This is a genomic window from Sphingosinicella terrae (assembly GCF_003347635.1).
Taxonomy (GTDB): Bacteria; Pseudomonadota; Alphaproteobacteria; order Sphingomonadales; family Sphingomonadaceae; genus Allosphingosinicella; species Allosphingosinicella terrae.
In genome coordinates, this window is the sequence record NZ_QDFY01000003.1 from 113,456 (window position 1) to 170,929 (window position 57,474).

At 68.7% G+C, this 57,474-nt stretch carries 50 protein-coding genes and 1 pseudogene (2 of these 51 only partly in view); 28 read left to right on the top strand and 23 right to left on the bottom strand.

What is annotated here, in order from left to right; genetic code table 11:
• Positions 1–211, top strand: the final stretch of a protein-coding gene (locus tag DDE10_RS08835; RefSeq protein ID WP_114952404.1) for a hypothetical protein. 269 nt of this gene lie to the left of the window's left edge; 211 of the gene's 480 nt are visible here — the last part of the coding sequence; the start codon falls outside the window, past its left edge; its stop codon occupies positions 209–211.
• A gap of 12 nt (positions 212–223) precedes the next feature.
• Here DDE10_RS08835 and DDE10_RS08840 read toward each other — a convergent pair whose 3' ends face one another.
• The 4 genes from DDE10_RS08840 to DDE10_RS23765 all read right to left on the bottom strand — a co-directional run bounded on the left by DDE10_RS08840 (position 224) and on the right by DDE10_RS23765 (position 4,087).
• On the bottom strand, positions 224–1,408 hold the full coding sequence (locus DDE10_RS08840) for a mechanosensitive ion channel family protein (protein WP_114952405.1): 1,185 nt from the start codon (positions 1,406–1,408) through the stop codon (positions 224–226).
• Between the two features lie 11 nt (positions 1,409–1,419).
• Complete coding sequence (locus DDE10_RS08845) at positions 1,420–2,505, bottom strand: DNA topoisomerase IB (RefSeq protein WP_114952406.1); 1,086 nt, start codon at positions 2,503–2,505, stop codon at positions 1,420–1,422.
• Between the two features lie 78 nt (positions 2,506–2,583).
• The gene (locus DDE10_RS08850) at positions 2,584–3,936 is read right to left on the bottom strand and encodes a putative O-glycosylation ligase, exosortase A system-associated (RefSeq protein ID WP_114952407.1); all 1,353 of its coding nucleotides are present in this window, start codon (positions 3,934–3,936) and stop codon (positions 2,584–2,586) included.
• Positions 3,929–4,087, bottom strand: a complete 159-nt coding sequence (locus tag DDE10_RS23765; protein ID WP_284734537.1) for a hypothetical protein — start codon at positions 4,085–4,087, stop codon at positions 3,929–3,931. Before DDE10_RS23765 ends, DDE10_RS08850 begins: the two co-directional genes overlap by 8 nt.
• 101 nt (positions 4,088–4,188) lie before the next feature.
• On the opposite strand from DDE10_RS23765, the gene DDE10_RS08855 reads away from it, so the two are divergent.
• Both DDE10_RS08855 and DDE10_RS08860 read left to right on the top strand, forming a co-directional pair.
• Complete coding sequence (locus tag DDE10_RS08855; RefSeq protein ID WP_114952408.1) at positions 4,189–5,388, top strand: TIGR04063 family PEP-CTERM/XrtA system glycosyltransferase; 1,200 nt, start codon at positions 4,189–4,191, stop codon at positions 5,386–5,388.
• Positions 5,388–6,203, top strand: coding sequence for a hypothetical protein (locus DDE10_RS08860; RefSeq protein ID WP_114952409.1), 816 nt, complete (start codon positions 5,388–5,390; stop codon positions 6,201–6,203). The genes DDE10_RS08855 and DDE10_RS08860 overlap by 1 nt, the downstream gene beginning before the upstream one ends.
• A 31-nt stretch (positions 6,204–6,234) precedes the next feature.
• On the opposite strand, the gene DDE10_RS08865 is transcribed toward DDE10_RS08860, so the two are convergent.
• Together DDE10_RS08865 and DDE10_RS08870 are read right to left on the bottom strand one after the other, a co-directional pair.
• A complete protein-coding gene (locus DDE10_RS08865; RefSeq protein ID WP_114952410.1) occupies positions 6,235–6,567 on the bottom strand; it encodes a hypothetical protein in 333 nt (110 codons plus the stop codon).
• Positions 6,564–6,788 (bottom strand): hypothetical protein, encoded by a 225-nt coding sequence (locus DDE10_RS08870; RefSeq protein WP_284734538.1) that lies wholly within the window; start codon positions 6,786–6,788, stop codon positions 6,564–6,566. Before DDE10_RS08870 ends, DDE10_RS08865 begins: the two co-directional genes overlap by 4 nt.
• Before the next feature lie 51 nt (positions 6,789–6,839).
• Here DDE10_RS08870 and DDE10_RS08875 point away from each other — a divergent pair, with 51 nt between their 5' ends.
• Entirely contained in the window at positions 6,840–7,484 is a 645-nt protein-coding gene (locus tag DDE10_RS08875) for a S24 family peptidase (protein WP_114952411.1), read from the top strand.
• A 30-nt stretch (positions 7,485–7,514) separates the two neighbouring features.
• Here DDE10_RS08875 and DDE10_RS23770 read toward each other — a convergent pair whose 3' ends face one another.
• Positions 7,515–7,691, bottom strand: coding sequence for a hypothetical protein (locus DDE10_RS23770; RefSeq protein ID WP_284734539.1), 177 nt, complete (start codon positions 7,689–7,691; stop codon positions 7,515–7,517).
• Between the two features lie 149 nt (positions 7,692–7,840).
• Here DDE10_RS23770 and DDE10_RS08880 point away from each other — a divergent pair, with 149 nt between their 5' ends.
• From DDE10_RS08880 to DDE10_RS08900, 5 genes are all read left to right on the top strand, one after another.
• Positions 7,841–8,062 (top strand): hypothetical protein, encoded by a 222-nt coding sequence (locus tag DDE10_RS08880; protein WP_432653722.1) that lies wholly within the window; start codon positions 7,841–7,843, stop codon positions 8,060–8,062.
• Between the two features lie 234 nt (positions 8,063–8,296).
• A complete protein-coding gene (locus tag DDE10_RS08885; RefSeq protein WP_284734540.1) occupies positions 8,297–10,261 on the top strand; it encodes an autotransporter assembly complex protein TamA in 1,965 nt (654 codons plus the stop codon).
• Entirely contained in the window at positions 10,262–14,509 is a 4,248-nt protein-coding gene (locus DDE10_RS08890; protein WP_284734541.1) for a translocation/assembly module TamB domain-containing protein, read from the top strand.
• A gap of 9 nt (positions 14,510–14,518) precedes the next feature.
• The gene (locus DDE10_RS08895) at positions 14,519–15,184 is read left to right on the top strand and encodes a hypothetical protein (RefSeq protein ID WP_162806508.1); all 666 of its coding nucleotides are present in this window, start codon (positions 14,519–14,521) and stop codon (positions 15,182–15,184) included.
• Positions 15,181–16,503 (top strand): MFS transporter, encoded by a 1,323-nt coding sequence (locus DDE10_RS08900; protein WP_432653723.1) that lies wholly within the window; start codon positions 15,181–15,183, stop codon positions 16,501–16,503. The genes DDE10_RS08895 and DDE10_RS08900 overlap by 4 nt, the downstream gene beginning before the upstream one ends.
• A gap of 82 nt (positions 16,504–16,585) precedes the next feature.
• On the opposite strand, the gene DDE10_RS08905 is transcribed toward DDE10_RS08900, so the two are convergent.
• The gene (locus DDE10_RS08905; protein ID WP_114952415.1) at positions 16,586–16,981 is read right to left on the bottom strand and encodes a hypothetical protein; all 396 of its coding nucleotides are present in this window, start codon (positions 16,979–16,981) and stop codon (positions 16,586–16,588) included.
• A 137-nt stretch (positions 16,982–17,118) separates the two neighbouring features.
• On the opposite strand from DDE10_RS08905, the gene DDE10_RS08910 reads away from it, so the two are divergent.
• A complete protein-coding gene (locus DDE10_RS08910; protein ID WP_114952416.1) occupies positions 17,119–17,901 on the top strand; it encodes a helix-turn-helix domain-containing protein in 783 nt (260 codons plus the stop codon).
• A 112-nt stretch (positions 17,902–18,013) separates the two neighbouring features.
• Here the strand turns inward: DDE10_RS08910 and DDE10_RS08915 are convergent, their stop codons facing one another.
• The 12 genes from DDE10_RS08915 to DDE10_RS08970 all read right to left on the bottom strand — a co-directional run bounded on the left by DDE10_RS08915 (position 18,014) and on the right by DDE10_RS08970 (position 30,566).
• A complete protein-coding gene (locus tag DDE10_RS08915) occupies positions 18,014–19,207 on the bottom strand; it encodes an LptF/LptG family permease (RefSeq protein ID WP_114952417.1) in 1,194 nt (397 codons plus the stop codon).
• Between the two features lie 251 nt (positions 19,208–19,458).
• A complete protein-coding gene (locus DDE10_RS08920; RefSeq protein ID WP_114952418.1) occupies positions 19,459–20,613 on the bottom strand; it encodes a glycosyltransferase in 1,155 nt (384 codons plus the stop codon).
• 4 nt (positions 20,614–20,617) lie between these two features.
• On the bottom strand, positions 20,618–21,130 hold the full coding sequence (locus DDE10_RS08925; protein ID WP_114952419.1) for a DUF2141 domain-containing protein: 513 nt from the start codon (positions 21,128–21,130) through the stop codon (positions 20,618–20,620).
• A complete protein-coding gene (locus tag DDE10_RS08930) occupies positions 21,127–22,077 on the bottom strand; it encodes a hypothetical protein (RefSeq protein WP_114952420.1) in 951 nt (316 codons plus the stop codon). The genes DDE10_RS08925 and DDE10_RS08930 overlap by 4 nt, the downstream gene beginning before the upstream one ends.
• Positions 22,078–22,156: 79 nt before the next feature.
• Positions 22,157–23,284, bottom strand: a complete 1,128-nt coding sequence (locus tag DDE10_RS08935) for a glycosyltransferase (protein WP_114952421.1) — start codon at positions 23,282–23,284, stop codon at positions 22,157–22,159.
• A 46-nt stretch (positions 23,285–23,330) separates the two neighbouring features.
• Positions 23,331–24,095, bottom strand: a complete 765-nt coding sequence (locus DDE10_RS08940) for a polysaccharide deacetylase family protein (RefSeq protein WP_114952422.1) — start codon at positions 24,093–24,095, stop codon at positions 23,331–23,333.
• Positions 24,082–26,451 (bottom strand): TonB-dependent receptor, encoded by a 2,370-nt coding sequence (locus tag DDE10_RS08945; RefSeq protein ID WP_114952423.1) that lies wholly within the window; start codon positions 26,449–26,451, stop codon positions 24,082–24,084. Before DDE10_RS08945 ends, DDE10_RS08940 begins: the two co-directional genes overlap by 14 nt.
• A complete protein-coding gene (locus tag DDE10_RS08950) occupies positions 26,438–27,412 on the bottom strand; it encodes a FecR family protein (protein ID WP_114952424.1) in 975 nt (324 codons plus the stop codon). The genes DDE10_RS08945 and DDE10_RS08950 overlap by 14 nt, the downstream gene beginning before the upstream one ends.
• A 15-nt stretch (positions 27,413–27,427) precedes the next feature.
• Positions 27,428–27,937, bottom strand: coding sequence for an RNA polymerase sigma factor (locus DDE10_RS08955; RefSeq protein WP_284734542.1), 510 nt, complete (start codon positions 27,935–27,937; stop codon positions 27,428–27,430).
• Between the two features lie 253 nt (positions 27,938–28,190).
• Positions 28,191–29,603 (bottom strand): type I glutamate--ammonia ligase, encoded by a 1,413-nt coding sequence (glnA, locus tag DDE10_RS08960; protein ID WP_114952425.1) that lies wholly within the window; start codon positions 29,601–29,603, stop codon positions 28,191–28,193.
• Positions 29,604–29,974: 371 nt separating this feature from the next.
• Positions 29,975–30,199 (bottom strand): helix-turn-helix domain-containing protein, encoded by a 225-nt coding sequence (locus DDE10_RS08965; protein ID WP_284734543.1) that lies wholly within the window; start codon positions 30,197–30,199, stop codon positions 29,975–29,977.
• A gap of 28 nt (positions 30,200–30,227) precedes the next feature.
• Positions 30,228–30,566 (bottom strand): P-II family nitrogen regulator, encoded by a 339-nt coding sequence (locus tag DDE10_RS08970; RefSeq protein WP_114952426.1) that lies wholly within the window; start codon positions 30,564–30,566, stop codon positions 30,228–30,230.
• A gap of 224 nt (positions 30,567–30,790) precedes the next feature.
• Here DDE10_RS08970 and DDE10_RS08975 point away from each other — a divergent pair, with 224 nt between their 5' ends.
• A complete protein-coding gene (locus DDE10_RS08975; RefSeq protein ID WP_114952427.1) occupies positions 30,791–31,201 on the top strand; it encodes a hypothetical protein in 411 nt (136 codons plus the stop codon).
• A 78-nt stretch (positions 31,202–31,279) separates the two neighbouring features.
• Here DDE10_RS08975 and map read toward each other — a convergent pair whose 3' ends face one another.
• A complete protein-coding gene (gene map / locus DDE10_RS08980) occupies positions 31,280–32,110 on the bottom strand; it encodes a type I methionyl aminopeptidase (protein ID WP_114952428.1) in 831 nt (276 codons plus the stop codon).
• 95 nt (positions 32,111–32,205) lie between these two features.
• Between map and DDE10_RS08985 the strand changes: the two genes are divergently transcribed.
• From DDE10_RS08985 to DDE10_RS09025, 9 genes and pseudogenes are all read left to right on the top strand, one after another.
• Positions 32,206–32,982: a competence/damage-inducible protein A gene (locus DDE10_RS08985; RefSeq protein ID WP_114952429.1), complete on the top strand. Its 777-nt coding sequence runs from the start codon at positions 32,206–32,208 to the stop codon at positions 32,980–32,982.
• Between the two features lie 14 nt (positions 32,983–32,996).
• A complete protein-coding gene (locus DDE10_RS08990; protein ID WP_114952430.1) occupies positions 32,997–34,160 on the top strand; it encodes a glycosyltransferase in 1,164 nt (387 codons plus the stop codon).
• A 116-nt stretch (positions 34,161–34,276) separates the two neighbouring features.
• Positions 34,277–34,687 carry a low affinity iron permease family protein gene (locus DDE10_RS08995; protein WP_114952431.1) on the top strand — a complete coding sequence of 137 codons (411 nt, stop codon included), beginning with the start codon at positions 34,277–34,279 and terminating at the stop codon, positions 34,685–34,687.
• A 46-nt stretch (positions 34,688–34,733) separates the two neighbouring features.
• Complete coding sequence (locus tag DDE10_RS09000) at positions 34,734–35,213, top strand: DUF1801 domain-containing protein (protein WP_114952432.1); 480 nt, start codon at positions 34,734–34,736, stop codon at positions 35,211–35,213.
• A 38-nt stretch (positions 35,214–35,251) separates the two neighbouring features.
• Entirely contained in the window at positions 35,252–35,650 is a 399-nt protein-coding gene (locus tag DDE10_RS09005; protein WP_114952433.1) for a DUF1801 domain-containing protein, read from the top strand.
• Between the two features lie 106 nt (positions 35,651–35,756).
• Positions 35,757–35,999 carry a hypothetical protein gene (locus DDE10_RS09010; RefSeq protein WP_114952434.1) on the top strand — a complete coding sequence of 81 codons (243 nt, stop codon included), beginning with the start codon at positions 35,757–35,759 and terminating at the stop codon, positions 35,997–35,999.
• A gap of 21 nt (positions 36,000–36,020) precedes the next feature.
• Positions 36,021–36,713 (top strand): DUF899 domain-containing protein, encoded by a 693-nt coding sequence (locus tag DDE10_RS09015; protein ID WP_114952435.1) that lies wholly within the window; start codon positions 36,021–36,023, stop codon positions 36,711–36,713.
• A 122-nt stretch (positions 36,714–36,835) separates the two neighbouring features.
• Entirely contained in the window at positions 36,836–37,357 is a 522-nt protein-coding gene (locus DDE10_RS09020) for a hypothetical protein (protein ID WP_114952436.1), read from the top strand.
• Positions 37,358–37,575: 218 nt separating this feature from the next.
• Positions 37,576–37,836: pseudogene (locus tag DDE10_RS09025) on the top strand (DUF899 family protein); the annotation flags it as partial.
• A 30-nt stretch (positions 37,837–37,866) separates the two neighbouring features.
• On the opposite strand, the gene DDE10_RS09030 reads toward DDE10_RS09025, so the two are convergent.
• Entirely contained in the window at positions 37,867–38,658 is a 792-nt protein-coding gene (locus DDE10_RS09030) for a class I SAM-dependent methyltransferase (RefSeq protein ID WP_114952438.1), read from the bottom strand.
• Positions 38,659–38,859: 201 nt separating this feature from the next.
• The gene (locus DDE10_RS09035) at positions 38,860–40,455 is read right to left on the bottom strand and encodes an alpha-amylase family glycosyl hydrolase (protein ID WP_114952439.1); all 1,596 of its coding nucleotides are present in this window, start codon (positions 40,453–40,455) and stop codon (positions 38,860–38,862) included.
• Between the two features lie 145 nt (positions 40,456–40,600).
• Here DDE10_RS09035 and treZ point away from each other — a divergent pair, with 145 nt between their 5' ends.
• The 8 genes from treZ to DDE10_RS09075 form a co-directional block, all read left to right on the top strand.
• On the top strand, positions 40,601–42,484 hold the full coding sequence (gene treZ, locus DDE10_RS09040) for a malto-oligosyltrehalose trehalohydrolase (RefSeq protein ID WP_114952673.1): 1,884 nt from the start codon (positions 40,601–40,603) through the stop codon (positions 42,482–42,484).
• A 103-nt stretch (positions 42,485–42,587) separates the two neighbouring features.
• Complete coding sequence (locus DDE10_RS09045) at positions 42,588–45,545, top strand: alpha-1,4-glucan--maltose-1-phosphate maltosyltransferase (protein ID WP_114952440.1); 2,958 nt, start codon at positions 42,588–42,590, stop codon at positions 45,543–45,545.
• Positions 45,542–48,688: a maltose alpha-D-glucosyltransferase gene (treS, locus tag DDE10_RS09050; RefSeq protein WP_284734544.1), complete on the top strand. Its 3,147-nt coding sequence runs from the start codon at positions 45,542–45,544 to the stop codon at positions 48,686–48,688. Before DDE10_RS09045 ends, treS begins: the two co-directional genes overlap by 4 nt.
• Positions 48,685–50,847, top strand: coding sequence for a 1,4-alpha-glucan branching protein GlgB (glgB, locus tag DDE10_RS09055; protein WP_114952442.1), 2,163 nt, complete (start codon positions 48,685–48,687; stop codon positions 50,845–50,847). Before treS ends, glgB begins: the two co-directional genes overlap by 4 nt.
• On the top strand, positions 50,847–52,937 hold the full coding sequence (gene glgX, locus DDE10_RS09060; protein WP_114952443.1) for a glycogen debranching protein GlgX: 2,091 nt from the start codon (positions 50,847–50,849) through the stop codon (positions 52,935–52,937). The genes glgB and glgX overlap by 1 nt, the downstream gene beginning before the upstream one ends.
• Positions 52,934–54,790 (top strand): 4-alpha-glucanotransferase, encoded by a 1,857-nt coding sequence (gene malQ / locus DDE10_RS09065; protein WP_114952444.1) that lies wholly within the window; start codon positions 52,934–52,936, stop codon positions 54,788–54,790. Before glgX ends, malQ begins: the two co-directional genes overlap by 4 nt.
• Positions 54,787–57,234, top strand: coding sequence for a malto-oligosyltrehalose synthase (gene treY, locus DDE10_RS09070; RefSeq protein WP_114952445.1), 2,448 nt, complete (start codon positions 54,787–54,789; stop codon positions 57,232–57,234). Before malQ ends, treY begins: the two co-directional genes overlap by 4 nt.
• A 106-nt stretch (positions 57,235–57,340) precedes the next feature.
• Positions 57,341–57,474, top strand: the 5' end (the start) of a protein-coding gene (locus DDE10_RS09075) for a glutathione S-transferase family protein (RefSeq protein ID WP_284734545.1). It continues 499 nt past the right edge of the window; the window shows 134 of its 633 coding nt (coding positions 1–134); the start codon lies at positions 57,341–57,343; its stop codon lies beyond the right edge, outside the window.

The following is a 57,474-nucleotide window of genomic DNA, read 5'->3' on the forward strand; positions in this document are numbered from 1 at the left end:
CGATACCGTGATCGCGATCGCCCGGCGCGAGGGCTGGGAAGCGCGCGTCTGCCTGCGCGGCGGCGTCTTCGGCGTCATCGAGATGTGGGTCGAAGGCTGTCAGATGGTCGAGGTGCTGACGCCCGAAATGCAGCGGCAGTATCTCGACGCCATCACCATCGCGAACTGGGAACGGATGCTCGAGGCTCAGCCGCTCGACCAGGCGGCCTGATACTCGGATCTCCTACCGCGGCTCCGAGGAGCCCTCCTCCCCGTCCGCTTCCGCCAGCATCCTGACGTGCGGATAGGGCATGACGAGCTTTCCGTCGGGCGCCGCGGTGAAGGTGGTCTGGGTCGGGTAGGCGAAGTCCACGCCCAACTCGGCGAAGCGCCGCATCATATCGAGCATGATCCCCTGCCGGACCGTCATGAACTCCGTATAGTCCGGGGTCTCGACGTGGAAGACCAGCTCGAAGTCGATCGACGAGTCGCCGAACTGGAAGGCGTGGGCGCGGTCGAAGCTGGCGAGCGGCTGGCGCTCGACGATCGCCTTCAACTCCTCGGGGATCTGCGCGAGCATGTCGGGCGTGACCTGGTAGACGACGCCGAAATGCATCACCACCCGCCGCCGCTGGAGCAGGGTCCAGTTCTGCAATTGCTGATCCAGCAGCTTGGCGTTGGAGATCACCACCTCCTCGCCCGTCAGCGATCGGACACGCGTCGTCTTGAGGCCGATCTGCTCGACGGTGCCGGTGGTCGTGCCGAACGTGATCGAGTCCCCGCGGCGGAACGGGCGGTCGAAGATGATCGAGAGCGCGGCGAACAGGTCGGAGAAGATGCCCTGAGCGGCGAGGCCGATCGCGATGCCGCCGATGCCGAGTCCGGCGACCAAGCCTGTGACGTTGATTCCGAGATTGTCGAGGATGACGATGACGGCGATCGCGAACAAGGCGACCGTGACGAGCAGGCGGATGATGCCGACCGCGGAGCCGAGGTTGCTCTGGTCCGGCTCGGCGCCGACCTTGTGCTCGACATAGCCCAGGATGAGCTCGCGCCCCCAGATCGCCGCCTGGAAGGCCGAGGCGACGACGAACAGGATCTGGATCAGCCGAAGAATGGTCGGCGGCGTCTCGGCGATCTCGGCGACGAGGGCCGCCGAGGTGGCGGCGATGAAATAGGGGCGCGTGCGCGCCAGCACGCGGGCGAAGACGATCCGCCACTTGAGCTCGGCCGAACCGCCGGCGATCAGCCGGCAGCCGAGGGTGCGGATCCCGAACAGCACCAGCGCCACGCCCAGGCCGGCGGCGCCGGCAATGGCGATGTCGAGGCTGTGGCCCGTCAACCAGGCCGTGCTTTCCTGCACGATGGTTTCGGTCTGCTCGGAGAGGTCGAGCGCCGGGGCTCCGGCGCCTGCGCTGCGGTTGGTCATGGGCGGCGTTCCTAGCGGCTGGACGCCTTCCCGGCCACCCGGCCCCGTGCCGCCTTCTTGCCGCCCGAACTGCCGGCCTTGCAACGGGCGATCGCCTGCTCGGCCGGGAGCGCGTCGAGGAAGTCGATGAAGCCGCGCTCGGGGGCGCTCAGATATTTGGTGGATCGGGGGAGCCGGGTACCCCCGATCGCGCCGGCATCCTTGGCCGCTTCGATCAGCGCCGGGTGGACGTAGGATTTGCGGCTGATCGCCGGCGTGTTGCCGAGCGCCTCCGCGACCGGCGCGATCACGCTCTTCAAGCGGACGCGGCCGCTCTTGCGGGCGCGCCGGACCATCTCCTCGAAGGCGATGACGCTGGCGCCCCAGGTGCGAAAGTCCTTGGCGGTGAATTCCTCGCCGGTTGCCGCTTTGATATACTCGTTGACGTCGCTCGAGCTGACCGGCCGCGGCTCGCCGTCTTCGCCGAGAAACTCGAACAGATGCTGTCCGGGCAGGTCCTGGGTGCGCCTCGCGATCCGGGCGAGATTGCGATCCGTCACGCTCACCGTGCGCTTGACGCCGTGCTTGCCGACATAGGTGACGTGCAGCCGCCCGCCTTTCACCTTGGCGTGGCGATTGCGCAAGGTGGTGGCGCCGAAGGATTTGTTCTCCCTCGCATAGGATTCGTTGCCGACACGCATCTGGGTCTCGTCGATCAGGCGCACGACCGCGGCGATCACCGCCTCGCAGCTCGTCGCCTTGCCCTTGATGTCGGCCTCGACCCGCTTGCGCAGCTTCGGCAGCGCCCGTCCGAAATCGGCAAGCCGCTCATATTTCAGATTGTCCTGCTGCTCGCGAAAGGCCGGATGGTAGCGATATTGCTTGCGCCCCTTGGCATCGTAGCCGACCGCCTGGATGTGGCCGTTCGGCTTGGGGCAGAACCAGCAACTCTCATAGGCCGGCGGCATGCCGATCGCGTTCAGTCGGTCGATCTCGTCGCGGTCGGTGATCCGCTTTCCGCCCGGCCCGAAATATTGCCAATAGCGCCCGCGGCGCTTGCGGGTGATCCCGGGCGACGCGTCGTCGACATAGCAGAGGCCGCCGCCGGGTTGGTTCATGGCCGAGGCTCAAAGCACGGCAAGGCCCGCGGTTCCGCCGGCGCCGGAAAGCAGGACCCATTCCCCCTCCGATGGAGGTCAGGTCGCCGCCGTGGCGGCGGTTGGTACGAAGGGCCGGCGCAGGCTCGCCCGCTCGCGCCGGGCGACGACCCGGTCGAAGCCGATCTGGACCGCCACCGCCATCCAGATGAAGGGCTGGAAGGCCGTCGCCACGAACAGGGATCCGATCAGGTAGACGATCTGGAAATGCTGAAGCGCCGTCGCCAGCGGCGCCACCCACGCCATGTCGCCCTCCCGATCGCGATAGCGTCTTCGCAGCATCTCCATCCGCATCAGGCCGCCGCCATGGATGATCAGGAACAGGAGCAGTCCGGGATAGCCCTGCTCGCCGAGCATCTCGAAATAGGCGCTGTGCCAGGCGCGGCCCTCGTCGGCTTCGGTGCGCGCGCTCACCATCTGGACCTCGCCCATCGCCTGCTCGTCGACGGTGCGCACCTGGATGCGGTTCTGGAGATAGGCCTCGAAGCCGCCGCCGAACGGCCGCGTCTGGACATATTCCAGCGTCCAGCCCCAGACGGCGAGGCGGGTATTGGCCGACTGGTCCGCCTGGTAGCCCTGGATCGTGCCCATCCGGTCGGTGAAGCTCTGCGGCAGGAACGGGATCGCCGCCAGGCCGAGCAGCCCGGCTCCGGCCATGTAGAGGATGCGGCGCTTGACGTCGCGCAGCATCAGCACGGCAAGGACGGCGATGCAGACCAGCCCGGTTCGCGCCTGGGTGCCCACCGGCATCAGCAGGCAGGCGAAGACGAGACCGGCGCAGAAGGTCTTCACCCGCCAGTCGGGCGGGAATATCGTCCCGAACCGCGCGAACCACAGGATGATCGGGATCAAAGCGATCGCGAAGGTGGAGATGATGCTGCCCTCGTACAGGCCGCTATTGTTGTCGACCATGAGGTTGAGGACGCCGTAGCCGCCGCCGGACAGGGCGGTCTTGATTCCGCCGACGATGATGATGAGGCCCGCCGAGAGCGTCATGAACAGCAACGCCGCCTCCACCCGCAGCTTGCTGTGCAATGTGAGCGGGAGGAAGATGGCGAAGGCAAGCGCCTTCCACGCCCAGTCCCATTTCGTCAGCGCCTCGACCGGCATGTCCGCATGGAAGGTGGTCAGGGCGCAATAGCCGAGCAGCATCAGCATCATCCACTGCCGCGGTGCGATGGAGAAATCCTTCTTGCGGTCCATGAAGAACCAGGTGCCGAGCGCCAGCGCGGCCATGATCATCGAGATCGGAATGCTGTTGAGCAGGAAGTAGGACAGGCGTTGCGGCGAGACGATGTCGACATAGAGATAGGCGAGGACGAACAGGAACGGCCGCTTGAGGCCGAGCGCCAGCAACGCCGCCAGGAATCCGACGAAGGCGAGATCACGCACCCCCGTCGCTCCCGAGATCGGACCAGCGGGTCCGGGCGGGGCCGGAGGGCGGCGGCACGCTGTCGTCGTCGAGATCCGGGCGCGAGAGCAGGCGCCAGGCGGCGAGCAGCATCAACCCGTGGGTCAGTGCGAGCGCGAAACTGTCGATCATCGGCCGCATTCCCCGGATCTGGCTGGCACCATGGTGCGCGCACCGCTGATAGAGGGCCGCGGTTGACGGGCCGTTAAGCCAAAGCTGGCAAGAGCCGGGCGATGCGGATCCTGCATGTCCTCGACCACGGCCTACCGATGCACAGCGGCTACGCGTTCCGGACGCGCGCCATCGTCAAGGCGCAGATGGCGCGAGGCTGGGAGGTGGCCTGCCTGACCGGTCCGCGGCACACCGCCGATGGCCCCGATCCGCAAGTGGCCGATGGCATCGTCTTTCACCGTACGTCGGCGCCGCCGTCCGCGCCTTCGCCGCTGCGGGAGTGGCGCGAGGTGCAGGCGCATCGCCGCCGTCTCGAGGCGCTGGTGCGGGATTGGCGGCCGGACCTGCTCCATGCCCATTCCCCGGTGCTGACCGCGCTCGCGGCGCTACCGGTCGCCCGTCGCCATCGCCTGCCCCTCGTCTACGAGATACGTGCCTTCTGGGAGGATGCCGCGGTCGGCAACGGCACGGGGCGCGAGGGATCGGTGCGTTACCGCCTCACCCGGCTCGCCGAGACTCGTGCCGCGCGCCGCGCCGATGCGGTCGCCGTGATCTGCGAAGGGCTGCGCGGCGATCTTGTCGGGCGCGGCATCCACGAGGACAAGGTGCTGGTCTCGCCGAACGGGGTGGACATGGATCTGTTCGGCGAGCCGCCGCAGGCCGATCCCGAATTCGCCCGCCGTCTCGGCCTCGACGATTCCGAGACGATCGGCTTCATCGGCTCCTTCTACGATTATGAGGGCCTGGACGATCTCATCGCGGCGATGCCGCGCCTGGTCGATCTTCGTCCGAAGGCACGGCTGCTACTCGTCGGCGGCGGCCCGATAGAGGCGGACCTCCGCGCGCAGGCGGCCGCTTCTCCGGTCGCCGAGCGGATCCGCTTCGCCGGCCGCGTCCCCCACGCGGAGGTGGAGCTCTATTACGCGCTCGTCGATATCCTCGCATATCCGCGCAAGGCGATGCGCCTGACCGAATTGGTGACTCCGCTGAAGCCGCTCGAGGCGATGGCGCAGCGCAAGCTGGTCGCCGCCTCCGATGTAGGCGGGCACCGGGAGCTGATCGAGGACGGGGTCACCGGAACTCTGTTCGCCCCAGGCGACCCGGCCGCCATCGCGGATGCGCTCGCCGGCCTGCTCGAGCGCCGCGACCTCTGGGAGCCCCGCCGTGCGGCCGCCCGGGCCTTCGTCGAGCGAGAGCGTAACTGGTCGTCAAACATTTCCAATTACGTTCCGGTTTACCAAAGGCTCACGGGAAAGTCCTGATGTTCGCTCCGCGGCCCCTCATCGACCTCGTCTCCGGCGGCGGGCGCTATGCGCTCGACGTGCCGGTGGCTGCGCTGGCCGGACTCTCGGTCGCCTTCCTCGCTTTCGCCGCCCCGCCCGATCTGCTCTCCGGTCTCGTCGAGTCGACCGGCCTTTCCTCGCTGCTGACGGCGGCCCAGCCGCCGCTCGGCCTCAAGGCAAGGATGGGTATCGGCGCGGCCGGGGCCGTCGCCGTCTTCACGATCGCCTTCCTGCTGCTCCGCTGGCTGGACCGGATGGGCACCGGCACCGGCAGCGAGCGGCGCGAGCCCGTGGAGACCTACGAAGAGCCGGAAATGCCTCGCCTCCGGCGCCGCGATTTCCACCCCGACGCGCCGCCGCGTCCGCCGCTGATGGCGAACTGGGACCTCGGCGAGCCCGGCCCGCTCGCGCCGGAACCCTCGACGCCCGCAGACGAAGCGTCGGCTCCTGCGCCTGAGGCGCCGCTCTCGCTTCACGACTTCGGGGCGGTCGAGCCGGCACCGCCGTCCTTGCCGCAGCGTTCGGCGGTCGTGGCGGCAGTCCCACCCACTCCGCCGCCCGAGCGGCTTTCGTCCCTCCCTGCGCGTCCCGCCGCTACGGTCGCACCCGTCGCGGAGGAGCCGGGCAGCATCGCCGAACTGATGGCCCGCCTCGAGCAGGGCCTTGCACGACGCCGCCAGGCGCCGTCGCTCTCGTCCCTTCCGCCGGCGCCCGACGCGCATTCCGGCTCTGCGGACGATCGTCTCCAGAGCGCGATCGAAAGCCTGCAGCGCCTCGCTTCTCGACAGGGCTGATCGCGCAGCGGACTGCCGTCGCGCAAACGGCCTACCCATTCTCGACGGTGACGGCGTTCAGGACGATCCGGACGCTGCCGTCGGGAACCTTCTCCCTCGCCGCCAGCCCGATCTCGACGAGCAGTTGCCCGGGCATGTCCGGATCGAGATCGGCAAGCGTCGCGGACAGCTTGTCCGCCGCTTCGCTGGCGCCCGGACCGGCGATGGACAGGCGCAGGCGGTGCCGCTCGCCCGCGAAGGTGATGCTGGACCAGCGCTCGCTCTCCAAGGCTTCCGCCTCCACCATGACATCATTGTCGGCGGCGAGGACGGAGCGAAGCGCGCGGACGAGACGGTCTCCGGTCCCTGGGCGTCCCGTCTTCATTTGGCTGTCCCGGGCCGCGCATCCAGCCAGTCGATCAGGCGTTGGCGGGTGCGCGCTCGAAGCACTCGGCCGTTGCGCAGATCGAAGACCAGGCCGGGGTCGTTGAGCACCTCGCGGCCGAAGCGGGCCGGCTTCATCCCGCTTTGCCTCAGATAGATTTCGATACGCTGTCGGATCTCCATGGCGCCCTCCGAATCGATGTTCCCGATACGTTCCAGCATCTGAGCGCATTTCCTACTTGTCTAGGAAAAATCCTATAGTACAAACACGGCATGACCGATGAGGAGGCGCGGTCCGCGCTCCAGCAACTGATCGAGGAAAGAGGGGAGGATTATTCCGGCCTGTCCCGGCTGCTCGGGCGCAACCCCGCTTATGTCCAGCAATATATCAAGCGCGGCAGTCCGCGGCGGCTCGCCGAAGAGGACCGCCGGATCCTCGCCCGCTATTTCGGCGTCGACCAGGCGCTTCTCGGTGGGCCCGCGGCCGGTGCGCCCGCCGGCCTGGTGGCGGTCGGGCGCTACGATGCCGCCGCCGCGGCCGGCGCGGGGGCCTTTTCCGATGGAGTCGAGGTCCGCCCGAACCTGGCCTTCGACCGCGAATGGCTGCGCCGGCTCGCGCGAGGCGGCCCCGACCAGCTCTCGATCATCCGGGTCCAGGGCGATTCGATGACGCCCCTGCTGGAAGACGGCGACGAGATACTCGTCGACCGGGCCGACGGGGCCGGACGCCTGCGCGACGGGGTCTATGTCCTGAGGATCGACGAAAGCCTGGTGGTGAAGCGCGTCGCGCTGAATCCGGCCGAGCGCACCGTCTCGATCCGCAGCGACAATGTCGCCTACCCGGGATGGCCCGATTGCCCGATCGGAGCCCTCGACGTCGTCGGCCGGGTGGTCTGGGCAGGCGGGCGGATCGGTTGATCGCCGGGTCGGCCGCGATCGGACCTCCACTCAGCGGCGGCGATCGACCAGCCACACCACGAGGAGAAGGACGAGGCCGACGCCGAAGCCGACCAGCAGGCCGATGCTCGGCTGCCCGAAGAAGGCACCGACGACCGGCCCCAGCAAGATCGACGCTGCGAGCAGGGCGCCGCCGGCCATAGGCGTGCGTTTCGGAGATGCGGTCATGGCGGCTCCATGGCAGCGGCCGTTCCGGGCGGCCAGCGGATTCTCGCCGGTCGACCCCCGCTGCTCACATGGTTTACCCTGTGTTGAGCATGGCCATCCGCGCTTTCGCAACCCACGCCGGCTAGGTCGATCCGACCACAGCTTATCGGGTGGAGCCCTTGCAGCCTCACGTCCATCTCCCCGACCGCTCGGCAGCAGCCGAGGCGGCCGACCTGATCGCGCGCTTCGGCGACCATGCCGGCGCCGAGGCGGCCGCGCGCGCCGACGCGAGCCGCGAGCGCGGCAACGTCATCCATTTCTGTCGCTGGCGGCAGATCGGACGGATGATCGCCTTGCTGGCGGCCGGCCCGGACGCAGCCACCCTCCATTGACCCGCCGGCCTGGGCCGCCGGGCGCAAGGCATGGATAAGCGAGCTTATTCGTCGCTGGCGCACCCTTGCGCCAGGGGTTAGAGCAGCCGCGAGAGCGGGTCATCTCAGCAATGGTTTCGACGCGTGCGATTCGCATTTCGGCGGGTGTTCCCGGCGGCTTCGAATTGCCCTAGGATTCGCTATATGTTGCAAGTCGTTGCGGGGCGACGTGCGGCGGCTTCCCTGGCTGCTCTGATGCTCCTCTCTTCTCCGGCCGCGGCCGCCGCGCAGGCAGGGCCGGCAGCCGACGACCTCGAGACGGCCCCGCAGCCGCCGGCGTCGGATCCTTTCTCCGATCTCGCGGCACCCCTCGACCCCTCGGCGCCGCTCGAGCCCTGGCCCGATCTCGAGGTCGACTGGCCCGACATGGAAGAGGCGCCCGGCAGCGGGATCGCCGACACACCCGATCCGGCGGCCGCGGATGCCGCCGCTGACCGGCGCTACGCCTATCGGATCGAAGGGCTGGACGGAGTTGCCACCGAATCGCTGCTCGCCCAGTTCCGCGAGCTGTCGACGCTGGAGGAATATCGCGACGACCCGACCAATGCTGCCCAGATCGATCGCCGTGCCCGCACCGATGCCGAGCTGCTCGGCGAGCTGCTGCGCGCTCACGGCTATTATGATGCTCTGGTCACCACCCGGGTCGAGTCCGCACCCGCTGCCGGCTATTCGGTGATCCTCGTCGCTGAAACCGGGCCGCTCTATCGCTTCGCCGAGATACGGCTGCCGGGCCTGGAGGAAGCTACAGGAGGGGATGCGCCGGCGCTCCGGGAAGCTTTCGGCGTCGCGCGGGACGATCCTGTCGACGCGCAGCGGGTCGAGGCGGCGCAAGAAGCGCTGCGCAGCGAGCTCGGCCGGCGCGGCTATGCCTTCGCCGAGGTCGAGGCGCCGGAAGTCACCGTCGACCATGAGAGCCGCACGGCCATCCTGGTGATGCCGGTGCGGCCGCAGGGGACGCGTCGGTTCGGACGGATCATCGTCGAGGGCACGCCGCTGTTCAGCGCCGGCCATCTCGAGACGATCGCCCGGTTCGACGAGGGCGATCCCTACCGCGCGGCGCGGGTGGAGGATCTGCGCCAGGCGCTGGTCCAGACCGGCCTCATTTCGTCGGTGACGATCCGGCCGGTCGCGCGGGAGGGCACCGATCTCGTCGACCTCGCCGTCGCGATCGAGCCGGCGCCGATGCGCACGATAGCCGGCGAGGCGGGCTACGGCACCGGCGAGGGCGTGCGGATCGAGGCGAGCTGGCAGCACCGCAACCTGCTTCCACCCGAAGGGGCGGTCACCTTCCGCGGTGTCCTCGGCACGCGCGAGCAGCTCGTCTCGGCGATCCTCAGGCGCAACAATTTCGGCCGACGCGATCAGGTGCTCAACGCCCAGATCGCCGCCGCCCATACCGATCGGCCGGCTTATAATGCCCGGACCTTCGTCCTCGCCGGCGGCATCGAGCGGCAGAGCAACATCATCTGGCAGAAGAAATGGACCTGGTCGCTCGGCGCCGAGCTGACCGCGACCGACGAGCGCGACGTCGATCTCGATACCGGCACGACGCGGCGCCGGACCTTCTTCATCGGCGCGATCCCAGCCTATCTCGGCTATGACGGCTCCAACGATCTGCTCGACCCGACGTCCGGCTTCCGCCTCTCCGGCCGGCTTTCCCCCGAGGCGTCGCTCCAGTCCGGCAGCTTCTTCTATGCCCGTGCCCAGATCGACGGCAGTTTCTACCAGCCGGTGTCGGATCGGGTGACGCTTGCCGGCCGCACCCGGCTCGGCACCATCTTCGGCGCCAGCCGCGATCGCATCGCTCCGTCGCGGCGCTTCTATGCCGGCGGCGGCGGATCGGTTCGCGGCTACGGTTTCCAGGCGCTGGGGCCGCGCGACCCGGTCTTCGACGATCCGATCGGCGGCCGCAGCCTCGCCGAGTTCGCGATCGAGGCGCGCATCCGCGTCGGCAATTTCGGGATCGTCCCCTTTCTCGACGGCGGCAACATCTCGACCTCGCCCTGGCCGCGGTTCGACAATCTCCGCTTCGGCGCCGGCATCGGCGCCCGCTACCACACCCGCTTCGGCCCGATCAGGGTCGACCTCGCGACGCCGATCAATCCACAGCGCGGCGACCCGCGAATCGCCGTCTACGTCTCGCTCGGACAGGCCTTCTAGGTGAGCGACGCCGTCCCCGATCCGCTGGCTGCGCCGTCCGAGGCACTGGCGGAGCCGGAACCCCCGCGGCGGCGTTTCTGGCGCCGCTGGCTGTCGGGGGCGGCGAAGCTGATCGTCGTCGTCGCGCTCGGCATCGCCGCGATCCTGGCGGCCCTGATGGCGTTCCTCGATACCGGGCCGGGCCACCGCTTCATCGTCGACCGGATCGCGGCGATGACCCCGGCCTCCGGTCTTCGCATCCGCATCGGCCGGATCGAGGGATCGATCTGGGGCGAGACCCGGCTGAGGGACGTGCGCCTCTACGATCCCGAGGGACTGTTCGCCGAATCGGCGGCGATCGACATGGACTGGCGCCCGATCGCCTTCCTGTTCAACCGGCTGCTGATCCACGAGCTGGAATCCGATCTCGTCATCCTCCATCGCCTGCCCGAGCTGATCGAGCCCGAGGAGCCCGGCCCGATCCTTCCGCGCTACGACATCCATGTCGGCCGCCTCGACGTTCACCTGCTTCGGATCGGCCGCCGGGTCACCGGCCGCGAGCGCGCCGGCAGCCTCGCCGGTGAGGCGGAGATCCGGCGTGGCCGGGCGCTGATCGGGCTGGAGGTGCGGGTGCGCGAGTCGTCTGGAGCGGCCGACATGCCCGGCGGCGACCTCCTGCGCGTGCGGCTCGATGCCGAACCGGAGCGCGACCGCTTCGACCTCGAGGCTCGGGTCCGATCGCCGGCCGACGGTGTCGCCGGTGCGATGCTCGGGACGCGACGCCCGGTCCGGCTCGACGTCCAGGGCGACGGCAGCTGGGCTCGCTGGCGCGGACGTGGCCTGCTCGACATTTCCGGCCGCCGCACCGCCGAGATCGCGCTCGGCATGGACGAAGGCCGCTTTCGCTTGCGCGGCTGGGCGGCGCCGGCGCCTTTCCTGCGCGGCAAGCTCCAGCGGCTGAGCGCGCAACGCATGCTGCTCAATGCGGCCGGCACGGTAGACGAAAGCCGCTTCGACGGGCGCCTGTCGGTCCGCACCGCCGCGCTCCGCGCCGAGGCTCGCGGCGCCGTCGATTTCGGGCGCGGCCGCTATGACGAGGTCGCGGTCGCCGCCGAGCTGCTGCAGCCGCCGGCCTTGTTCCGCAACATGACCGGCCGCCAGGTCCGGCTCACCGGCCTGCTCGACGGCCGCTTCGGCGAGGCCGACTTCGTCTATCGCCTCACCGCGCCGCGCGTCGCCTTCGACCAGACCGGGTTCGAGGAGGTGCGGGCCACCGGTCGCGGACGTCTGACGCGCACGCCTGTCCGGGTGCCGGTCCTCGCCACGGCGCGAAGGGTCACCGGCGCCGGTGACGTCGCCGGGAACATCCTTGCCAATCTCCGGCTCGAGGGCGCGCTCGAAGTGACCGCGCGGCAGCTCACCGGACAGCGGCTCGCGATACGCTCGGACCGCCTGCGCGGGTTCGCCAATGTCGAGGTCGACCTGCGCACGGGGGTCTATCTCGTCACCGCCGACGCGGCCTTGCCCCAATATCTCGTTCCGGGCTTCGGTCTCGTCGACGTCACCAGCGATCTCCGGGCCGTGCCGGGTCCCGGCGGCCGCGGCACCATCGTCAGCGGCGACGCGCGCGCCCAGGTGCGGCGGCTCGACAATGGCTTCCTCGCCTGGGTGGCCGGCGGCCTTCCGCGGCTCGACACCGCCTGGGTACGCGGCCCGGACGGGATCGTCCGCTTCTCCAACCTTCGGGTCGGTGCGCCGAACCTTGCTCTGGCGGCGCAGGGGCTGCGCCGCCGCGACGGCACCTTTTCGCTGGAGGCGAGCGGGCGTCATGCCGAATACGGCCCGCTCAGTCTGAATCTCGAAGGACGGATCGAGCGGCCGCAGCTGGCGATCAGGCTGGAAAGCCCCGTCGACGCGCTCGGCCTCGCCGACGTCCTGATCGAGCTCGACCCCAGCGACGCGGGCTTCGCCTGGCGGGCGGCCGGCGGCTCGACGCTCGGGCCGTTCACCGGCAATGGCGCGATCCTGCTGCCGTCCGGTCAGCCGGCGACGATCCAGGTCGTGGCGCTCGACGTGTCCGGAACGCGGGCGGTCGGCGCGCTCCGCTCCGATCCCGGCGGCTTCACCGGCCGGCTCGACGTCGCCGGCGGCGGGCTGGACGGGCGGCTGCTGTTCAGCCCCGCGGGAACGGTCCAGCGGATCGCCGTCAATCTCGCCGCCGCGGACGCGCGCTTCGTCGGGCCGCCGCCGATCGTCATGCGCCGCGGCACGATCGAGGGAGTCGTCCTGCTCGATCCCGCCGGCACCTCGGTGGAGGGCCGAATCGTCGCGCGCGGCGTCAGCCGCGGCCCGCTGTCGATCGCCAGCCTCGACGCCCGCGCCAGCCTTCGCGCCGGGGTCGGCCAGGTCCGCGCTCGCGTCGCCGGCTCGCGCGGCCGCGACTTCGCCTTCGACGCGCTCGCCGACGTGGCGCCTGGCCGCTACCGGATCAGCGGCAGCGGCACGCTCGATCGGCGCCCGCTTGAGCTGGTCTCAGCCGCCATCCTCACCAGCACGCCGGAAGGTTGGCGGCTCGAGCCGACCCGCTTCACTTTCGCCGGCGGCACGGCCAGCCTGGCCGGACTGTTCGGCGAGCGCACCGAGATCGACGCTCGCCTGGACTCGATGCCGCTCGGCGTGCTCGACATCGCCTATCCCGAGCTCGGGCTCGGCGGCATCGCTTCGGGCATGGTCCGCTACCGCTCCGCAGGGGCCGGGGCGCCCCCCGCCGGCGAGGCCAATCTGCGCGTCCGCGGTCTGACCCGCGCCGGTCTGGTCCTGTCGTCGCGGCCCGTCGATCTCGGTCTCAACGCGCGGCTGGACGGGGTCAATGCGGCGATGCGGGCGGTGGCGGTCAGCGAAGGCCGGACCATCGGACGCGCGCAGGCGCGGATTTCGCCGATCGGACAGGCCGGCGGACTGATGGAGCGGCTGTCTCGCGCCCCGATGCGGGCGCAGCTGCGCTATAACGGGCCGGCTGACACGCTCTGGCGGCTGACCGGAATCGAGCTGCTCGATCTCAGCGGACCGGCGGCGATCGGCGCCGACATGCGCGGCACCCTCGAAAATCCGGTGATCGTCGGTTCCGTGCGCACCGCCGGTGCCCGCCTCGAGAGCGCCGTCACCGGCATGGTTCTCGACAATCTGCAGTCGGAAGGGCGGTTCGGCGGCTCGCGCCTGCAGATCGAGCGCTTCGCCGCCACCACCCCGGACGGCGGCCGGGTCTCCGGCACCGGGATGCTCGATTTCGGCGTCGGGAGGGGCGTCGGCATGAGCTTCGACGTCCGCGCCGAGGCGGCCCGATTGCTCGACCGCGACGACATCCGCGCTGCGGTGACCGGCGATCTCGCCATCCGCTCGGATGGGGAGGGCGGGACCATCTCCGGCAGCCTCAGGGTCGATCAGGGCCGCTTCCGTCTCGGCAGCGCCACCTCGGCGGCGCAGGTACCGCGCTTGAACGTGCGCGAGATCAACCGGATCGATGCCGATCTGCCTCCGGTCGCGCGCACGGTCGCACCCTGGCGGCTGGCGCTCGACGTCAGCGCTCCGAACCGGATGATGGTCACCGGCCTCGGCATGAACAGCGAATGGAGCGCCGACGTGCGCGTGGCCGGAACGGTGACCGAGCCCCGCATCACCGGCTCGGCCGAATTGATCGACGGCACCTACGATTTCGCGGGCCGCCGCTTCGATCTCATCCGCGGCAACATCCGATTCCAGGGCGAATCGCCGGTCAACCCGCAGCTCGACATCGCCGCCGAGGCCCGGGTGCGCGGGCTCAACGCCCAGATCCGGGTCAGCGGCAGCAGCGAGCGTCCGGAGATCGCCTTCACCAGCACGCCGGCCCTGCCGCAGGACGAATTGCTCTCCCGGATCCTGTTCGGAACCTCAATCACGTCCTTATCGGCCCCGGAGGCGGTCCAGCTGGCCTCGGCGGTGGCGTCGCTCAACAACCCCGGCGGCGGTCTGGACCCGATCAACGCCCTTCGCCGCTCGGTCGGGCTGGATCGGCTCCGCGTCCTGCCCGCCGACGTCACCCAGGGGATCGGTACCCAGCTCGCCGCCGGCAAATATCTTGGACGCCGCGTCTATGTGGAGGTGGTGACCGACGGCCGCGGCTATTCCGCGACGACGGTGGAATATCAGATCACCCGCTGGCTCTCTTTGCTGTCGAGCATCTCGACGATCGGCCGCGAAAGCGTCAATCTGCGCGTCTCGCGGGATTATTGAGGGGACGGCATGCGCGGCAGGAGAGTCTGGGTGGCAGTCGCCGGCGGCCTGATCGTGCTCGCCGGGCTGACCTTGCTCTTCCTCGATGGACGCCGACCGGCGCAGCCGCGGGGCGATGGACCGGCGCAGACCGCGGCAACTTCGCCCTCCTCGCCCTCGCCCTCGCCGGAAGCGATCGCGCCGGATCCGTCCTCCCCGCGCGATCTGGCCGCAATCCTGACGCTGTCGCCGGAATGTGAGCTCGGCCAGCCGCTCGCCTCGATCTTCGAGCAGATCGTCGTCATCGATCCGGAGACGTTCGAGGCGTCGCGCGGCCGTCCAGTCGCGGTGCCGGGCTTTGCCGAGCCCATCGCGCCCCGCTTCGTGCGCAGGGTCCAGCCGCTCGAGCCCGGCGGCCATCTGCGCCATGTCAGCGCCGGGCTGCCCCTGCGCGGGGTCTGGCACGGCCTCGAGGTGACCGCGGTCGAGTTCGACTTCTACGAGGAAAGCGACGTCGCCGGCCGGCGTATCCGCTTTGCCGATTCGCCGGAGCGGACGCGCGAGATTCTCTCCCGCAACGGCTTCGCGCTTCCGCCGGTCGGCGAGTTCCGGGAAATGGAGGGAGAGGGGATGCTGCCGTCGATCGGCATCGAGCGCCTGCCGAACGGCTCGGCTTTGACATGCACGACGGGATGACCGCTCCTGCTCCGGCGGCGGCCGACGATGCCGCCCGGACGCCGATGAGCGTCGGCCAGCGGCTGCGCAACATCATCGGCGGGTCGGCGGGCAATCTCGTCGAATGGTACGACTGGTATATCTACGCGGCTTTCGGCCTCTATTTCGCGCCGGTCTTCTTTCCCGAAGGCGATCAGACCTCTCAGCTGCTGAGCACCGCGGCGATCTTCGCCGTCGGCTTCGTCATGCGGCCGATCGGCGCCTGGATCATGGGCATCTATTCCGACCGGCACGGGCGCAAGGCCGGCCTCAGCCTCAGCGTGACCCTGATGTGCCTGGGCTCGCTCGCCATCGCGCTGACCCCGACCTATGCCGCGATCGGCGCCGCCGCTCCGGTCATCCTGACGGTCGCGCGGATGGTCCAGGGGCTCAGTCTCGGCGGCGAATATGGCGCCAGCGCCACCTATTTGAGCGAAATGGCCGGTCGCCGCCGCCGCGGCTTCTATTCCAGCTTCCAATATGTGAGCCTGATCGCCGGGCAGCTCATCGCTTTGTCCGTGCTGCTGCTGCTCCAGCTCCTCATGTCGGAGCAGGCACTCGAAGCCTGGGGCTGGCGGATCCCCTTCGCGATCGGCGCCGTGCTGGCGGTCATCGTTTTCTATATCCGCCGCCGGCTGGTTGAGACCGAGAGTTTCGAGAATGCGCGGCGGTCCGATGCGCCGCGGTCGAGCAGTGCCAGCCTGTTCCGCGATCATCCGAAGGAAGCGCTGCTGGTCATGGCCCTGACCGCCGGCGGCACCTTGGCCTTCTACGCCTACACCACCTACATGCAGAAATTCCTGGTCAATACTTCCGGCTTCGACCGCGAGACGGCGAGCCGCGTGATGACGGTCGCCCTGTTCCTGTTCATGTGCCTCCAGCCGCTTTCCGGGGCGCTGTCGGACCGGGTCGGCCGCAAGCCGGTGATGGCGACTTTCGGCATTTTCGGCGTCCTGCTCACCGTGCCGCTCTTCACCGCGCTGGAGCAGGTGCGAGATCCCATCGCCGCCTTCGTCCTCGTCGGCGCCGCCTTGATCATCGTCACCGGCTACACCTCGATCAACGCGGTAGTGAAGGCGGAGCTGTTCCCGGCCCATATCCGCGCCCTCGGTGTGGCGCTCCCCTACGCGCTGGCCAACACGATGTTCGGCGGAACCGCCGAATATGTCGCCTTGTGGTTCAAGGACCAGGGCATGGAGCGCGGCTTCTACTGGTACGTGACGGCGATGATCGGCCTCTCCCTGATCGTCTACCTGACCATGCGCGACACGAAGCGGCACTCGCTGATCGAGGAGGATTGACGGGGTCGACGCCCGGATACCCTCCCCCGTGAGGGGGAGGGTAGGGCAGTGGGTGTCCAATCTGCTCAGGAAGGCGCGGTGTTCACCCCCGTGCCGCGACCGGAGCGAGGCGCCGGACGCCGATCCACTCCAGCATTGCCAGGCCGGCGACGGCTGCCGCCTGGACGAGCACGAATGCCGTGCCCAAGCCGGTGGCCGCTTCCGCGCCGCGCAGGACGAGCAGGCTCTCGAGCACCCACAGCAGGTTTCCCGCGACGATGAGATAGACGGCCGGCCGCGGCGGCACCGCCCGGGTCCCCGTCCACAGCATGAACAGGCCGACCGGAATGAGCGCGATCCCTGCGCCGGACAGCAAGGCACGATCGAGCCCGAACAAGGGCGCCAGCGCCCCCGCCCCGGCCGCGAGCAGGGCGCCCATGCCGAGGCAGCTCGCCGCATCGAGCAGCAGGACCCGCTTCAGGAAAGTCGTCGGTTGCATATTCGCCTCCTTGGTCTTCGGCGGCCGATCCGCCGTTCGATGGCGACGATGTGCGCCGGAGAGGGAGGCAAGTCGATTACGTCGGAGGTAATGGCGGCGCGCGGAATTCCAGCGCTAGAGCGGGCATCAGGAGGGACATGACGATGCAGCTCACCCACTCGGAGTTCGGCGAGCAGCTTCGCCGCTGGCGGCGGATGCGGCGGATGAGCCAGCTCGATCTCGCGCTCGAAGCCGAGATATCGTCCCGTCATCTCAGCTTCGTCGAGACCGGCCGTTCGCGGCCCTCGCGAGAGATGGTGCTGCGCCTCGCCGAGACGCTGGACCTGCCGCTGCGTGCCCGTAACCTCATGCTCGTCGCCGCCGGTCTGGCACCGCAATTTCCGGAGCGCCCGCTCGACGATCCGGCACTGGCGCCGGCGCGGCGCGCGATCGATCTCATCCTCAAGGGCCACGAGCCGTTTCCGGCGCTGGCGGTCGATCGCCACTGGAACCTGGTCGCCGCCAACGGCGCGGTCGCGCCCTTCCTCGCCGGCGTGTCGCCGCATCTGCTGGCGCCGCCGATGAACGTGCTTCGGCTGAGCCTGCATCCCGAGGGGCTTGCGCCGCGGATCGTCAATCTCGGGGAGTGGAAGGCTCATCTCGTCCAGCGGCTGCGCGACCAGTATGCCGCGTCCGGCGATCCCGTGCTGCAGGGCCTTGCCGAGGAGCTGCAGGCCTATCCCGGCGGCGACGGCGGCCATGGCGGCGGCGATTTCGGCGGCATTGCCGTTCCGCTGACCCTCGAGGCCGATGGCGGGCGCCTGTCCTTCCTCTCGACGACGACGATGTTCGGCACGCCTGTCGAGGTGACGCTCTCCGAGATCGCGATCGAGGCCTTCTTCCCGGCCGACGAGGAAACGGCGGCGGCCCTCAGGTCCTAGAGCGATTTCTAGTCGGATGGGATCCTCCGATGACTAAGAGATCGTGACATATCAGGCGTCTAGCGCCTCACCATCGACCGACCGGTCGAGTTGGTCCCGGCCCAGGCATAGTTCAAACCGGGCGGTCGCCCCCGACGCGCTTCCTGCGGCCGATGGCGCCCATCGCGCTCCGACGAACGTATCCCATCGCGTGGATCAAGGCTTGCTCGACCGCGCCCAGGCCCGCCCGCCGCTGGAAGCGCATCATCTGGAACGCCACGATGGCGTAGAACGCGACCAACGCGGCGTGGGCGGCGGGGGCAAAGGGCGTGAAACGATCTTCGATGAGTGCCGAGATCCGCCAGAAGAGGATGATCTCGATGATGCCGACGCCGAGACCGATCGCCGCATGGGAGCGTTTCGGCGGCACGCCGTGGACGAAGCCGAAGAGCGGCAAGATGCAGCACAGGATCGCGGCGGCGGCCCGGGCCGAGGCCGAAGCGTGCGCCATCGCCACATCGAGTTCTGCGCTGCCAGGCTGTGTCCGGTCGAAGTGCAGCAACTGACCGAGCGAGAAACGGTCGAGGCGATCGCGGGGCGGCTGCTTTGGCGGGCGTTGCGCATCGGGAATGGGAATCGCCACCCGGAGAAAGCGGAAGCGGAGCGCCCGTGGATCGCCAGCCAGGCTGCCCCAGACCGCGGTGACATCGTGCAGCGCCAGGACGAAATGGTCGTCAGCGGACAGATCGAGCATTGCCGAATTGGCCAGAGCGGTCATTCCGCCGTGATTGACCACGACATCTTCGACTCTGCCGGACGCGCTGTCGATTCGTGCGAAATAGAGCTGACTTTCGCGGCCAAGCCGGTGCGATATGCCCGGCTCGATCGAATAGCCGAACTGGCCGGCCCGCACGGCCATGCCGATCGCATCGAGTCTCCGCTCGCCGGCCGGCTGGATATAGCCCCTGAGGCCGACGAGCAGCGCACAGGTGAGGATTCCGAGCATTGCCGGGCCCATGAGGAGTCGGCCATTCCCGATTCCGCTGGCGGCGAAGACTTCCAGCTCGCCAGCCGTCGCGAGACGCCGAAAAGTCAGCGCCGTCCCGAGGAACAGGCCGATGGGAAGTGCGATCGCGACATATTCCGGCAAAAGGCTGACAAGCGAGCGTGCCACCAGGCTCGGTCCTCCGGGAATGCCGGCAAGCTGGACGAACAGTCGAGGCGTGGTTTCGAGGCAAAGGAGGAACATGACCACGCCGACGACGATTGCGTACCAGACGATCACTTGGCGGAGGACATAGCGATCGATGAGGAGGAGCCTAGGCAGAAACGTCGCCTTCGTTCGGCCGAGGTTCCGCTTTCCTTGCGTTCCGCGTCGCCCACAGGAGCAGCCGGCCGAACAGCGCCCAGCCGTCCGGGTTGGTACTGCCGACGTGACGCAGGCGGGGCCGGTGCGCGGCCCTTGCGACGATCGGCTCCGCGATCGCCGGCGCCGGGTCGAATGTGAGTGTGTCGGGCGAGGAAAGGAATTCTTCTGTCACAACCAAAGACGGAGCGGGGCCACCCAATCCACACTTTTCAGGCTGCGAGCCGGCGTGCCGAGACGAGTGACTCGTAGAGATCGAAAAGCCGCTCGAAATGTTGCGCGACCGTGCGCGGGGCGGGAACCGGCCGGGGGGCGTCCGCGACAATGAAATCGCGGATGGCGCGGGCCGCATCCGCGGCGTCGCCCGATGCGAAGCAGAAGCCGCCCTGGGCGCGTGCATGATCGGACGCCCCGCCACGATCGGGGGCGATCAGGGGCAGCCCCGACGCCGCGGCCTCGGCCGCGACCATGGAAAAAGTCTCGGCCTCGCAGCCGTGGATCAGCGCGTCGCTGCTGGCCATGAGGCGCGCGAGCGCAAGCCGGTCGCTGACCGGCGATATCAGATGGATGTGGGGATTTCCGTCGATCTCCCGCACGATCCGGGACCGATCGCGGCCGTCGCCGACCAGGACGAGACCGACGGGGCGGTCGAAGCTGACCGCCGTCACCGCCTTCACCACCATCGGCCAGCGCTTCTCCGGACCGTGGCGGCCGACGCCGAGCAACAACGTCGCGGTCGGCGGCAGCGCGCAGCGTGCCAGCATTCGTGCGCGCAGGGCCGGATCGCGAAGCTCCGGGGAGAAGAGGCCGGCTTCTATTCCCATTGGATTGGTGACCACTCTGCCCAGGCCCGCCTGGACGAGCCGCGCCGACAGGGACGCGCTCGGGCTGATCACCGCGTTGAAGGCCTGGTCGAGTCGCCGCAGATATCGCCAGCCCCAGTCGAGCCCGCGGTCGATCGTGGTGACGCTGACCACGCCTTCGAACCAACGATAGGCATAAGCGGCGATCGGATCCGCGTGCATGATCAGGGCACGGGGCGTTTCGCTTTGCCAGGTCGCGACGGCGGATGCGCTTCGCCAGGGCGACGAAGCCTCGACAAAATCGGCACGCTCACCGTCGAGCTTGCGGTGCAACGCCGCGGCGTCGCTGAAATAGCGATATCGGCGGTCGAGCGGGAAGCGTGGGGCGGCGATCCACTCGATCCTCGCGCCGGGACCTCGCGCTTCGCTATAGTCGCGCGGTCCCGGGGCAAGGACCACGATCTCGTGCCCCAGCCGCGGTCCGATGGTCAGCTTCTGATCGACATAGGTGCGGACACCGCCGCCCTGGGGACTGTAGAATGCGCAAACGTCGACGATCTTCACGGGATCACTGCCCCAGGGGCCTGAAGGAGAGTCCGCGGCGGTAGTTCATCACGATCCGGATTCGGGTCAGCCCGCGGCCCGCCACCACCCGGGTGGCGGCCGCGCTCGGCCGGGAAAGGCCCAGCCTCGGATTGTTCGGAAACCCGATACCGTCGGAGGAAAGGCCGAACCGTCGGTTGCCGTCCCGGTCGTGGAGAAGGGAGAGGCTGTATTCCCCCGGCGCCGGCACGCGTATGCACAGCCTGACGTCGCCTGAGGCGGGAAGCGGCCGCTCGACCCGGCGGAAGACCTTGCCGGCCATGACGAGGACATTGTCGTCGGCCAGGAAATCCGCGTCGTTCGACGGATAGGCTTCGAGCTTGAGGCGGCCTTGGCGATCCCTGAGACCGGCCACGTCGACGACGATGGCCGGTCCCGGTTCGTTGGGCCGGCAGCGGCCCTCGGCCACGCCGAGCGACGGAGTCGAGGGGATATATTGCGTCGCCGCCGCTATCATCATCATGATCGTGAGGTTCATATCCGCTCCTTGAGGCCGGACAGCTCGGCGCTCGCGAGCAGGAGACCGAGCAGCACGTGCGTCGCCAGGATGAGGCTCGCGACCATCGTCAGAAGCGCCGTGATCTGGCTGTCCTGGCCGATCGCGAACATGGCGAGCGCCACGAAGGCGAGATCCTTGTTCGGCAGGAACGGCAGGCGCGACAGCAGAAGGCGCAGAGCCGCCAGGAGCAGCCACCAGCCCAGCGGCACATGGGGAAGGACAAGGTACCACATCAGGGCGGCGAGGCCGGTCGTGGCGAGAATGCGCGCCAGGTGGACGATGACGACGAAGCGAAGCTCGTCGGCGGGCAGGCTGAAGACGCGCCGGCGAAGCAGCAGCGCGGCCAGCGATGTCGCGGCCAGGGCGAAGGCGGAGAGATAGAAGGCGCTGCCTCCGAGCCCCAGGCGAAGCTCGCCGACGATCGGATAGGCCGCCGCCATCATCGCGAGGGTCACGACGTTGCCGACCAGAGCGGACAGGATGGCGACGTCCTTGATCGCCCCGAACGGCGCACCGGTCATCCGCGACCTTTTGCGGGCCCAGGCGTAGAAATAGACCTCGCCGATATAGCCCAGCAGCACTTCGTTGCCGATGAACTTGCGGGTGAGCGCGATGAATCCGGACGGCGGAATCCGCCACAGGCGCCGGAAGATCAGCCACTCGCTGGCGATCGGGAACAGGTAATAGGCCCAATAGGCCGCCCAGAAGGCCGCGGAGACCGGCAGCAGCACGGCGATCCGGGCGAGGTCCAGGCTCCGCAGCTGATCGAGGATGGCCACGAGGACGGCAGCCGAGATTGCGAGGCCCAGCCAGTGGATCCACCCGCTCGCCGACGTCGGCAGCGGCGGGGGATCCGGAAGGACGGCAGCGGTCGCCGCGATGGAGGTGTCGGCCAGCTCGGCGGCCATGCCGCTAGGCCGATACATAAGGGAATCCGGGGACGCTCATACCCGTAGACGGAGACCCGTGCAGACTTCCTCACGGCTCCGCGCGCTGGATCTGCGATCAAGCCGAAGCGGCCGCGCGCAGGACCGTCAGATAAGCGGGTGCGGCGCGCTCGACGCGGAAGCGGGCCGCCTGGGCGCGCGCCGCCTCGACGTTCGGATAAGCGGTGCCGGCTTCGGCCATCGCCTGCGCCAGCGCCGCAATGTCGCCGCACGCGACGAGCCGGCCGAGCCGGCCGTGGTCGAGCAGGTCTTCCATGGCGGCGCTGCTGTCGGTGGCGACGACCGGGACGCCGGCCGCCATCGCTTCGATGATCACCGCCGGCACGCCTTCATAGTCGGAGGAAAGGACGAAGACGTCGGCCTGGGCCAGCCAGGCCGCGATGTCGCGGCAATGGCCGGGCAGCGAGATCCGTTGGTCGATTCCGAGCCGCTGCGCGAGCGCTTCGAGGCGCGGTCGCGAAGGTCCCTCGCCGAGAATGGCGAGCCTGTCGCCGGCCGCGGCCGCCCGCGCGAAGGCGCGTATCAGCAGATCGAAGCGCTTCTGCGGGCACAGCCGGCCGACCGAAAGGAACAGCCGGCCCGTCTCCGGCCGGCAGGGCCGGTCGTCGCGCGCGCGCGCCAGTCGCAAGCCCTCCTGCTCGTCCAGCGCCGGGTCTTCGATGATCTCGATCTCGGCTTCCGGTGCGCCCATCGCCGCGGCGATCTCCGTCCGCATCGAGGCCGCCATGCCGACCCAGCGGGTCACCAGGCCTCCTTGCAGCCGAAGCCAGAGGCAATAGGCGAACCGGACCGGCGCGATCATGTCGTTCCGCGTCAGCGAGTTGCTGACCTTGGCGACGATGGGGGGGCAGCGGCCGCCAAGCAGCAGCCGCAACGCCACCGCAACCACCGTGTAGCTGTTGCCCGGGCAGAAGATCACGTCCGGTCGTGTCGATCGCACCTGGCGCCACAGACACAGGATCATCCAGGCCGTCTCGCACCAAGCCGTCGGAAACGGTCCGGAAGGGTAGCAGGTATAGTTCAGCCGCGGCGCATCGCGACGCATCGCGCCGTGGGGCCTTCCGAGCAGGACCGTCACATTCGCGCCGGCGGATTGCCACGCATCGCAGAGGCGCAGTCCGACGCGCTCGACCCCTCCGGGCTCGAAGCTGTGGACATAAGCGAGGATATGGAGGGGCGGCTGCAATCCGAAGTCCTGTCGCGGGTGCTCAACCCAAGACGGAGCCGCTTCCTCAGGTCCCCATCAGGTCTCGATAGCGCGCGGGCTCGCGCCCGGCGCTGAAGGCGGCAACCGTCCTGTCTATGCTGGCCATCAGCGTCGGGCATCCTGCGTCGCCGGGATGGACCGCGAGGCGGACCACCGGGATCGGCCTCAGCAGGGTACGGGCAAGGCCGGCAAAGCCGATCGAGGAGGCTCTCCGGGCCCGGCTGCGGCTGGCCCAGGTGATGACGGGGCCCCGCGACAGGATCGCCCCGTCGGACGGCCGCCACACCCTGAGATGATCTTCGGCAAGCGCGAAATTCTCTTCCGCGAGCGCGCGTCTGGCGCCTTCGCCGTAAAGCCAGGCCGGTGCGATGAATCCGGCCACCGGGCGGCCGATCGCCTCTTCGATGATGGCGCGCCCTTCGCGCATCCGTCGGCGCGCCTCCGCCGCGTCCAGTCCGAGGAACTCGCCTTCCCGCGCCGTCATTCGCCGTGCCTTGAAGGAGGCCCAGCGGCCGGAATGAACCTGGTCGTCGCGATGGTTCCAGCCGTGGACGAACATCTCGACACCGTCGTCGGCCCAGCCGCGAAGCCTGGCGCGGAAGCCCGGCGCACGGGAGAGGGGGGCTTGATCCCAGAAGTCGGGGACGACGAGCATGGCGAACCGGGCCGAGCCGAGATGGCCCTGCAGGCGATCGAAAAGCCGGTCGACAGCCGCTTCGAACAGGGGGCTGACATCGTGGATCGACGCCAGCAGCCGCCTTCTAGGCTTCGTACTGTCAGAATTCCGCATCGAATCCGATCCTGATCGTCCGCGGCCTGAGCGGCGTGATCTGAGTGCCATCGGCAAGACTGAACGGATTGCCGAACGAGAAGCGATTGCCCCGGACGTCCCCGACATTGTCGACGTCGAGCGAAAGGCCGAACCGGCCGAAGTCGAGCCGGGCTCCGATCTGGCCTTCGACGAAGTCGCCCTGGCTGACGTCGGCAGGTCCACCGGCCCCCAATTGGGACTCGCCGACATAGCGAATGGAGCCGTCGACGGCGAGCGAAAGGGAAGGCGCCAGATCGGTCCGGAAATGAGCGGCCATGCGCGCGCCGGAACTGGCGATGTTCGGAAGATCACGCCCGTCCTGATCCGCGAACGGGGGATTGGGATTGGACAGCGCGCTGTCGTTGAAGAAGCCTGCCATGTCGACGCTGAGCGACGACGTCAGCCGCCAGGAACCCTCGATCTCCAGGCCGTAGATTCGCCCGTCGCCGAGATTGGCGGTGTAGGGAAGGCCTCGCATATCGATGAGGTCGGCCTGGATATCCGTCCATGCGGTGTAGGAAGCGGCCGCCGTGAACGAGAGCCTGCCGACATCGCGGCGCCCGAAACGCAGCCCCGCCTCGATCGAGGTGAGCTCGTCCGAGTCCAGGCGCTGCGTGGGGGAGGCGGAAGCCGTCGGCGAGACGGCGAGCCCGCCTGCGCGATAACCCTCCTGGTAACGGAGGTAGGCCAGCCAGCCATCACCGGCCGTCCAGGTCAAGGCGGCGGCGGGCGAAACATGGACGTTCGTCTGGTTCGGCTCGTCCTCATCGTCGTCGGGTGAATCGAGCGGCTCGCCGATCGATTCCGCGACGGTGAGCCGCCCGCCGAGGGTGGCGACCAGCCGCGACGTCAGGGAGAGGCTGTACTGGCCGAACAGGGCCACCTCGTGGGTTTCGTTTCGCACGCCTGGAAGCGGCAGCGCCGCGCTCGGCGGGCCGAGGCGGCGGGTGATGTGGTTCGTGTCGCTCAGGACACTCCATCCGAAGACCCAGCCTTCGCCTCGCGAACCGGACTGCGCGATGCGGGTCTCGTTCGAGATCAGGGTGATATTCACGTCCTCGGCATAGAGCTGGGGGCCTTCGGTGCCCGGAAAGCCGCTCGCATCGAACCGGGTCTCCAGATCGTGCCGTGCGAGGCTCGTGGTCGAGACCAGCTCGACGCCGTCCCACCGTTTGCGCACGGTCAGGTGCGCGAGCTGATAGTCGTTAGCGAACGGCTGGGCGAGATTGGTCCGGCGGGACAGCGGCGGCAGTCCACGCATCGCATATTGGCCGTCGCGCCCGTCTATGTTCTGGCTGAGCGCGCCGATGTCGATCCGCCACCGGTCGCCGGGCTCCCAGCGCAGGACCGCGCGTCCGCCGACCACCGACGTCCTGTTGACGTCCCGCAGGCCGCGTCCGACATCGTCGATATAGCCCGCGTCCGACGAAGCATAGGCGACCGCGCGGACCGCCAGCCTGTCCCGGACGAGCGGCGCATTGAACATGATGGAGACGTCGCTTCCCCAGCCGCCGTGCCGCGTCGCCAGGAGGCCGGCAGTGAGACCCGCCGAGAATACGGAAGAGTCCGGCTCGTGCGGGACGAACCGAAGGATCCCGCCGAGCGAGCCGGTGCCGTAGAGCGTGCCCTGCGGGCCTTCGAGCAGCTCCACCCGGCGAATGTCGTGGAGATGAAGGTCCGGGTTGGGCGCGCTGAAGGTAAGCCGGACGTCGCCCAGATACTGGCCGACAATGGACTGGCTCGGCCCGTTGAAGCTGCTGTCGGCAATGCCTCGAACGTAGATCTTGTTGCGGCCCGGCCCGAGGCTGGTCGAGGCCAGCATGGGGAGCCGGCTGAGGATCGCGTCGCTGCCTCGCGCTCCGAACCGGCCTGCCTCATGGTCCAGATCGATCAGACGGACCGTCCCGCCGAACCGATCGAGCGCAATATCCTGCTTGCTGGCGGTGACGATGATCGGCGGCACGATCAGCGCGGGCGGCGGCGACGGCGGCGGCGAAACGGCAGGCGCAGGCGGGGATGGACGACGGCGCGGCGGCGGCGGCCCGCGCATGATCCGCACGCCGCGCGCATTGACGAAGGCATAGCGATAGCCGGTCCCCGCCAGCAATCTGTCCAGCGCCGCGCGAGCGGACATGCGGCCGCGCAGCGGACGCGTACGGACGCCGGAGAGCGCCGGATCGCTCGCGCCAATGGTGAGCCCGGTCTGCTCGGCAAGCGCTATCAGCGCGTCGCTGAGCCGCCCGGCGGGAATGTTCACCTGCACCATTTGCGCGGCGGCCGGTGTGGCCGCCGTGCAGAGGACGATCAGGGCAGCGGCCGGCTCAGCGAGTCGCACGGGGCTGCGGCTCGATCACCCAGCCGCTCCCGGTATTGCGGGCCTGAAGACCGAGCGTCGAGGCGAGCGTGGAAAGGGTCGCGGCATCTTCGCCGACCTGGATCGATCCGGTGAACGGCATCGCCGCGACGTCCGGATCGAGCCTCACCTCGGTCCCCAGGTTCCGGGAGAGATCGCTTGCCACCGTCTCGAGCGGGACGCCCCCGTAACTGAGCCGCCCCCGCTGCCAGCCGGTCATGTCCCCAGGCTCACGTCGACTCAAAAGGGGTCGGGCGCCGCTGCGGACGAGCAATGTCTGGCCAGCAGCCAAGGGAACGGCCGTGCCCTCGGGATCGTAGACGACAGCACCTTCGGCCACCTCGACCGAGAAGCGATCGGGGTCTCGGACGAGATTGAAGATCGTGCCGGCGTCGAGGACGCGGTGATCGCCTGCGGCGACCAGGAACGGACGCGCTTCATCGTGCCGGACGGTGAAGGTCGCCTCGCCCGCGACGAGCTCGGCGTAACGGGAATCGTCCCGATCGAGGATCAGCCGCGTGCTTCCGTTCAGCACGACGGAACTGCCGTCGCCCAGGTCCACATTCCTCCGCTCGCCCGCAGCCGTGGCGACTTCGTACCGGCTCGGACCCGCCGTCAGCCAGGGCAGAGCGACGAGGATCGCGAGGACCGCCGCGGCCGTGGCGAGCGCCGTCGCCCACAGGCCGGTGCGGCCGCGAGCGCCGCCTGCCGGCGCCGGCGCATCTTCCACATCATTTGCCGCCTCCGGTGAGCCTCTGACCGGTATCATGTCCGGGTGGACCGCCGCATCGGCGATCTTGACTCTGTCATAGGCGGCCGAATGCGCGGGATCCGCCTCCAGCCAATGGATGAAGGCCTCCCAATCCTCCGTGCCGCCGGCCTGAAGGCGCACATGCCATTCGATGGCTTCAGCCTGAATGCCCTCCTGCCTCTGCTGTGCCATGACTGTCCCTCTGCCCTAGGAACGGAGCGGACGGGGCGAATCCCCATCCAGGCTCGCCTGCGCTTCGACGATCGCCTTGTAGGCCTTGTGCAAATGCTTCTCGACCGCGCTGACACTGATGCCCAGCTCTGCCGCGATCTCCCGCTGCGGAGCGCCGTCGATGCGGAATCGGCGAAAGATGGTGACGGTCCGGTCGGGGAGCTGCGCCAGGGCGTCGGACATCAGCGCCAGCGTCTCCCGGCTGATCAGGAGCCGCTCGGCCGACGGCCGGTCGTCGACCTCCGATCCGAACAGGGTTCCCATCCAGGCTTCTTCGCGCACCGAGCGCGCGGCCGCCGAACGTCGCCGATCGACCAGTAGATTGTCCGCCATGCGGCAAAGATAGGGAAGCGGCTCGGCGATCGGCCCTATGATCTGGGTTTCCAGCTTGACGAACAGGTCCTGAAGGACGTCCTCCGCCTCGTCCGGCGTGGCACGGCGGGCAGCCAGGAAGCGGAGCAATATCGCGCGGTTGTCGAGAAACACCGCTTTGATGCCGCCGTCAGGTATATCCAAGATGTGTCTGACTGTGCTCGACCTCGACGGAGCGGCGGCTGGCGCCGCAGCCGCCCGAAGCTTAGCACCGGTCGAATCGACCGCCAACCCTGGCCGTCCGCGCCGGGCGCCACTTTCTGCCCTGTCCGAAATAGGAGGACAGGGACGGCACAGGCTCTCCGACCCCTGCCGTCCCGATCTACCGAATGGCCTTGCCCCGTCGGGCGGGCATTCCTTCGTGCCGTCAGGCCGAATAGTACATGTCGTACTCGACCGGGCTGGGCGTGGTCTCCCAGCGCATCACTTCCTCCCACTTGAGCTCCATATAGGCGTCGATCTGGTCGTCGCTGAACACGTCGCCGCGGGTGAGGAAGGCGCGGTCGTTGTGCAGGGCGATCAGCGCCTCGCGGAGGCTGCCGCAGACGGTCGGCACGTTGACCAGCTCCTGCGGCGGCAGGTCGTAGAGATTCTTGTCGATCGGATCGCCCGGATGGATCCGGTTCTGGATCCCGTCGAGGCCGGCCATCAGCAGGGCCGAATAAGCGAGATAGGGGTTGGCCATCGCGTCCGGGAAGCGGAACTCGACCCGCTTCGCCTTCTCGCCCGACCCGTAGGGGATGCGGCAGGAGGCCGATCGGTTCCGGCTCGAATAAGCGAGCAGCACCGGCGCCTCGAAGCCCGGCACCAGCCGCTTGTAGCTGTTGGTGGTCGGGTTGGTGAAGGCGTTCAGCGCGCGGGCATGCTTGATCACGCCGCCGATGAAGAACAGTGCCATCTCCGAAAGGCCGGCATAGCCGTTGCCGGCGAAAAGCGGCTTTCCGCCCTTCCAGATCGACATGTGGGTGTGCATGCCCGATCCGTTGTCCGCCTTGATCGGCTTGGGCATGAAGGTCGCGGTCTTGCCATAGGCATGGGCGACCATGTGCACGACATATTTGTAGACCTGCATCCGGTCGGCCGTCTCGGTCAGGCCGCCGAAGGTGAGCCCGAGCTCGTGCTGCGCGGCGGCGACCTCGTGATGGTGCTTGTCCATCGGCAGGCCCATTTCGAGCATGGTCGACACCATCTCGCCGCGGATGTCGACGGCGCTGTCCACCGGCGCCACCGGGAAATAGCCGCCCTTGGCGCGCGGCCGATGGGCAAGGTTGCCGCTGTCATATTTCTGTCCGGTATTGGTCGGCAGTTCGATGTCGTCGATGGTGAAGCCGGAGGAGGCATAGCCGTCTTCGAAGCGGACATCGTCGAACATGAAGAATTCGGCCTCGGGGCCGACATAGACGCCATCGCCGATGCCGGTGGCCTGCAGATAGGCTTCGGCGCGCTTGGCGGTCGAGCGCGGATCGCGCGCATAGAGCTCGCCGGTGCCCGGATCGACGATGTCGCAGAACAGGACCGCCATCGGCGTCGCGCTGAACGGATCCACGTAATAAGCGTCGAGATCGGGCTTGAGGATCATGTCGGATTCGTTGATCGCCTTCCATCCGGCGATCGAGGAGCCGTCGAACATGAAGCCGTCGGTGAGCTGGTCCTCGTCGACGACGCCCGCGCACATCGACAGATGCTGCCACTTGCCCTTGGGATCGGTGAACCGGAGGTCGACCCACTCGATCTCCTCTTCCTTCATGCGCTTGAGGATCGCGCCCGCGTCGTTAGCCATGTCCAACTCTGTCCTTCGTCAATGATTCCCGGAAAGCCCGCGCCCGCGAATCCGCGGCGCGCCCCCCGTCTCCACCCCTACCCCGCAGCCGCCGAGGGTCCAGTGCGCGGCCGCCCCGTGTGAATATTTCACACGCCGCCCCGTCGCTTTCCATCGTCGCGGCCGGCGGACAGGCAGCGATCATGGCCCGCAAAGACGCAAACACAAAGCTGCGGACTTCCGGTCATATGGCCGGCGAAGCCGGGTCACTTTCTCTCGGTGAGGCAGCCATGCGCGCGCCAAGAGCATCGACCCCGCGGGCACCACTGCGTCTTCCCAAGCGGCGTCGATGAAGAGACCCGAGGGAAGCGGGCCATCGCCGCGGATCGCTCCTAGAAAGGCCGCCGTTGCGCCGCGACGAGCATGCGCAGCAGCATCGCCACCGGCCGGGGCACCCCGACCTTGCCCTCGAGCCACAGGCTTACCGTCGAACGGCTGACGCCGATCGCGGCGGCGAGATCGTTCTGGGTGCGATAGCCCAGGGTGCGCATGTGCGCGCGCACCTCCTCGGGAGACATGGAGGCGAGCAGGGGGTCCGGGCCCTTCTTCTCGGTCATCGGCACGGCCCGGTCGCTCTCCGGCGCATCAGATCGCGTCGGTCCCCCGCTCGCCGGTGCGGATTCGGACCGCCTCGTCGATGGTCGAGACGAAGATCTTGCCGTCGCCGATCCGCCCGGTCTGGGCGGCTAGGGCGATCGCTTCGACGACCCGCTCCGCGAGGCCGTCATCGACGACCACCTCGAGCTTCACCTTGGGAAGAAAGTCGACGACATATTCGGCGCCGCGATAGAGCTCGGTATGGCCCTTCTGGCGGCCGAAGCCCTTGGCTTCGAGCACGGTGATGCCGGAGACGCCGACCTCGTGCAGCGCCTCCTTCACCTCGTCCAACTTGAACGGCTTGATGATCGCCTCGACCTTCTTCACCCGAATCTCCGCTGCTGCGATGCAGCATAGGCGACTCGCCGGGCGAGGCAAGGGCGCGGCCCCTGCGGGAATGGAGCCGCCGCGCCGTCAAGGCGACGGGGGCTGGCGCGCGTGGCTCCCCCACCAACCGCTGCGCGTCAGCCCTTGTTCAGGCGCTCCGGCGTATATGGCTCCCTGAGCCATCCGGCCGGAAGGCCGCCTGGCGAGCATGAAGGAAAGCCAAGATGCGTAAGCTCATCAACCCCATCGCCGCGTCTCTCGCCGCCGCGCTCGCTCTGGGCGCGGTTCCGGCGGTCGCGGCCCAGCCCGCGGACCGCGAGGCCGAGCTCGCCCGCGAGGTCGAGGGGCGGGTCGCCGGCGAGCCGGTCGACTGCATCGACCTGCACCGCGTCCGCTCGACCCGAATCATCGACGACACCGCGATCGTCTACGACGCCGGCAGCACGGTCTACGTCAACCGGCCGCGTTCCGGCGCCGAGTCGCTCGATCGCTGGGATACCCTGCTGACGCGGATGCGCGGTACCGACCGGCTGTGCAGCATCGACACCGTCGAGCTGGTCGATACCAGCACGCGGATGATGACCGGCCTCGTCTTCCTGGGCGATTTCGTCCCCTATACCCGCCCGCGCGACTGATCGGGCCGAGACGCGACAGCAAAAGGGCGGCGGTGCTCCGGCACGGCCGCCCTTTCTCGTTTTCGGTCGAGCCGGACCTCAGGCGTAAGGCGGCTTGTGCAGGCCCTGCGGGCTCAACGTGAAGATCTCGCAGCCTTCCTCGGTGATTCCGATCGAATGCTCGAACTGCGCCGACAGGCTGCGGTCGCGAGTGACGGCGGTCCAGCCGTCGTCGAGCATCTTGCAGTCGGGGCGGCCGATATTGATCATCGGCTCGATCGTGAAGAACATGCCGGGGCGCAGCTCCGGGCCGGTGCCGGGCCGGCCAGCATGGACCACCTCCGGCGCATCGTGGAAGACGCGGCCGAGGCCATGGCCGCAGAAATCGCGGACGACGCCATAACGGTGCTTCTCGGCATGGCTCTGGATGGCGTGGGCGACGTCGCCGAGGCGGTTGCCCGGCTTGGCCTGCTTGATCCCCAGCATCAGGCATTCGTAGGTGACGTCGACCAGCCGCCGCGCCTTCAGCGGCACGTCGCCGACCAGGTACATGCGGCTCGTATCTCCGTGCCACCCGTCCAGGATCGGGGTGACGTCGATATTGACGATGTCGCCGTCCTTGAGGACACGCTCGCCGGGAATGCCGTGGCAGACGACATGGTTGATCGAGGTGCAGCAGCTCTTCGTATAGCCGCGATAGCCGAGGGTCGCCGGAATCGCGCCGCGGGCGCGCATCTGGGCGAAGACGATGTCGTCCAGCTCCCCGGTGGTGACCCCCGGGACGACGTGCGGCACGAGCGCGTCCAGTATCTCGGCGGCGCAGCGCCCGGCGGCGCGCATGCCGGCAAAGCCTTCCGGTCCGTGGAGCTTGATCGCGCCGTGGCGGCCGATGACCGCATCGTCGCGGTCGAGAATGTGGGTGTCGGTCATCCGCCGGATATAGCGCTCCGGACGCTTCGAAACAATGAAGGGCGCGGGCGCGTGGGCTTGTTCGGGCGCGCGCTTTTCTTCATGGCTTGCGCCCCATGACCGACGGAGGTGCCGTGGCAAGCGAACGGATCTGGACGGCTGCCCTCCTCGTCATCGGCGACGAGATCCTTTCGGGGCGGACCCAGGATCGCAACATCTCGCCGATCGCGCTCTGGCTCAACCTCCAGGGCATCCGCCTCGGCGAGGTCAGGGTGGTGCCGGACGACCATGCCCGCATCGGCGACGCGGTCGACGCCCTTCGCCGGGGCTACGACTATCTCTTCACCACCGGTGGCATCGGTCCCACCCACGACGACATCACGGTCGACGCGATCGCGGCGGCTCTGGGCGTTCCCGTGATCGTCCACCCCCGCGCCCGCGCCACGCTCGAGGCCTATTATGCCGAGCGCGGCGGGCTCACCGAGGCGCGGCTGCGCATGGCGCGTGTGCCGCAGGGCGCCGATCTCATCGAGAATCCGCGCTCCGGCGCGCCGGGTATCCGGGTCGGCAACATCTTCATCCTGGCCGGGATTCCCACCGTCGCCGCCTCGATGCTGGAGGCGCTGTCCGGGACGATCGAGGGCGGGCGGCCGCTGCTTTCGCGGACGATCGGCTGCTGGGTGGCGGAGAGCGAGGTGGCGCTCCTGCTCGCGGACACCGAGCGGGCGCATCCCGGCTGCCAGATCGGCTCCTATCCCTTCTTCCGCGACGGCCGCGGCGGCGCCAATTTCGTCGTCCGCAGCCCCGACGAGGCCGCGCTCGAAGCCTGCCGCGCCGATCTCGTCGCGCGGCTCCAGGCGGACGGCCGCGATGTCGCCCCCGAAGGCCTGTAGGGCCAGGATCCGGCATGACGCGCGTTCTGATCGGCTGGGAATTCGGCGCCAATCGCGGCCACGCCGATCGGCTGGTCCGCCTTGCCGACCGCCTGCGCGTGGCGGGTCACGATCCGGTCTTCGCCCTGCAGCGCATCGACGCAATCTCCTCCGAACAGGCCGGCGGGGCACCGGTCTGGCAGGCGCCGCTGTCGCCGCGCCTTCTGGTCACGGTCGCGAAGCCGCCTTTGCCGCCGCCCGCCGGCATGGCCGACATCCTTGCCCGGCTTGGCATGGACGATTCCGCTCTGGTCGCGGCCGTGATCGGCGGCTGGAAGCGGATCCTGGACAGCGTCCGGCCCGGCCTCGTCGTCGCCGATTTCGCGCCCTTCCTCCTGCTCGCCGCCCGCGGCCGGCTGCCGACCGTCCTGCTCGGCACCGGCTTCTCCGCGCCGCCGGCCGAGATGGCGGCTTTCCCTTCGCTCACCGGCCAGGCGGGGATCGACCAGGACGGGCTTCTCGTCCGGGTCAATGAGGGTCTCGCGCTCGCCGGACGGCCGCCGGTCGCAGCACTTCCTGCGGTCTTCTCCGCCGATCTCGTCTTTGCCGAGACCTTTGCGGAGCTCGACCCCTATGCCGGCGAGCGGCGGGGCGCGCTGGCTCGGCCGCTGCCCGAGGGCTTCGACGCGGTCCCCGGCGACGGCGAGGAGGTGTTCGTCTACGCGCCCGAACGCCTGGGCGCCGACAGCCCCCTCTGGAAGGGGCTCGCGCGGTCCGGACTCGCGGTCCGGGTCCACGTGCCGCGCGCGCTCCCTGCCGTACGCGCGGCGATCGAGGGCGGCGGCATGGGCTTCGAACCGCAGCCATTGCCGCTGCCGCTGATCGCGCAACGCTCGCGCCTGCTCCTCTCCCATGGCGGCCATGGCTTCGTCTGCGCCGGGCTCGCGGCCGGCTTGCCGCACGTCGTCTTCCATTTCGATCTCGAGAAGCACCTCCACGGCCGCGCCCTCGCGCGCGTAGGGCTGGGCGGCCATGTCGCGCTCGCCGAGATCCAGCCCGAAGTCTTCGCCGCTTCGTTGCGGCGCGTCCACGCCGACCAGGCCCTGTCGGCCCGCGCCCGCGCCGCCGGCCCCGGCTTCCTCTCCCGCCCTCAGCCCGATGCCGATTCCGCGATCCTCGCTCTGGCCTCGGACTGCTGACTTCCCGGGCGGCGAGGCGAGGCGGCCTGGAGTCCGCCCTGGTCAGGTGAGCTCGCCCGGCATGTCATTCCAGGCGCGGAACAATCCGGGTGCTCGCGCGCTCTTGGCCGGCAGCCATGGACCACCTGTTCACCCGATTCGCCGGATTCGTGTCGTCGCTGGTCGGCCAGCCCTTCGCCTTCGTCCTGGCTTTCGCGGTGGTCCTGGTCTGGGCAGTGACCGGGCCGGTTTTCGGTTTCTCCGATACCTGGCAACTGGTGATCAACACGGGCACCACCATCGTCACCTTCCTCATGGTCTTCCTGATCCAGAACAGCCAGAATCGCGACGCCGCGGCGATGCAGGCCAAGCTCGACGAGCTGTTGCGCGCCGTCGATCACGCCCGCCCCCAGTTCATCGGTATCGAGCATCTCACCGACGCGCAGATCGAAGCCATTCGCCATGCGCTGGAGCGCGAGGTGAGCGGCCGCGGCGGCAAGGCCGAAACGGCCGACGATTCGGTCGAACAGCTGCTCAAGCGCTATTGAGGACGGTTTACAGGCTGGGCTGCGCTGGGGCATTGGCGACGTTGCCATGGCCAAGACGACATCCGGGACGAAGACCAAGACGACGGTGAAGCGGCCGTCCCCGGCAGGCGCCGAGAAGACGGGCAAGCCTGTCCTCCTCTCTGGAGGCAATCCGCAAATCCCCAAGGGCGACGGCGACGCACCGGTCCAGGCCTATATCGCGGCGCTTCCGGGCTGGAAAAGCGAGGCTGGTCGCCGCCTCGACACGCTTGTCGAGCGGACCGTGCCCGGCGTGCGCAAGGCGGTCAAATGGAACTCGCCTTTCTACGGCGTGGAGGGCCAGGGCTGGTTCCTCGCCGTCCACGCCTTCAATCGCTACCTCAAGCTGACCTTCTTCCGCGGCGCCCAGCTCGATCCGCTCCCGCCGGTCGGTTCCAAGGATCCGAACACCCGCTATGTCCATATCGAAGAGGACGAGGCGGTGGATGAAGCGCAGCTCGCCGACTGGATCGAGCAGGCGGCAAAGATCCCGGGCTGGATGGCGTAACCGTCGTCGCGTCCGGCCCGCGGAAGCGAAGGAAGACCATGACCGATACCGGCGACCGCGGCGAAATGAGCGCCTCGCAACGCATCGACGATCGCATCGCCGAGCTCGGCGACTGGCACGGCGAGACGCTCGCCCGCGTTCGCGCGCTTATTCGCGCGGCCGATCCCGACATCGTCGAGGAATGGAAATGGCGCGGCGTGCCGGTCTGGTCGCATGACGGCATCATCTGCACCGGCGAGACCTACAAGCAGGTCGTCAAGCTGACCTTCGCCAGGGGCGCCTCGCTCGAGGATCCGGCCCGCCTGTTCAATTCCAGCCTCGACGGCAATACCCGCCGCGCGATCGATCTGCGCGAAGGCGTCGAGATCGACGTCGAACCGTTCAAGGCTCTGATCCGGGCCGCGGTCGCGCTGAACGGATCGCGCAAGCGGCGCTAGCCAGAATCCGGGCCCGGCCTCGGCCGGGACAAATCGCGCCACGATTGTCACTCACGCGGCATCCATCGCTTGCACTAGCTCTCGTCGAAGCGATCGGGAGCGCGCCATGACGACATCCTCAACAACCGCGAACCACGGACCTGCGGCCTGGCTCGCTCTCGCCGCAGCGCCCGCGTTCGCGCTGATGGCGCTGGCTTCGGCAAGCCAGCCCGCCGCGATCGCGCTCTGCGGCCCGGCCATCGGCCTGCTGCCGGTCGATGGCATGACCGCCATGTACCTGCTGATGAGCTTCTTCCACCTGCCGGCGTGGCTGTCTCGCCCGGGCGGCCGCAAGCCGTCCCGATCCTGACTCTTTCCGAGGAGAATGACCATGGAACATCGCATCGGCTCGCGCGAGCAATGGCTCGACGCCCGCAAGGCCCTGCTCGCGAGGGAGCGTGACGTGACCCACCAGCTCGACTCCCTGCGTGCCGAGCGCCGTCAGCTGCCGTGGGTTCGGATCGACAAGCCCTACATATTCAAGGGCCCATCGGGCGAGACCGGCTTGGCCGACCTGTTCGGCGACCGCAGCCAACTCGCCGTCTATCATTTCATGCTCACGCCGGGCTCGGACCATGTCTGCCCCGGCTGTTCCTTCATCGCGGACCATGTCGATGCGGCGCGGCAGCATTTCGAGCAGGCCGATCTCGCCTTCGCGGCCGTCTCGCGCGCACCGCTCCGCCGCATCGAGGAGGTGAAGGGACGGATGGGCTGGACCTTCCTTTGGCTCTCCTCCGAAGGCAGCGACTTCAACTATGATTTCGGGGTCTCCTTTACCCCGGAGCAGCTCGCCGAGGGCAGTGCCGTCTACAATTACGGCACGATCATCCGCCGAAGCCCAGACATGTTCGGCGCCAGCCTGTTCGCGAAGGACGAAAGCGGCGACGTCTTCCACACCTACTCGACCTATCATCGCGGCGCCGAGCTGCTGATGGGCGCCTTCAACTGGCTCGATCTCGCGCCCAAGGGCCGCAACGAGGGCGACGGCACGATGAGCTGGCTGCGCCTCCACGATGAATATTGAGGAGAAGGCAGCGGCCATATGTGGTGAAAACAGGCCGGCTCCACGTCGCCGCGGAACGACGGGGAGCGGCTCTCGGTTGAGGGACCAGCCGCGAGGACGCGGTTCAACCGAGAGGATCATCCATGGTACAAGCATCAGCCATTTTCGACAGTCACGACGAAGCCCAGCGGGCGGTATCCGACCTTCGCAGTCTCGGCGTCAGCGATAGCGAGCTTTCCGTGATCGCCCATCATGGCGGTACCACCACGACGTCGTCGGGCGACGGCGAGGTCACCGACGAGCATCATCGCAATGTGTTGAGGGGTATTCTCGGCGGCGGCGCGCTCGGCGCCGGCCTCGGCGTCGCGGCGCTCGCCATTCCCGGCGTAGGCCCGATCGCCGCGGCAGGTGCGATCGCGGCTGGGGCGCTTCCCGAAGCGGTGGCGATCGGCGCTGGCATCGGCGCGCTCGGCGGCACGCTCAACGAAGTGCTGACCAAGCATGGCGTCAGCCGCGAGGATGCCGATTATTATGGCGGCCGCCTCAAGGATGGCGGCGTCGTCGTGACGGTCACCGGCTCTAGCGTTGGCGCCGAGCGCGCAAGCGAGATCCTGTACCGCAACGGCGGCCACAACGCCACGCGAGCCCGCACCGCCGCCCTCTAGACCATGATCGTCTCGGGCCGAAGCGGTCCGCGACGTACATCATGGTCGAGACAGGCTCTAGAAGACCGGGCCGGGGCGCCAAGGCCCCGGCCCCTTCGTTCTCCCGGCTTTGAGGCTAGTCTTGCCGGTGGCGGTAGGGTCTCAGATCCTGCGCTCCGTCCCGATCAGCGCCGGCGAGGGCACCGGCAGCAGCGGCGACCTCGTCCACTTGCACGACCTATCATCGCGGCGCCGAGTCGCTGATGGGCGCCTTCAACTGGCTCGATCTCGCGCCCGACGGCCGCAACGACGGCGACGGCACGATGGCCTGGCTGCGCCTCCACGACGAATATCGAGGCGTCGACGCCGCCAATCCCCTTCAGAGGATGAAGTCGGCCGGCTGCAGATCGATCGTTCCCGCGAGACGGATCTCCAGGCTGGCCAAGGCGTCACCATTGACGTCGCCCGAGACCATCGTTGTCCCGCCCGCATATTCGTAGCGGAGTTCTCCGGCGACCTTATGCGTGGCGTCATCCGGACCGCTTGCGTCCCATCCCGATCAGTGCCGGCGAAGGAACCGGCAGCAATCCTCCTTGCGCCTCGAGACCCGCGTGGAGGGCGGCGAGAACGGCCTTGCGCCGGGCGCCGTCGAGTTCCGGCCAAAGCGGGCTGAACTGGAACAGGTTCGGATCGGCAAGCGTCTCTGCGTCGAAGGGGTAATCGGTCGAGACCTCGCCGATCGAGATGTCGGTCAGGCCCACCGACTCGAGCTCGGCCGCGAACCGGCCAGGATCGCGCAACGCGTTCATGCCCTCGATCGGCGCGGGTTGCGGGATTTCCGGAAACAAGGCGGCGCACAGCCTCGCGAGCAACAGGTTGGCCGCCGCCCCGGCAGGCTCCTTCCAAGTCCCGACGCAACCGAGGCCGCCGGGCCGAAGCACCCGTGCCATCTCGGCGAGGCCGGCGCGCCAGTCCGGGAAGAGCATGATCCCGAACATCGAGAAGGCGGCGTCGAACGAGGCGTCCGGCAGGTCGAGCGCCTGCCCATCCATGACCGCGGCTTCGACATTGGTAAGGCCGTGCGATCGGACCGCATCCACCATCCCGGGCGAAAAGTCGGTCGCGAGCACCTGGGCTCCCGCCTTCGCCGCCGCCAGCGCCAGCGCGCCGGTGCCCGCCGCTATGTCGAGGACGCGCGCGCCCGGCTCAAGCTCGGCCTGTGTCCAGGCCCGCTCGGCGTAGAAGGCGGTGAATCGGTGGGCGAGCTTCTGATAAGCCGCAAATCCGCTCCAGAAGCAGGGGTCGTTGAGGGAGGCCGCCATAAGCACTAAATGATATATCGTTACATACTTGTCAAGCACGCCGCTTGTCCGAATGTGCCGCAAGCATAGCATCAGGGCAAGCGCTCGGCGGGAGGAGGCGAGCGCCGCAGCGGCTGGCCGCACCTCGCGCGCGTTAGAATCGATTATTTTATTCGCTGCGGCCGTGGTGGCCGGCGCTGGCGAGAGCCTGCCGGCCCGCCATTATCCGTCCAGCGCGACGATCAGTCCTTCGGCTGGCCGCAGCGCCACGGTCTGGGCGACCATCGCGCCTTCGCGGTCGAGATGCGTCGACAGCAGCACCCGCCCGCCCGCGGCATCGGCCGGCAAGGTCAGGGTCTGCGGATTGTGGCCGAAATTGAGGCCGACCAGCAGCCGCCGATCGCCGTGGCGCCGCTCGTAGGCGAACAGGTCGCCCTCGACATGGGCATGGACATAGGCGCCGCGGTCGAGAGCCGGCTCTGTGCGCCGGAGCTGGATCAGGCGGCGGTACAGGCACAGGATCGAGCGGTCGTCGGCCTTCAGCCGCTCGACGTTGCGCTCCTGGCAGTCGGCATTGAGCGGCAGCCAGGGCGTGCCGGTGGTGAAGCCGGCGGCATGGCCGGGCGCCCACGGCATCGGCGTGCGTGCCGGATCGCGGCCGAAGCCCAGGCCCGGCTCGTTCTTTTCCCACGGATCCTGCACCCGGTCCGCCGGGATCGGCACGTCCTCGAGGCCGACCTCGCTGCCATAATAGAGCGTCGGCGTGCCGCGCAGGGTCAGCAGCAGCATCGCCGCGATCCGCGCTTCGGCGACGCCGACGCGGGTAGCGATGCGCTTCTGGTCGTGGTTCGAGAGCACCCAGTTGGGCCAGCCGCCGGCGGGCAGCGCCGCCTCATATTCGGCGACGATGCGGGCGATCTCCTCGGCCTTCCAGGCCGCGAAGATCAGCTGGAAGTTGAAGGGCAGGTGCGCGCCTTCGAGCTGTTCGCCATAATAAGCGACCAGCCGTTCGAGCGGCAGGTAGATCTCGCCGATCAACACACGCTCGGGATAGGAATCGAGCACGGCGCGCATCTGCGCGACGACGTCGTGAATGTCGGGGCGGTCGCAGGAATAATGCTGGAGCAGCCGGTCGATGCTCGGCATGCCCGGGTGCCAGCCCGGATTGGGCGGATTGTCGCGAAACTGCTCGTCCTTCATCAGGTGCCAGATAACGTCGACCCGGAAGCCGTCGACGCCGCGATCGAGCCAGAAGCGCAGCACGTCGCACATCGCCTCGCGGACCTGCGGGCTGCGCCAGTTGAGGTCGGGCTGCTCGGGCAGGAAGGCGTGGTAATAATATTGGCCGGTGGCCGCGTCGAAGGTCCAGGCCGGCCCGCCGAAATTGGCGAGCCAGTTGTTCGGAGGCTCTCCGTCCGGCGCGGGATCGCGCCAGATGTACCAGTCCCGCTTGGGATCGTCTCGGCTGGACCGGCTCTCCTTGAACCAGGGATGCTCGCTCGAGCTGTGGTTGGGGACGAAGTCGAGGATCAGCTTCATGCCGCGGGCGTGGACGTCGGCGAGCAGCCGGTCGAAATCCTCGAGCGTGCCGAACATCGGATCGATGCCGCAATAATCGGCGATGTCGTAGCCGAAATCGGCCATGGGCGAGGGATAGAAAGGCGAGATCCAGATCGCGTCGATGCCGAGCCAGGCGAGATAGTCCAGCCTCTGGCGGATGCCTGTCAGGTCGCCGATGCCGTCCCCGTTGCTGTCCTGGAACGAGCGCGGATAGATTTGATAGACGATCCCATGCTGCCACCATTGGCTGCCGGCCATGTCGGTTGCCCTTCCGCTTCCTGCACCTTTCAGCGGGAAAGGCGCTTCGATTCCGACCCGCTAACGCATGTTGGCGGCGACGGCTCCCGCCGGAACCGCCTCGCCTTCGGGCGGTTTCGCCACCGCATCAGCGGAGGAGAAGGACATGCCGGCAGCCGAAGCGCCGCCCACCCGGCGGCTGCCGATCGGGGCGGAGATTTTCGGCGAGCGCACCCATTTGCGGGTCTGGGCGCCGGCCCGCAAGCGCGTCGAGGCGGTGATCGAAGGCGGCGGCGCCCACGCGCTCGAACCGGATGGTGAGGGTTATTTCGCCGGATGGATTCCGGGCGGCGCCGGCACCCTCTACCGCTTCCGTCTGGACGAGGACGGGCCGTTCCCCGATCCCGCCTCGCGCTTTCAACCGCAGGGACCGCACGGCCCCTCCGAGGTGGTTGATCCCGCCCGTTTCGGCTGGAGCGACTCCGCCTGGAGCGGCGTCGCTCTCGACGACGCCGTCATCTACGAGATGCATATCGGCACCTTCACCCGCGAGGGAAGCTGGGCGGCGGCGATCGGCAAGCTTCCCTATTTGGCCGAGCTTGGCGTCACCGTGCTCGAGGTCATGCCCGTGGCCGAGTTCGCCGGCCGCTTCGGCTGGGGCTATGATGGCGTCGACCTCTTCGCCCCGACCCGGCTCTACGGCAATCCCGACGACATGCGCCGCTTCGTCGACGCCGCCCATGGCCTCGGCCTCGCCGTCATCCTCGACGTCGTCTACAATCATATCGGCCCGAGCGGGAACTACCTGCCCCAATTCTCGAAGACCTGGTTCACCGACAAGCATCACACCGACTGGGGCGACGCGCTCAACTTCGACGACGAAGGCAATGGAGGCGTCCGGGAATATTTCACGACCAACGCGCACTACTGGATCGAGGAATATCATCTCGATGGCCTGCGCCTCGATGCGACGCCGGAGATCAGGGACGACAGCGAAGAGCATGTGCTGGTCGGGATCGGCCGGGCGGTGCGAGAGGCCGGCGCCGGACGCACCACGCTGGTCATCGCCGAAAACGAGCGCCAGGAGGCGCGCATCGTGCGCCCCCGCGAGCGTGGCGGTTATGGCCTCGACGCGATCTGGAACGACGATTTCCACCACAGCGCCCTCGTCGCGGCGACCGGTCATAACGAGGCTTATTACCGCGACCATGTCGGCAGCCCCCAGGAGCTGCTCTCGGCGGCGAAATGGGGCTTCCTCTTCCAAGGCCAATATTATGCCTGGCAGCGGGCGCGCCGGGGCCATGCGGCGCTCGACCTGCCGCCGAGCGCGATCGTCAATTTCCTCCAGAATCACGACCAGATCGCCAACACGCCGCTGTCGCTGCGCGGCCATGAGCTGACCAGCCCGGGCCGCTGGCGGGCGCTCACCGCCATGCTGCTGCTGATGCCGGGCACGCCTTTGCTGTTCCAGGGGCAGGAATTCCTTGCCTCCGCGCCCTTCCTCTATTTCGCCGACCACGAGCCCGAGCTCGCCGCTCTGGTCGAGAAGGGCAGGGGCGAGTTCATGCGCCAATTCCCGTCGCTGGCCGAGGTCGATCTGCCGGCGCCGCACGACCGGGCCACCTTCGAGCGCTGCCGGCTCGACCATGGCGAGCGCGAGCGCGGCGCCCATGCCAAGGGCCTCCGGATGCACCGCGACCTGCTCAGGATCAGGCGAGAGGACAAGGTGCTGCGCATCCGCGAGCGGCGGCAGCTCGACGGCGCCGTGATCGGCGCGGAGGCGCTGCTTCTGCGTTGGTTCGGCGAGCGGGGCGACGATCGCCTGCTGCTCGTCAATCTCGGCCGCGACTACGATCTGCCGACCGTCGCCGAGCCGCTGCTCGCTCCACCGGAGGATCGGGACTGGAGCCTGGTCTGGTCGAGCGAGAATCCCGCTTATGGCGGCCGCGGCACGGTCCGGCCCCAGTCGGAGGATGGCAGCTGGCACATTGCCGGCCATTCCGCGCTGCTTCTGCGTGCCGACGGAACGGCATCGGGCAGGCGGAGTTAGAGGCTGGGAATCGTCCATTAACCACCACGCCCGAGGGGAGGCCACCATCTCGCTGCGGCTCCTGTCGCTCTCCGATCCGTCCCGACTCGAACCCGGCGCCACCGTGCCGTCGGGCTTCGACGCGCTGCTGCTCGCCGAAGCTCCGCAAGTGCGCCTGCCGCTGCCCTGGCTGCTCGACATCGAGATCGACCGGTTCGAGCTCGACGATTCGCTGGTCGCCGCCCATCCCGAGGCGTTCATACTGCGCCGGGAGTGGCGGGGCGACGGGCCGGTCGATCCGCGAAGCCCGGGACCCGCCGCAGGCGAGGCGCGGGCGCGGCTGCACTCGGACGAGGCGGCGAAGCTGGTGCGCGGCTCGATCGTCGAGCGGCTCCAGGCTTTTCTCGACGCCGGCGCGTCGGGCTTTCGTCTTCATCGTCCGGACTGCGCCGATCCCGATTGGCTGGAAGGTCTGCTCGGCGAGCTGCGCGGCCGCCGTGCCGATCTGATCCTGGTCGCGCAAAGCGTCGGCGTGGAGCGCGAGGCGGCGCTGCGGTTGCGCGGTTTCGACGCCCTGGTCTCTTCCTTCAGCTTCTGGGACCGGCGCTCGCACTGGCTGGCGGAGGAATATGAGAGCTTGCGCCGGGTGGCGCCGCTCGTCGCCGAAGTGACCGGGGAGGCGGCGCGGCGCGCCGGCACGGCCGCAGAGGCGGAGCGGCTGCTGCGGCTCGCCGCGATCGCCGGGCACGGCATGATCGTCCCCGCCGAGCTTGCGGCGAGGGCTCCGGACGCGACCCGAGCCGCGCTCGAGCTCGCCGAGGTGGCGCGCCGCTTCCCGGGCGAGATGCGGCTCTTCCCCGCGGGCAATCGGGCCACCGCCATCGTCCGCGGCGACTCACCCGACATGCGCGACGCGGACGAGGCGATGCTGGTGCTGGTCAATCGCAGCCTCGCCCAGGCGACCTTGCCGCATGAAAGCGAGATTCTCGCCGCCTCCGGCGCCGAGTTCCAGCCGTTCCGGCGCCGCCGCAGCAGCCTGCCCGCCTTCGCGCCGCTCGGCGAGGCGGAGGTGCGCGCCTTGTTCGCTAAGCGGGCGAAGCCGATCTGCGTCGGCCGCCTCAGCAAGCCGGCCGGCGCCCGCGAGGCGGCGCAGCGGCCGCGCCTGGTGATCGAGCGGATCAGCCCCGACGTCGACGAGGGTCGGTTCCCGGTCAAGCGCACGGTCGGCGACGTCGTCGAGGTCGAGGCGGTCTTCTTCGGCGACGGGCACGAGCAGCTCGCCGCCGAGCTCCGCTGGCGTGCGGCCGACGAGAAGGCGTGGCGCTCGGCGCGGATGGAGGAGAAGGGCAACGATCGCTGGACGGCGGCCTTCCCGCTCGAGCGGCTGGGCCGATACGAGTATCAGGTCGAAGGCTGGCTCGACGTCTTCGGGACCTTTCGGCGCGACTTCATCAAGAAGCGCGACGCCGGCGTCGCCTTGCCGGTCGAGTTTCTCGAAGGCCGGCGCCTGGTCGAGGCGGCGCTCCCGCACGAGCCGCGGCTGCAGGCCTTCCTCGCGGCGCTCGACGAAGCCGAGGACGAGGATTCCGCCGCCGCCATCCTGCTCGATCCCGAACTCCAGCTCCTCATCGACGAGAAGGACGTGCGCCGCTTCGCCATCGCCTGCACGCCGCGCCGGGTCGAGGCGGAGCGCCTCGCCGCGCGCTTCTCGAGCTGGTACGAGCTCTTCCCGCGCTCGCAGTCGGATCGGCCGGATCGCCACGGCACCTTCGACGACGTCGTCGCCCGCCTGCCGCAGATCCGCGAGATGGGCTTCGATACCCTCTATTTCCCGCCTATCCATCCGATCGGCCGCAAGCATCGCAAGGGCCGCAACAACAGCCTCGATCCGGGTCCGGACGACCCCGGCAGCCCCTATGCGATCGGCGGCGAGGAAGGCGGCCACGACGCCGTCCACCCCGAGCTCGGCACGCTCGACGATTTCCGGCGGCTGGTCGCCGAAGCGCGCGTACACGGCCTCGAGATCGCGCTCGACTTCGCCATCCAATGCTCACCCGACCATCCCTGGCTCAGGGAGCATCCCGGCTGGTTCGACTGGCGGCCGGACGGCACGATCAAATATGCCGAGAACCCGCCGAAGAAATATCAGGACATCGTCAACGTCGACTTCTGGAAGGCGGAGTCGATCCCCGATCTGTGGCTCGCCCTTCGCGACGTCGTGCTGTTCTGGATCGGCGAGGGGGTGAAGACCTTCCGGGTCGACAATCCCCACACCAAGGCCTTTCCCTTCTGGGAATGGATGATCGGCGAGGTGCGCGGGCTCCACCCGGACGTCATCTTCCTCTCCGAGGCATTTACCCGGCCGGCGATCATGTACCGGCTGGCCAAGATCGGATTCTCGCAGAGCTATACCTACTTCACCTGGCGCAACGGCAAGCAGGAGCTCGCCGACTATCTGACGGAGCTGACGACGACCGAGGTGGCGGACTTCTTCCGCCCGCATTTCTTCGTCAACACGCCCGACATCAATCCGATTTTTCTCCACACCTCCGGCCGCGCGGGCTTCCGCATCCGCGCCTGCCTGGCGGCGACCCTCTCCGGCCTGTTCGGCGTCTATTCGGGCTTCGAGCTGTGCGAGTCCGAGCCGGTGCCGGGCAAGGAGGAATATTGGGAGAGCGAGAAATACGAGATCAAGCCGCGCGACTGGCAGGCGCCCGGCAACATCATCGCCGACATCACCCTCTTGAACCGGCTGAGGCGCGCTTATCCGGCGCTGCAGACGCACCTCAACGTCAGCTTCTTCAACGCATGGAACGACAACATCCTCTATTACGGCAAGCGCGCGCCGGACGGGTCGGAGATGATCCTGGTCGCGGTGAGCCTCGACCCGCACAACGCCCAGGAATGCGACTTCGAGCTCCCGCTCTGGGAGTTCGGCCTCGCCGACCATGACGGCCTCGACGTCGAGGACCTGGTGCGCGGCGGCCGCTTCCAATGGAACGGCAAGATCCAGCACCTGCGCCTCGATCCCGACCAGCCTTACGCGATCTGGCGCGTCGCGCCTCCGGGGAGCGCCGCATGAAGCCCGTCCATCCCAAGGATCCGCTCTGGTACAAGGACGCGGTCATCTACCAGCTCCACGTCAAGAGCTTCTTCGATTCCACCAATGACGGGATCGGCGACTTTGCGGGGCTGATGGCGAAGCTCGATTACATCGCCGAGCTCGGCGTCAACGCCGTCTGGCTGCTGCCCTTCTATCCCAGCCCGCGCCGTGACGACGGCTACGACATCGCCGAATATCGCGACGTCAGCCCGGATTACGGCACGCTCGACGATTTCCGCGCCTTCGTCGACGAGGCGCATCGGCGCGGGCTCAAGGTGATCACCGAGCTGGTCATCAACCACACTTCGGCCGACCACCCCTGGTTCCAGGCCGCCCGCCATGCGCCGCCGGGCAGCCCCGAGCGCGACTTCTACGTCTGGTCCGACAGCGATCAGGCCTATGCCGGTACCCGGATCATTTTCTGCGACACCGAGCGCTCGAACTGGACCTGGGACGAGGTCGCCGGCGCCTATTACTGGCACCGCTTCTACTCGCACCAGCCCGACCTCAATTTCGACAATCCGCGGGTGCTCGAGGAAGTGCTCTCGGTCATGCACTTCTGGCTCGACATGGGGGTCGACGGCCTCAGGCTCGACGCCATCCCCTATCTCATCGAGCGCGAGGGCACCTCGAACGAGAATCTGCCCGAGACCCACGACGTGCTGAAGAGGATCCGCGCCGATCTCGACCGCCATTTCGCCGACCGGATGCTGCTCGCCGAAGCGAATATGTGGCCGGAGGACACGCAGCAATATTTCGGGGCCGAGGGCGATGAATGCCACATGGCGTTCCACTTCCCGCTGATGCCGCGCATGTACATGGCGGTCGCCCAGGAAGACCGTTTCCCGATCACGGACATCATGCGGCAGACGCCGCCCATCCCCGACAACTGCCAGTGGGCGATCTTCCTCAGGAACCATGACGAGCTGACGCTCGAGATGGTGACCGACGCCGAGCGCGACTATCTGTGGAATACCTATGCCGCCGACCGCAAGGCGCGGATCAACCTCGGCATCCGCCGCCGGCTCGCGCCGCTGATGGAGCGCGACCGGCGCCGCATCGAGCTGATGAACGCCCTCCTGCTGTCGATGCCGGGCACGCCGGTCATCTATTATGGCGACGAGATCGGGATGGGCGACAACATCCATCTCGGCGACCGGGACGGGGTGCGCACGCCCATGCAATGGTCGCCGGACCGCAATGGCGGCTTCTCGCGCGCCGATCCGCCGATGCTCGCGCTGCCGCCTATCATGGACCCGCTCTACGGCTTCCAGGCCGTCAATGTGGAGGCGCAGGAGCGCGACAGCCATTCGCTGCTCAACTGGACCAAGCGCATGCTCGCGGTGCGCGGCGAGCATCACGCCTTCGGCCGCGGCACCCTTCGCTTCCTGCGCCCCGCCAACCGCAAGATCCTCGCTTACCTGCGCGAGCATGAGGGCGAGACCATCCTGTGCATCGCCAATCTCGCCCGCAGCGCCCAGGCGGTCGAGCTCGACCTCGTCGACTTTGCCGGACGCACGCCGATCGAGATGACCGGCCGCGCCGCCTTCCCGCCGCTCGGTCAGCTTCCCTACCTGCTCACCTTGCCGCCGCACGGCTTCTACTGGTTCCTGTTGAGCGAGGAGGCGACGCCGCCGGAATGGAGCAGCACGGCGCCGCCGAGCGCGGTCGAGCAGCATACCTTCGTGCTGCGCGACGGCCTCCTCTCGGTCGCCGAGGGCGACAATCGCTCGGTGCTCGAGCGCGAGGTCCTTCCCGAATATGTCGCCCAGCGACGCTGGTTCGCCGGCAAGGATAGCGCCGTGGAATCGGTGCGCGTCGCCAGCGCCGTCCCCCTCCCGGGCGCCAAGGATCTCGTCCTGGCCGAGATCGAGGTGGCAACGGCCCGCGAGACCGCGACTTACGCGCTGCCGCTCGGCATCGCCTGGGAAGGCGAGCCGAGCGGCCCCTATGCGCCCAACCTCGCGCTCGCCCGGGTGCGCCGCGGCCGTACCGTCGGCCTGCTCACCGACGGCTTCTCGGTGCCGGTCTTCGCGGAGGCGATCGTCGAGGCCTTGCGTTCCGGGACCAGCCTCGAGACACCGCTCGGCACTATCCAGTGCCGCACCGGCGACGAGATCGACCTGCCCGACCAGCTCTCGCCGGAGTGGATCGCCGCCGAGCAGTCGAACAGCACCCTGATCCTGGGCCGCCGCGCCGTGATGAAGCTGCTGCGCCGTATCCAGCCGGGCATCCATCCCGAGGCGGAGATGACCCGCCACCTGCGTGCGCGGGGCTTCGCCAACGTGCCGCCCTTGCTCGGCGACATCGTCCGCACTGGCCCGGACGGCGAGCCGCACACGCTGATGATCGTCCAGGGCTTCGTCTACAATCAGGGCGACGGCTGGCAATGGACGCTCGACACGCTTTCCCGGGCGGCGGCCGAGCGCGATGCCGGCGACGGCGATTTCCAGAATTACGTCAATTTCGCCGAGACGCTGGGCTGGCGGCTGGCCCAGATGCACGCCTTGCTCGCCCAGCCGAGCGACGATCCCGCCTTCGCACCGGAGCGGGTCGGCGAGGCCGAGGCGGATGCGCTCGCGCGCCGGGTGCGGGAGCAAATCGCCGATCTCGACGAGGGCGAGGCCTTGCAACGCCGGATCGACGCGCTCGCCCGCGGCGCGGTCGGCCGGATGCGCACGCGCGTCCATGGCGACCTCCATCTCGGCCAGGTGCTGGTCACCGCCGGCGACGTGATGATCATCGACTTCGAAGGCGAGCCGGCGCGGTCGCTCGAGCAGCGCCGGGCCAAGGATCTGCCGGAGCGCGACGTCGCCGGCGTGATCCGATCGTTCGATTATGCCGCCGCGGCCGCCGAGCGCCAGCTCGGCGAATCCGGAATGGTCCTCCAGGAGGATCCACGGCAGATGTTCGAGCGCTTCCGTGACGAGGCGATCGAAGCCTTCCTGCGCGGCTATGGAAGCGTGGCCGGCGACGTTCGCGGACCGCTGCTCGACCTCTACCTGATCGAGAAGGCGGCCTACGAGGTGCGCTACGAGGCGGCCAACCGCCCGGACTGGATCGAGATCCCGCGCGCAGGGCTCGCCCGCCTATCGGAACGGCTGCTGGAGCCCGCGGAATGAGCGACGACGGCCTCGCCCGCGCCGCCGCCGAGGCCATGGCGGGGCGACTGACCGATCCGTTCGGCCTGCTCGGCCCGCACGCAGGCACGGTCCGCACCTTCCAGCCCGGCGCCGTGGGGGTGGAGCTGCTGGCTCGCGACGACGGTCGTCCGCTCGGGCGGCTCGAGCCTTTCGGCGACGGCCTTTGGACCGGCGCGTGCGCGGAGGAGGTTCCCTACCTGCTCCGCATCGCTTGGCCCGACGGAGCCGAACAGGTCACCGAGGATCCCTATGCGTTCGGACTCGTCCTCGGCGACCTCGATCTGCATCTGTTCAGCCAGGGTCGCCATTGGCAGCTCGCCCATCGCTTCGGGGCGCAGCCGACCGAGATGGACGGGGTGCCCGGCGTCGCCTTCGCGGTCTGGGCGCCGAATGCACGGCGGGTGTCGGTGGTTGGCGACTTCAACGGCTGGGACGGCCGTCGCCATCCGATGCGGCTGCGGGTCGAGGCGGGCGTCTGGGAATTGTTCGTGCCTCGCCTCGGCCCGGGGGAGCGCTACAAATATGAGATGATCGGCGCCGACGGCAGCCTTCTGCTCAAGGCGGACCCCGTCGCCCGGGCCACCGAATGCCCGCCACGGACCGGATCGGTGGTGGCGCCGCGGCCCGATTTCCGCTGGTCCGACCAAGAGTGGATGGAGAGCCGCGGCGCCCGGCAGCGGCCGGACGCGCCGATCTCGGTCTACGAGATCCATGCCGGTTCCTGGCTGCGGCCGCACGGTCCCGACAGCCATCTCGACTGGAACGGGCTGATCGAGCGGCTTGTCCCCTATGTCGCGCAAATGGGCTTCACCCATGTCGAGCTGCTGCCGATCATGGAGCATCCGTTCGGGGGCTCCTGGGGCTATCAGCCGCTGTCGCAGTTCGCACCGTCGGCCCGCTTCGGCAGTCCGGAGGATTTCGCCCGCTTCGTCGATGCCTGCCACCGCGAAGGCGTCGGCGTCATCCTCGATTGGGTGCCGGCGCATTTTCCATCCGACCTGCACGGCCTCGCCCGCTTCGACGGCACCCATCTCTACGAGCATGCGGATCCGCGCGAAGGCTATCACCAGGACTGGAACACCCTCATCTACAATCTCGGCCGCACCGAGGTGTTCGGCTTCCTGATCGCCTCGGCCCTGTGGTGGATGGAAACCTTCCACATCGACGGCCTGCGGGTCGATGCCGTCGCGTCGATGCTCTATCGCGACTATAGCCGCAAGGCCGGAGAGTGGATCCCGAACGTCCATGGCGGGCGCGAGAATCTCGAGAGCGTCGCCTTCCTGAAGGAGCTCAATCGGGTCGTGCGCGAGCGCTGCCCCGGCGCGATCACCGTCGCGGAGGAATCGACCGCCTGGCCGGGTGTCTCCGCGCCCCTCGACCAGGGCGGCCTCGGCTTCGACTATAAATGGAACATGGGCTGGATGCACGACAGCCTCCATTATGTGTCGCGCGATCCGATCCACCGATCCTGGCATCATCACGAAATGACCTTCTCGATGGTCTATGCCTGGACCGAGAAGTTCGTGCTGCCCTTGAGCCACGACGAGGTCGTCCACGGCAAGGGATCCCTGCTCGGCAAGATGCCCGGCGACCGCTGGCGACAGCTCGCCACCCTTCGCGCCTATCTCGCCTTCATGTGGGCCCATCCCGGCAAGAAACTCCTCTTCATGGGCGGCGAGCTCGCCCAGGAGACGGAATGGTCGCACGACGGCGAGATCGCCTGGCACCTGCTCGAGCGGCCGGAGCATGCCGCCATGCAGCGTCTCGTCGCCGACCTGAACCGGCTCTACCGCGCCGAGCCCGCCCTCCACCGCCACGATTCCGATCCGGCCGGCTTCGAATGGCTGGTCGGCGGTGACAGCGCCAACAGCGTCTTCGCCTTCCTTCGCAAGGGCCGGCCGGGAGAGAGGCCGATCGCCTTCGTGCTCAACATGACCCCGCAGCCGCACCAGGATTACCGAGTCCCGCTCCCCCACGCCGGACGGTGGCGCGAGCTGCTCAACACCGACTCGACCCTCTACGGCGGCAGCGATCGCGGAAATGCCGGCCTGGTTCAGGCGGAAGGGAACCCGGCATCGGCGGCGCTCGTATTGCCCCCGCTCGCAGCCTTGCTGCTCCGCTACGAAGAAGAGGCCTGATGGCACGTCCCGACCGGCTGGAAGCCGGCTCCCCCTATCCCCTCGGCGCCACGTTCGACGGGACGGGCATCAATTTTGCCGTCTTCTCGGCCCATGCCGAAAAGATCGAGTTGTGCCTTTTCGACCCTGCCGGGCGGCGGGAAGTGGCGCGTTACGTCCTGCCCGAATGGACCGACGAGGTCTGGCACGGCTACCTGCCCGACGCGCTGCCCGGCCTCGTCTACGGCTATCGCGCCTACGGCCCCTATGCGCCTGACCAGGGCCATCGCTTCAATCCGAACAAGCTGCTGCTCGATCCCTATGCGAAGAAGCTGGTGGGATCGCTCAAATGGACCGACGCGCTGCACGGCTACCGGGTCCGTTCCTCGCGGAGCGACCTCAGCTTCGACCGGCGCGACAGCGCGCCGGCCATGCCCAAGGCGGTGGTCACGCACGACAGCTTCGACTGGTCCGGCGACGTGCGGCCGAACACGCCCTGGTCGGAAACGGTCATTTACGAGGCGCATGTCCGCGGGCTGAGCAAGCTGATGGAGGAAGTCGATCCGCGCGAACGGGGCACCTTCGCCGGACTCGCCAACGGCGCGGTGATCGAGCATCTCCAGCGGCTCGGAATCACGGCGATCGAGCTGCTGCCGATCCATGCTTATGTCTCCGAGCGCTTCCTCCAGGAGAAGGGCCTCAGCAATTACTGGGGCTACAACACGCTCTCCTTCTTCACGCCCGAGCCGCGCTATTTCGCCGGCGACAGCCATGACGAGCTGCGCCTCGCCGTGCGGCGGCTGCACGCTGCCGGGATCGAGGTGATCCTCGACGTCGTCTACAACCACACCGCCGAAGGCTCGGAGCAGGGTGCGACCCTGTCCTGGCGCGGTCTCGACAATGCGACCTACTACCGGCTGGTCGACGGCCAACCCCGCCACCTCGTCAACGACACCGGCACTGGCAACACGCTCAACATGTCGAAGGCGCGGGTCATCCAGATGGTCGCCGATTCGCTGCGCTATTGGGTCACCTCCTTCGGCATCGACGGATTCCGCTTCGATCTGGGCACGATTCTCGGCCGCACCGACGAGGGCTTCAAGCCCGGGGCCGCCTTCTTCGACGTGCTGCGCCAGGATCCGGTGCTGCAGCGGGTGAAGCTCATCTCGGAGCCGTGGGACATCGGCCCCGGCGGCTATCAGCTCGGCAACCATCCGCCCGGCTTCGCGGAATGGAACGACCGCTACCGCGACACGGTGCGACGTTACTGGCGCGGAGATTCCGCGATGCGCGGCGACCTGGCGGCGCGGCTGGCGGGTTCCGGCGACATCTTCGACCGGCGGGCGCGGCGGCCTTGGGCGAGCGTCAACTTCCTGACCAGCCACGACGGCAATACGCTCGCCGACCTCACCAGCTACGAGCAGCGCCACAACGAGGCCAATCTCGAGGACAATCGCGACGGCCACAGCGAGAATTACGCGCGCAACTGGGGCCATGAGGGCCCGACCGATGACAAGGCGGTGCTCGTCATGCGCGCCCGCCTGCGCCGGTCGATGCTCGTCACCCTGCTCGGATCGCACGGCACGCCGATGCTGCTCGGCGGTGACGAGTTCGCCCGCACCCAGGGCGGCAACAACAATGCCTATTGCCAGGACAATGAGATCAGCTGGTTCGACTGGCGCCACGCGCGCTCGCCCGAAGGCGAGGCGCTGACCCGGTTCACCCGGCGCCTTATCGACATTCGCCGGCGCTATCCGATGCTGTGCAGCCATCGCTATTTCTACGGCGACGAGGTCGCGCCCGATCTGCCCGACATCGATTGGTGGGACGAGCGGGGCATGCGGCTCGCCCAGGAGGATTGGGACAATAGCGAAGGCCGGGCGCTGATCATGCGTCTCGCCCAGCGCGTCGAAGATCGGTTCGAAATCGTCGCGCTGATGCTGAACAGCTCGCCCGAGCCGCTCGTCTACAATCTGCCGCCGCCTTCGGCGGTCCGGCGGCTGCTCGTCGACAGCGCCTATCCGGAGCTCGACGAGCACGAGATCAAGGACAGCTACTATCTGATGCAGGGCGCCGCCGCGATCGTCGTCTGGGAAAGCCCTGCGGAATGAGCCGCGAGAGCGCCCTCGATCGGCGTGCGCGCGAGGCGGGGGTTGTCAGGGACTGGATCGACGCGGCCGGCAAGCAGCAGCGCGTTTCCGATCGAAGCCTCGAAGCGGTGCTCGAGGCGCTCGGCGACACCAGCGAGCCCGAAGAGCCGCCTCTGGTCACCGCCGAGATCGGCGAGTCGGTGACGCTCCCTTCCGGCCGCCGCCTGCCGGCCTTCGACGAGCCGGGCTATCATGACGCGGACGGCGTCATCGTCGCGGTCGCCCCGCCGCGGGCCTGGACGATCGTCGACGCGGCGCCGGGCCGCCGGCCTTGGGGCCTGGCCGTCCAGCTGCCCTCACTGCGCGACCGCCGCGGCGAGCCATTCGGCGATTTCGCCTCGCTGCGCCTCCTCGCCGAGCGCGCGGGCGCTCTCGGCGCCGATGCCCTCGCGATCAGCCCGGTCCACGCCCTCTTCCCCTCCGATCCCGCGCGCTACGGTCCCTATGGCCCGTCCACGCGGCTCTTCCTCAACGCCTTGTTCGCCGCTCCCGAAGGCGGCGCGGCCGGCACGCCGGCGCGCGATCTGATCGACTGGAAGGAAGCCATCCCCGAGCGGCTGCGGCGGCTGCGCTCCGCTTACGATGCGCTCGAAGAGGATGCCCGCACCGAGCTCACGTCCTGGCGCCGCGCCCAGGGCGAGCCGCTCGAGCGTCACGCCCGCTACGACGCGCTCTACGCCCATTTTTTGGAGGCCGGGGAGGGGCGGGGCTTCCTGTCCTGGCCCGAGCCCTATCGCGATCCCGCTTCGCCCGCGGTCGAGCTTTTTGCCCGGGAACAGGCCGACGAGATCGCCTTCTATGCCTGGATCCAGTGGCTGGCCGATCGACAGCTGGGCGAGGCGCAGGCCGCCGCGCGCGAGGCCGGCATGGCGATCGGCCTCGTCGCCGATCTGGCTGTGGGAATGGACCCCGGCGGCAGCCATGCCTGGAGCGCTCGGGACGCCCTGCTCACCGGCCTGTCGGTCGGCGCCCCACCGGACCCGCTCGGACCGGATGGGCAGGATTGGGGCATCACCACTTTCTCGCCGCCGGCGTTGCGGCGGACCGGCTTCCGGGAATTCATCGCTACCATCCGCGCGTCGCTGCGCCATGCCGGTGGGATCCGGATCGATCACGCGCTCGGCCTCCGCCGCCTGTGGGTGGTCCCGCAGGGTTTCCCGGCGACCGAGGGCGCCTACGTCGCCTGTCCCGAGACGGACCTGATGCGGCTCCTCGCGCTCGAATCGTGGCGGGCGCGGGCGATCGTCGTCGGCGAGGATCTCGGCACGATATCGCCGGGCTTTCGCGAGGAGATGGAGGAACGGGGCCTGCTCGGCATGAGGGTGCTCTGGTTCGAGCGGACGCGGCGCGGCGGCTTCAAGCCCTCGGCCGAGTGGGACCGCACTGCCGCGGCGATGACGTCGACCCACGATCTGCCGACCGTGGCCGGCTGGTGGTCGGGCCGCGACATCGACTGGACGTGGCGGATCGGCCGGTCGAGCAACTTCGAATCGGCGGAAGCGGAGCAGGCGGCCCGCGCCGCCGATCGCCGGCGCCTCTGGCGCGCGATCGGCGATGGCGGCCGCCAGCCCACACGAAACAGTCCGCAACGGGCGGTCGCCGCCGCCATCGCCTTCGCTGGCGGGAGCGGCTGCGATCTCGCCCTCATCCCCGCCGAGGATCTGCTCGGGATCGAGGAGCAGCCCAACCTGCCGGGCACGATCGACGAGCATCCCAACTGGCGCCGCCGCCTTCCCGTCGAGATCGAGGCGATGTTCGTGGATCCGGAGATCGTCACCCGGACGGAGAGCCTCGGCAAGGCGGGGGAGCGATGATTCCGCGCGCCACCTACAGGCTTCAGCTCAACCGCGACTTCACCTTCGCCGATGCCGAGGCGATCGTGCCCTATCTCGACCGGCTCGGGATCAGCCACGTCTACGCATCGCCGGTGACGGCAGCGCAGCCCGGCTCGACCCACGGCTATGACGTGATCGATCCGACGCGGATCAACCCCGAGCTGGGCGGCGAGGCTGGTTTGCGCGGCCTCGCGGAGGCGCTGCGCGCGCGCGCGATGGGCCTCGTCATCGATATCGTTCCCAACCATATGAGCGTCACCGGCGGCGCCAATATATGGTGGAACGACGTGCTGGCCCACGGCCGGGCCAGCCGCTTCGCCCGATTCTTCGACGTCGACGGGGATGAGAAGATCCTGCTGCCCTTCCTCGGCTCGCCGGTCCGCGACGCGATCGACCAGGGCGCGCTCCGGCTGGAGCACCGGGACGGGCGTCTCGGCCTGCTCGCACACGACTGCGACTATTATCCGCTGCGGGACGAGGACCAGGATGCCGGGGGCGAGGATCTCGCGGCCCTGCTCGATCGACAACATTACCGGCTGGCCTGGTGGCGCACCGCCAACGACCTGCTCAACTGGCGCCGTTTCTTCACCATCACCGGCCTCGCCGGCGTCCGCGTCGAGGACGAAGTGGTGTTCGAGGCGACCCACCAGCTCTATTTCCGGCTTCACGAGGAGGGGCTGATCGACGGTGTCCGCGTCGACCATGTCGACGGCCTCGCCGATCCGGCCGGCTATTGCCGGCGCCTGCGCGAACGGCTGGGCCCGCAGGCCTGGATCGTCGTCGAGAAGATATTGGGCCCCGGCGAGACTCTGCGAGACGACTGGGGCGTGGACGGCACCAGCGGCTACGACTTCATGGAGGAAACCGCCGCCCTCCTTCATGATGCCGAGGGTGAGCCGGCGCTGAGCCGGCACTGGACCGGGCTCACCGGCCGGACAGCCGACTTCGCGCCGGAGGAGCGCCTGGCCCGGCGGCAGATCCTCGCCTGGGAGTTCGAGGGCCAGCTCGGCGCCTGCGTCCGCGCCTTCGCCCGGGTTGCCCAAGCGTCTCCGGAGACGGAGGCGCTGACCGCGGCGAGCCTCCGCCGCGCGATCGAGGCGCTGCTCCAGGTCTTCCCCGCCTATCGGACCTATGGCGATTCCGAAGATGCGGGGCTGCTCGGACGCGTGCGCACGGCTGCCGCGGACTTGGTCTCGCCGGGCGAGCGCGACGTCCTCGATCAAGTCGTCGACTGGCTGGGGCCTCGCGGTGAAGGGGAGATCTTGCAGGAGGCCCGCCGCCGCTTCCGCCAGCTCTCCGCCCCGATCGCCGCCAAGGCGGTCGAGGATACGGCCTTCTACCGCTACGGGCGTCTGCTCTCGCGCAACGATGTCGGCTTCGACGCCGCGCGGTTCTCGCTCGCCGCGCCGGATTTTCACCGCGCGATGGCGAACCGCGCCGCGTGCTGGCCGATGGCGATGCTGACCACGGCGACCCACGATCACAAGAGGGGCGAGGACGTTCGCGCCCGGCTGGCCGTGCTCAGCGAGCTCCCCGGCGAATGGACCGAAGCGGCCGACCGGTGGCGAGCCTCGAACGGCGCCGGCGACGCCGGTATCGATCCCGGCGATGAATATATGGTCTATCAGATGCTCGTCGGCGCCTGGCCCGATGGTCTCGCGGCCGGCCATGCCGACGCCCTCGCCGTCTTTCGCGACCGGATCTGGGCGTGGCTCGAAAAGGCGGTGCGGGAAGCAAAGCTGCATTCGTCCTGGACCGCGCCCGATCAGGATTATGAGGGGGCGTGCCGGACCTGGCTCGAGCGGCTGCTCGACCCCGGCCCGTCGTCCGACTTCCTCACCGAACTGTGCGCTTTCGTCGATCGCATCCGGCCGGCCGGGGAGGCCAATTCGCTGGTCCAGACTTTCCTGCGCTGTACCGCGCCAGGCGTGCCGGACTGTTATCAGGGCTGCGAGTTCGGCGATCTCAGCCTGGTCGACCCGGACAATCGACGGCCGGTCGACTATGGCGCCCGCGCCGCGGCGCTCGATCACCCGGGGCAATCGTTCGATGCCGTCAAGCAAGGCTTGCTGGCGCGACTGCTCGCCGCGCGCCGCGACGATCCGGAACTCTGGCGGCGCGGCGGCTGGGAACCCGCGACCGTGGCAGGCGATCGCCGGGACCATCTCCTCGCCTTCGTCCGTCGCCAGGGTTCCCGCGCGATGCTGGGCGTCGCCTTGCTTCATGGCGCCGCGGCAATTGCCGGCTCGGATCGGCGCGTGCCGTCGGCGTCCTGGTGGGGCGATACAAGCGTGAAGCTGACCGGCGAGCCGCTGATGGCGACCGATCTGCTCCGCGACATGCCCGTGCAGCTGGCGATGATGGAGGGAAGGGACTGGCGGCCCCTGCTCGAATCGGCAGCGGCTCAGGCAGCTTCGGCCTGATCGGTGGGGCGCTTGCGCCGCGCGGCTGTTGCGGCCCAGTCGAAACACTTTCTATTTGAACCTGCTTGGTGACCAGCGTCTGCGCCGGATCCGGAGGAGAAGCCCATTGTCGGATTGGCGATTATACGGAGTTGCGGGCTGGGGTTCGTCGCTGGCGGAGGCGATGCTGGACTGGGCGGGCGAGTCCTACGACTTCGTCGATGTCGACGGCTTCGACGCGCCCGGGCCGGCGCGCGACCG

Coding starts and splice junctions, on each gene's coding strand:
- glgB (WP_114952442.1), top strand. CDS start 48,685: ATGAGCGACGACGGCCTCGCCCGCGCCGCCGCCGAGGCCATGGCGGGG.
- DDE10_RS09005 (WP_114952433.1), top strand. CDS start 35,252: ATGACCGATACCGGCGACCGCGGCGAAATGAGCGCCTCGCAACGCATC.
- DDE10_RS08965 (WP_284734543.1), bottom strand. CDS start 30,199: ATGACCGAGAAGAAGGGCCCGGACCCCCTGCTCGCCTCCATGTCTCCC.
- DDE10_RS08885 (WP_284734540.1), top strand. CDS start 8,297: ATGCTCCTCTCTTCTCCGGCCGCGGCCGCCGCGCAGGCAGGGCCGGCA.
- treY (WP_114952445.1), top strand. CDS start 54,787: ATGATTCCGCGCGCCACCTACAGGCTTCAGCTCAACCGCGACTTCACC.
- DDE10_RS09020 (WP_114952436.1), top strand. CDS start 36,836: ATGGTACAAGCATCAGCCATTTTCGACAGTCACGACGAAGCCCAGCGG.
- DDE10_RS08900 (WP_432653723.1), top strand. CDS start 15,181: ATGACCGCTCCTGCTCCGGCGGCGGCCGACGATGCCGCCCGGACGCCG.
- glnA (WP_114952425.1), bottom strand. CDS start 29,603: ATGGCTAACGACGCGGGCGCGATCCTCAAGCGCATGAAGGAAGAGGAG.
- DDE10_RS08990 (WP_114952430.1), top strand. CDS start 32,997: ATGACGCGCGTTCTGATCGGCTGGGAATTCGGCGCCAATCGCGGCCAC.
- DDE10_RS09030 (WP_114952438.1), bottom strand. CDS start 38,658: ATGGCGGCCTCCCTCAACGACCCCTGCTTCTGGAGCGGATTTGCGGCT.
- DDE10_RS08860 (WP_114952409.1), top strand. CDS start 5,388: ATGTTCGCTCCGCGGCCCCTCATCGACCTCGTCTCCGGCGGCGGGCGC.
- treS (WP_284734544.1), top strand. CDS start 45,542: ATGAAGCCCGTCCATCCCAAGGATCCGCTCTGGTACAAGGACGCGGTC.
- DDE10_RS08950 (WP_114952424.1), bottom strand. CDS start 27,412: ATGGCACAGCAGAGGCAGGAGGGCATTCAGGCTGAAGCCATCGAATGG.
- DDE10_RS08930 (WP_114952420.1), bottom strand. CDS start 22,077: ATGTATCGGCCTAGCGGCATGGCCGCCGAGCTGGCCGACACCTCCATC.
- DDE10_RS08840 (WP_114952405.1), bottom strand. CDS start 1,408: ATGACCAACCGCAGCGCAGGCGCCGGAGCCCCGGCGCTCGACCTCTCC.
- DDE10_RS23770 (WP_284734539.1), bottom strand. CDS start 7,691: ATGACCGCATCTCCGAAACGCACGCCTATGGCCGGCGGCGCCCTGCTC.
- DDE10_RS23765 (WP_284734537.1), bottom strand. CDS start 4,087: ATGATCGACAGTTTCGCGCTCGCACTGACCCACGGGTTGATGCTGCTC.
- malQ (WP_114952444.1), top strand. CDS start 52,934: ATGAGCCGCGAGAGCGCCCTCGATCGGCGTGCGCGCGAGGCGGGGGTT.
- treZ (WP_114952673.1), top strand. CDS start 40,601: ATGCCGGCAGCCGAAGCGCCGCCCACCCGGCGGCTGCCGATCGGGGCG.
- DDE10_RS08845 (WP_114952406.1), bottom strand. CDS start 2,505: ATGAACCAACCCGGCGGCGGCCTCTGCTATGTCGACGACGCGTCGCCC.
- DDE10_RS08940 (WP_114952422.1), bottom strand. CDS start 24,095: ATGCGGAATTCTGACAGTACGAAGCCTAGAAGGCGGCTGCTGGCGTCG.
- DDE10_RS09010 (WP_114952434.1), top strand. CDS start 35,757: ATGACGACATCCTCAACAACCGCGAACCACGGACCTGCGGCCTGGCTC.
- DDE10_RS09015 (WP_114952435.1), top strand. CDS start 36,021: ATGGAACATCGCATCGGCTCGCGCGAGCAATGGCTCGACGCCCGCAAG.
- DDE10_RS08910 (WP_114952416.1), top strand. CDS start 17,119: ATGACGATGCAGCTCACCCACTCGGAGTTCGGCGAGCAGCTTCGCCGC.
- DDE10_RS08905 (WP_114952415.1), bottom strand. CDS start 16,981: ATGCAACCGACGACTTTCCTGAAGCGGGTCCTGCTGCTCGATGCGGCG.
- DDE10_RS08995 (WP_114952431.1), top strand. CDS start 34,277: ATGGACCACCTGTTCACCCGATTCGCCGGATTCGTGTCGTCGCTGGTC.
- glgX (WP_114952443.1), top strand. CDS start 50,847: ATGGCACGTCCCGACCGGCTGGAAGCCGGCTCCCCCTATCCCCTCGGC.
- DDE10_RS08975 (WP_114952427.1), top strand. CDS start 30,791: ATGCGTAAGCTCATCAACCCCATCGCCGCGTCTCTCGCCGCCGCGCTC.
- map (WP_114952428.1), bottom strand. CDS start 32,110: ATGACCGACACCCACATTCTCGACCGCGACGATGCGGTCATCGGCCGC.
- DDE10_RS08895 (WP_162806508.1), top strand. CDS start 14,519: ATGCGCGGCAGGAGAGTCTGGGTGGCAGTCGCCGGCGGCCTGATCGTG.
- DDE10_RS08875 (WP_114952411.1), top strand. CDS start 6,840: ATGACCGATGAGGAGGCGCGGTCCGCGCTCCAGCAACTGATCGAGGAA.
- DDE10_RS08985 (WP_114952429.1), top strand. CDS start 32,206: ATGACCGACGGAGGTGCCGTGGCAAGCGAACGGATCTGGACGGCTGCC.
- DDE10_RS08855 (WP_114952408.1), top strand. CDS start 4,189: ATGCGGATCCTGCATGTCCTCGACCACGGCCTACCGATGCACAGCGGC.
- DDE10_RS09000 (WP_114952432.1), top strand. CDS start 34,734: ATGGCCAAGACGACATCCGGGACGAAGACCAAGACGACGGTGAAGCGG.
- DDE10_RS09035 (WP_114952439.1), bottom strand. CDS start 40,455: ATGGCCGGCAGCCAATGGTGGCAGCATGGGATCGTCTATCAAATCTAT.
- DDE10_RS08865 (WP_114952410.1), bottom strand. CDS start 6,567: ATGAAGACGGGACGCCCAGGGACCGGAGACCGTCTCGTCCGCGCGCTT.
- DDE10_RS08870 (WP_284734538.1), bottom strand. CDS start 6,788: ATGCTGGAACGTATCGGGAACATCGATTCGGAGGGCGCCATGGAGATC.
- DDE10_RS08925 (WP_114952419.1), bottom strand. CDS start 21,130: ATGAACCTCACGATCATGATGATGATAGCGGCGGCGACGCAATATATC.